This is a genomic window from Algoriphagus locisalis, from assembly GCF_900116615.1.
Taxonomy (GTDB): Bacteria; Bacteroidota; Bacteroidia; order Cytophagales; family Cyclobacteriaceae; genus Algoriphagus; species Algoriphagus locisalis.
On the sequence record NZ_FPBF01000002.1, the window covers coordinates 173,014 to 230,684 of the forward strand.

The window sequence follows — 57,671 nt, forward strand, 5'->3', positions numbered from 1 at the left end:
AATAGATCCTGGAAGAGTAATCTTGGAAATAATTCCGTCGATGAATTCCGATGTGGGAGCTCCTGGCTTAATTCCTGGAACGAATCCTCCATTTCTCTTCATGTCTTCAGCGATCTGCTCAGGGTTAACTGTAATAGCAGTATAGAAGAATGTGAAAAGAATGATCATTGCTGCGAAAAGCAGATTATACTGCCAAGAAGTGAAATCACTGAACGTAGCTCCAATGTAGTTTGCGATGTCATTCTCCGAAGCCCAGATTTGAGCGATCAAAGCTGGTACGAACATCAAGGACTGAGCAAAGATAATTGGCATAACTCCAGAAGCATTTACCTTAATAGGTATATACTGTCTTTGTCCACCATACACTTTACCCCCCACTACTTGTTTCGCATATTGTACGGGAATTCTTCTTGTCGCTTCAGTCAAGGCAATAACCCCAACTACCACGAAGAACAATACAGCGGCTTCAATAAGAAGAAGCAACATACCTGATGTACCTTTCTCTAGTCCTTCAGCTATAATAGCTCCAGGAAATCTAGAGATGATACCAATCATGATTAGCATAGAGATACCGTTACCAATGCCTTTCTCAGTGATTTTCTCTCCAAGCCACATGCAGAACATGGTACCGGCAGAAAGTAAAACCAAGGAACTAAACATAAATAAAGTAGAGCTAACCATAACTGCTCCTGTAGGCATAATAGTAGCGGAAACATAGCCGATACCTTGCGCAATAGTGATCAGGATAGTCAAAACTCGAGTGATCTGGTTGATTCTTTTTCTACCAGATTCACCCTCTTTTTGCATTTTCTGAAAATATGGTACTCCGACAGTCAATAACTGCAACACAATGGAAGCAGATATATAAGGCATAATGCCTAGACCGAAGATAGATGCGTTACTGAACGCTCCACCAAGGAAGGTATCGATCAATCCAAAGATTCCTTCTGGAGCATCACCTAAACGAGAAGGGTCAACACCTGGAAGAACTATGAACGACCCTAATCTGAATATGATCAAAAAACCGATCGTATTCATGATTCTAACTCTAAGGTCTTCGATAGAGAAAATGTTCTTAACTGTCGAAATAAACTTTTTCATTAAATTAAATTGTGTTTACCGTTCCACCCGCTTTCTCTATGGCTGCTGCTGCAGTTGCAGAGAATTTGTGAGCAGTTACGTCTAATTTGGCTTTCAATTCACCTCCACCGAGGATTTTGATTTTGTCATTCTTAGAAGCTATACCATGAGAAACTAAAGCTTCCATGTTTACAACTTCAAGATTGTATTGCTCAGCAATGCCTTGCAATGTATCCAAATTTACTGGTTTGAACTCAACTCTGTTCAAGCTTTTGAATCCAAATTTAGGAACTCTTCTTTGAAGTGGCATTTGACCACCTTCAAAACCTAACTTAGACTTATAACCTGATCTTGATTTTGCTCCTTTGTGACCTCTTGTAGAAGTTCCACCTCTACCTGAACCTGTACCTCTACCTATTCTCTTACGATTTTTGGTAGATCCTTCAGCTGGTGTTAATGTATGCAGTTTCATAATTAAGCTTCCTCCACTTTTACAAGGTGATTAACTTTATTTACCATACCGGCAATCTGAGGCGTATTTTCTACGGTCACTGACTTGCTGATACGACCTAGTCCCAAAGCAGTAATAGTCGCTTTCTGATCCTTTGGTCTATCGATGGTACTTTTGGTTTGCGTGATTTTGATCTTAGCCATTTCGATTATCCGTTAAAAACTTTAGACATTTTAATGCTTCTCTGTTGTGAAACAGCGATCGCATCTCTTAGCTGAGTCAAAGCTTCAATAGTAGCTTTTACCACGTTATGAGGATTGGATGATCCTTTAGATTTTGCCAATACGTCTGTAACGCCGGCACTCTCCAAAACTGCACGCATTGCACCACCTGCGATAACGCCTGTACCTGCTGCTGCTGGTTTGATCAAAACAAATCCTCCTCCGAATTTACCGATTTGCTCATGAGGGATAGTACCTTTCAAAATTGGCACTTTTACCAAGTTTTTCTTAGCATCTTCGATACCCTTAGTGATTGCATCTGTTACCTCATTGGCTTTACCCAATCCGTAACCGACAACACCTTGGCCATCACCCACTACAACAATTGCGGAGAAAGAGAATCTTCTACCACCTTTTACCACCTTGGCTACTCGGTTGATAGCTACTACTTTTTCCTTTAAATCTGTATCTGTAGCCCTGATAGGCTTTTTTCTTAGTTGAGACATAGCTTATTAAAATTTAAGGCCTCCTTCTCTGGCACCATCTGCCAAAGCTTTCACATTCCCATGATACAAGTAGCCATTTCTGTCAAATACTACGGATTCTACTCCGTTTGCAACAGCTCTCTCAGCAAGTTTTTTACCTACTTCTTTGGATACTGATACATTAGCGTTAGCCTTTGCTCCCAATTCTTTGGAAGAAGCCTGTGCCACAGTCTGACCTTTAAGGTCATCGATAAGCTGAGCGTATATGCCAGTGTTGCTTTTGAAAACTGACAAACGAGGTCTGGAATCAGTACCAGAAATCTTTCTTCTGATACCCTGCTTGATTCTAAGTCTTCTGGAATTCTTATTAAATGCCATAACCTATTATTTTTTAGCGGCAGTTTTACCAGCCTTACGTCTAACTTGTTCACCAACGAAGCGCACACCTTTTCCTTTGTAAGGTTCAACCTTACGAAGTGATCTGATTTTTGCAGCAACTTGTCCAATCAATTCTTTATCTATCGATTCTAAGGTAATGATTGGATTCTTACCTTTTGCAGTCTCAGCTTTAATAGCTACCTCTTCAGGAAGCATCATAAAGATGTTGTGAGAGTAACCAAGATTCAATTCAAGAATCTGCCCTTGGTTAGACGCCTTATAACCTACACCCACAAGCTCCAAATCCTTCTTGTATCCTTCAGAAACGCCTATCACCATATTGTTGATAAGTGATCTGTAAAGACCGTGAATAGACTTGTGTCTTTTGGAATCAGTAGGTCTAGTGACAACGATCTCGTTGTCTTCTACTTTCACTGTAATGTCAGGATTCACATCCTGAACCAGTGTACCCTTTGGACCTTTAACAGTCACAGTTCCATGAGCTGTGACGTCTACAGTAACACCGCTGGGTATATTTATTGGTTTTTTACCTATTCTAGACATGATAGTAAATTAGTATACGTAGCAAAGAACTTCTCCACCTACACCCTCAGTGCGGGCTTCTTTGTCTGTCATCACACCTTTGGAGGTGGACACGATTGCTATCCCAAGACCATTGATTACTCTTGGAAGCTCCGTATGTTTCACATATTTTCTCAAACCTGGTGTACTAACTCTCTTCAAGCTTACAATTGCATTTTGTTTAGTGACAGGATTGAATTTCAGAGCAATTTTGATAGATCCCTGGGGACCATTTTCTTCAAACTTGTAATTCTGAATGTATCCTTTGTCGTGCAATACTTTTGTAATCTCTTTCTTGATGTTAGAAGCAGGGATTTCGACGATTCGGTGAGACGCTTTGATGGCGTTTCTCAACCTTGTCAGATAATCAGCTATTGGATCAGTCATTGTATTTTATAGTCTAGCTACACCCGTTTTGGGCGTGCAAAGTTACGAATTGATTTTTATAATAAAAACTACTGTCGTTATTTTACCAGCTGGACTTTGTCACTCCAGGGATCTTGCCTGCTGAGGCCATTTCTCTGAAGGTTACCCTGTTGATACCGAACTTTCTCATGTAGCCCTTAGGACGACCAGTTAGTTTACATCTGTTGTGAAGTCTAACTGGAGACGCGTTCTTAGGCAGTTTGTCAAGAGCTTCATAATCACCGGCTGCTTTCAGCGCGGCTCTTTTATCAGCATACTTGGCTACCAGACGCTCTCTTTTTCTCTCACGAGCTTTGATTGACTCTTTTGCCATGACTATTCTTCTTTAGTTTTTTTAACGAAAGGCATTCCGAAAGCCTTAAACAATTCTAAACTTTCTTCATCTGTTTTAGCAGATGTCACGAAAGTAATATCCATACCGGAGATTCTGTTGACTTTCTCAATGCTGATCTCCGGGAAGATAATTTGCTCTTGTACACCTAGTGTATAATTGCCTCTTCCGTCAAAACCTTTATCAGAAATACCCTTGAAATCTCTCACACGTGGAAGTGCAATAGTGATCAAACGGTCTAGGAATTCGTACATGGTCTGACCTCTCAAAGTAACTTTAGCTCCGATAGGCATTCCTTCTCTCAACTTAAAGTTGGAAACGGAAGTTTTTGCGATAGTCGAAACGGCTCTCTGACCAGTGATCAAAGAAAGCTCTTCTACACCTTGGTCAACCAATTTCTTATCTGCTACAGCTGCACCGATACCTTTGTTGAGAACGATTTTCTCCAACTTAGGCACTTGCATTACTGAAGAGTATTGGAATTTCTCTTTCAAAGCAGGGACGATCTCGTCCACATATTTTTGCTTGATTCTTGGATTAGCCATTGATCACCTCCCCAGTTTTCTTAGAGTATCTTACTAATTTACCGTTTTCGCCTTCCTTGCGACCAGTTCTAGTGGCTTCACCACTTTTAGGATCTACAAGCATAAGGTTACTAATATGCATGGAAGCTTCTTTCTTATCGATTCCGCCCTGAGGCTTAGCAGCAGTAGGCTTCACGTGCTTAGTGATCATATTAAGACCCTCTACGATTGCTCTACTTTTTTGCTTATCTACGGAAAGTACTTTTCCAGTTTTGCCTTTGTCATCACCTGCGATCACTTTTACAGTGTCTCCAGTTTTGATGTGAAGCTTTGTTTGCTTGTTCATTTTTCTTTCCATGATTACAATACTTCAGGAGCCAATGAAACGATTTTCATAAACTGCTTCTCTCTCAACTCTCTAGCCACTGGGCCGAAGATACGCGTGCCTCTAGGCTCGTCGTTGTTGTTCAATAACACAGCTGCGTTGTCCTCGAAACGGATATAAGAACCGTCTTTTCTTCTTATTTCTTTACGAGTACGCACGATTACCGCTCTTGACACGGTACCTTTTTTCATGCTGCTGGAAGATAGAGCAGATTTTACTGTCACAACGACTTTATCGCCGATGGAAGCATATCGCTTCTTGGTTCCTCCCAATACGCGGATTACTAGTACCTCTTTGGCACCAGAGTTGTCCGCTACGCTTAGTCTTGATTCTTGTTGGATCATAATTACTTAGCCCTTTCAATAATTTCAACTACTCTCCAACGCTTGTTCTTACTCAGCGGACGAGTTTCGCTTATTTTCACGAGGTCACCTGGGTTACACTCGTTGTTCTCGTCATGAGCCATAAATTTGGTAGTCTTAGCAACAAACTTACCGTAGATAGCGTGCTTTACGCGACGCTCAACTGCTACAGTTATGGACTTATCCATCTTGTTACTAACCACTTTACCAACTCTTTCTTTTCGAAGATTTCTCTCTATCGTAGCCATATTCTTTTGGTTAGCTATTATTTCGCAGCCAATGCAGTCTTTAATCTTGCGATAAAGCGCTTGGTCTCGCGGATTCTGTTAGGATTCTCTATAGGAGATATCGAGTGCGCAAACCTAAGTTTGGTTAGATTCTCCTGCTCAGCGACTAGTCGCTCGGCGATTTCACTGTTTGAAAGTGAATTGATTTCAGTATTTTTCATAGTGCTTATAATTCAGCGTAATCTCTACGAACAACAAATCTAGTGCTTACAGGTAGCTTTTGCTGTGCAAGTCTCAACGCCTCTTTAGCTGTCTCCTGGCTCACGCCAGTAGCTTCGAAAAGGATCGTTCCTGGCTTGATAACGGCCACCCAATACTCAGGAGCACCTTTACCTTTACCCATACGAACCTCTGCGGGCTTTTTAGTGATAGGCTTGTCAGGGAAAATTCTGATCCAAACCTGTCCTTCTCTTTTCATTGCTCTCGTCATTGCGATACGAGCTGCCTCGATCTGACGGGAGGTGATCCATCCTGCTTCAAGGGACTTGATGCCAAAGTTGCCAAAAGAAAGCGTGTGCCCTCTTTGTGCAATGCCTTTGACACGGCCCTTTTGCATTTTCCTATATTTAGTTCTTTTTGGCTGTAACATGAGTTCTCACTTATGGGCGAAAATTAGTTATTTCTTTTTCTTCGTCTTGGACCATCATTTCTCTTAGGACCTGCATTACGAGCACCTTTAGGCTCATTAGCTGCTCCTTGATTAGGAGAAAGATCTCTTTTACCGTACACTTCACCTTTGAAGATCCAAACTTTGATGCCGATCAATCCATAAACCGTAAGGGCTTCTGACAATGCGTAATCAATATCTGCTCTCAATGTGTGAAGAGGAATTCTTCCTTCTTTGTACATTTCAGAACGGGCCATTTCAGCTCCGCCTAGACGTCCAGAAAGTTTAACTTTGATTCCTTCCGCTCCCACTCTCATGGATGCTGCGATAGCTTGCTTCATAGCTCTTCTGAAAGAAATTCTTGCCTGAAGCTGCTGAGCGATTGATTCACCTACCAATTTCGCATCCAATTCAGGACGCTTGATCTCGAAGATATTAATCTGAATATCCTTGTTGGTGATATTCTTAAGCTCTTCTTTCAGTTTATCTACTTCGGCTCCACCTTTACCAATTACAACACCTGGACGGGCTGTATGTATCGTAAGAGTGATTCTTTTAAGCGTACGCTCAATAATCACTTTAGAAATACCTCCCTTAGGAATTCTGGCAAGGACGTACTTACGGATTTTCTGATCTTCGTATAGTTTTTCAGCGAAGTCTTTCCCACCATACCAGTTGGAATCCCAGCCTTTGACTACACCAAGTCTAAATCCTATTGGGTTGATCTTTTGTCCCATAGTCTGTTCTTAATTTGCCTTTTCGTTTGTTTCTACTACATCAGCGGTAACATCCTGATCGTTGAATGAATCAACTACTAGGGTTACATGATTTGATCTCTTGCGGATTCTGTGGCCTCTGCCTTGAGGAGCTGGTCTTAATCTCTTAAGCATTCTACCTTCATCTACCATTACAGTTTTGATGAAAAGGTCAGCTTCTTCCAGTTTGGCATCAGGGTTTTTCGCCTGCCAGTTGGCTACAGCGGAAAGCAACAACTTCTCAAGTCGAATTGCTCCATGGTTAGGAGTGAATTTCAATATGCTAAGTGCCAATCCTACTCTCTTGCCTCTGACAAGGTCAGCCACAAGGCGCATCTTACGCGGAGATGTAGGGACATTATTTAATTTTGCTAATGCTTCCATGATTATCTCTTTCCTTTATCTTTTTTGGCAATGTGGCCTCTGAAATTTCTGGTAGGAGCAAATTCACCTAGCTTATGACCTACCATGTTGTCTGTTACAAATACTGGAATGAATTTATTCCCATTATGCACAGCGAAGGTATGTCCTACGAAATCCGGAGAAATCATTGATTTTCTTGACCAAGTCTTGATTACCGATTTCTTTCCTGATTCGTTCTGAGCATCCACTTTCTTCACAAGATGGTGCTCGATATAAGGACCTTTTTTTAATGAACGTGCCATAATTATTTAGATCTTTTGCTTACGATGAACTTGTTTGAATACTTCTTAGGAGATCTTGTTTTCTTTCCTTTTGACAATAGACCTTTTCTAGATCTAGGATGTCCTCCAGAAGAACGACCTTCACCACCACCCATTGGGTGATCTACTGGGTTCATTGCTACACCTCTTACACGAGGACGAGCTCCGAGCCATCTCTTACGACCGGCTTTACCCAATACTACATTCATGTGATCACCATTGGAAACAGTTCCAACAGTTGCCATACACGTATTTAGTACAAGTCTCATCTCACCAGATGGAAGTTTTACAGTTACGTATTTCCCGTCACGGGCTACGATCTGCGCATATCCTCCAGCACTTCTTACCATTGCGGCACCTTTTCCTGGCTTCAATTCCACACAGTGTACAATCGTACCCATTGGAATGTTCACCACTGGCATAGCGTTACCCACTTCTGGAGCAACGTGCTCACCGGAAATCACTGTCTGTCCTACTGACAAACCTTCCGGGGCGATAATGTAGGCCTTAGCTCCATCTGCGTAATATAGTAGGGCGAGACGTGCCGTTCTGTTTGGATCGTACTCAATAGCTTTCACTACTGCAGGTACTCCGAACTTGTTTCTTTTGAAGTCCACGATACGTAGTCTTCTCTTATGACCACCGCCGATATTGCGGACAGTCATTTTGCCTTCATTGTTTCGTCCACCTGACTTCTTGATAGGAGCAAGAAGAGATTTTTCCGGCTTTGACTTAGTTATCTCGTCAAACGCTGGAGCTACTCTGAATCTTGTCCCTGGAGTTACAGGCTTCAACTTTTTAATTGCCATGATATAGATTCAATTAAATTTCTCCGTAAAAATCAATCACTTCACCATCGGCTACTTGCACGATTGCTTTCTTGAAAGCGTTGGTAAAGCCTGAAACCACTTTAGCTTTGGTGTATCTAGATTTATGCTTTGCAGCATATCTGATGGTTCTGATAGAAACCACTTTCACACCAAACGTTTTTTCTACAGCGTTTTTGATCTCAGGTTTCTTCGCAGTTTTCTCCACGATGAATCCATAAACGCCTCTTTCGTTCATGGCTGAAATCTTTTCTGTAATTAAAGGCTGCTTTAGAATATCCATTGTCTTATTTCGATAAAATGGTTTCCAACTTACTGATAGAACCTTCGCAGATCACTAGGTGATCAGCATGAAGTACCTGGTAAGTATTTACATCATTTACAGTCACAACTTTTGCCTTTGGCAGGTTTCTGCTGGAAAGGAACACGTTAGTGTTTTCCTCAGGAAGTACCAATAACGTCTTCTTATCTCCTAGAGACAATCCGTTTAGCAATGCCAAGTAGCTCTTAGTTTTTGGAGAGTCAAATGATATGCTTTCCAATACTGACAGGCTGTTATCTTTCACTTTATAAGTAAGTGCAGATTTTCTGGCTAGTTGTTTTACCTTTTTATTCAATTTGAAAGAATAGTCTCTTGGCTGTGGGCCAAATACTCTTCCTCCTCCTCGGAATAGTGGCGACTTGATAGATCCAGCACGTGCACTACCAGTGCCCTTTTGCTTCTTGATCTTACGAGTAGAGCCAGCTATCTCATTTCTCTCTTTAGACTTGTGCGTACCTTGTCTTTGGTTAGCCAAGTACTGCTTTACATCAAGGTAGATCGCGTGATCGTTAGGTTCGATTGCGAAGATCTCATCAGACAAGCTGATTTTTCTACCTGTGTCTTCTCCTTTTTGATTAATTACTGCTAATTCCATGGCTTACTTCTCTAGAATAACGAAAGAATTTTTAGGACCAGGTACAGAACCAGAAACCAATAGTAGGTTTTTGTCAGCATAGATTTTCAACACTCTAAGGTTGACTACCTTTACTCTGTCTCCGCCCGTTCTACCAGCCATTCTCATTCCTTTGAATACTCTGGATGGCCAAGAACATGCACCAATTGAACCTGGGTGTCTGCCTCTGTTGTGCTGACCGTGAGTTTGTCCACCCACACCAGCAAAACCATGACGTTTTACTACACCCTGGAATCCTTTACCTTTTGAAGTTCCGATTGCATCTACGAAGTCACCTTCGATAAATACTTCACCAGCCTTCACAGTAGCTCCTAGATTTACCTGGCCTTCAAACTCGACCCGGAATTCTCTGAACTCAACAACTTTGTGCTTTGGCGTTGTACCAGCCTTTTTAAAATGACCGATCAATGGTTTTGGCGTATTTTTCTCTTTACGCTCACCATAAGCCAACTGCACGGCGTTGTACCCGTCTGTTTCAACGTTTTTTACTTGCGTCACTACACAAGGACCAGCTTCTATTAGCGTGCATGCGACGTTACGTCCATCGGCACTGAAAATGCTAGTCATTCCTACTTTTCTACCTATTATACCAGACATCTTTTATAAGATAATATAATAACCCACAGACATTTATCTGCTGGGGCTCCTTTTAAAGGACTGCAAAGTTACTGAAATAAAATTCTGTAACAAATGCGAAATCCTAAATTTTACTATGAATATGAAATTTTTCGATTGTGACTCAGGCATTTATAGCTCCTATATCACTACACGAACCCTCTAAAGCAAAAAAGACCCGCTCCGAAAAGCAGGTCTTTTGTATTTCAACCCAGTCCGATCAAACTTTGATCTCTACATCAACTCCACTTGGAAGCTCGATTTTCATCAAAGCATCCACAGTTTTGGAAGAGTTTGAGTAGATATCTACCAATCTCTTGTAGGTACAAAGCTGGTACTGATCTCTGGCTTTCTTACTTACGTGTGGAGATTTCAACACAGTGAATTTCTCCTTTTTAGTAGGCAATGGAATTGGCCCTACTACTACTGCGCCAGTGGCTTTCACTGCCTTCACGATCTTCTCTGATGACTTATCCACCAGGCTGTGATCGTATGATTTTAGTTTTATTCTGATTTTCTGATTCATCGCAAATATTATTTAGTCCTTCTGACCTTTTACTGTAGCAATTACACCTTCGGCAATGTTGTTAGGCACTGACTCGTAGTGAGAGAATGTCAATGAAGCTGTAGCTCTACCGGATGTGATAGTTCTTAGATCAGTAATGTAACCGAACAACTCTGACAATGGTACAGATGCTTTGATTACAGAAGAGGTACCCTTAGTATCCATTCCTTTCATCAAACCTCTTCTTCTGTTCAAATCACCGGTGATTGGACCAGTGTATTCATCAGGAGAAACTACATCTACAGCCATTATAGGCTCTAGCAATTGAGGCTTACATTTTTTAGCTGCTTCTTTGAAACCAAGTCTAGCAGCTAATTCGAAAGAAAGCGCATCTGAATCGACATCGTGGAATGATCCGTGGAACAATCTCACTTTCATCGACTCGATAGGATATCCTGCCAAAGGACCATTTTTCATGGACTCAGCAAAACCTTTCTGAATAGAAGGGATAAATTCCTTAGGAATTACACCACCTACAATCGCGTTTACAAAGTCAAGTCCTGGCTTGATCTCACCAGTCTCAGGATCTGGATCTCTAGGGCTAAGTTCGAATGAAATATCCGCAAATTTACCCTTACCACCTGTTTGCTTCTTGTAAACTTCTTTATGTTCAACTGAACCAAATAACGCTTCTTTATATGCAACCTGAGGAGCACCTTGGTTGATCTCAACCTTGAATTCTCTCTTCAGACGATCGATGATGATATCCAGGTGAAGCTCACCCATACCTCTCAAGATAGTCTGGCCAGTTTCGTGATCCGTGTTTACCTGAAGTGTAGGATCTTCTTCTACCAATTTGGCGATAGCCATACCCAATTTATCAACATCTGCTTGAGTCTTAGGCTCAATTGCATATCCGATAACCGGCTCAGGGAATACCATTGATTCAAGAACCACTTTACGCTTTTCGTCGCAAAGTGTATCTCCAGTTTTGATATCTTTAAAGCCCACTACTGCACCAATATCACCTGCTCTTAAGGCATCGATTTGGTTTTGCTTGTTAGCATGCATTTGGAAAACTCTAGAGATACGCTCTTTATTTCCAGAACGGCTATTGAATACATAAGAACCGGAATTCAAAATTCCAGAATAAGCTCTTACGAAACAAAGACGTCCTACAAATGGATCTGTAGCGATTTTGAAGGCAAGTCCAGCAAAAGGCTCAGTTTCGTCAGGAGAAATCCTAACATCTTTTTCCTCATCATCGAGATCGTGAGCAATGATATCGTCCTTGTCCATTGGAGAAGGAAGCAATTCCATTACTAGATCAAGCATAGTCTGAACTCCTTTGTTCTTGAATGAAGATCCACATACCATAGGTACAATCTTCATGTCAATTACTGCTTTTCTCAAAGCTGAAAGGATTTCCTGCTCAGTGATGGAATCAGAATCCTCGAAGAATTTCTCCATCAATGACTCATCATAATCCGCAACTGCTTCCAGTAAATACTCTCTGTATTCCGCAACTTCATCAAGCATATCTTCAGGAATCGGAACTTCTTCGAAAGTCATTCCGAAATCATCCTCATTCCATACGATTGCACGGTTGTTGATCAAATCAACTACACCGCGGAATCTATCTTCTGCACCGATAGGAAGCTGCAAAGGAACAGCATGGCTGCCTAGCATTTCCTTCACCTGCTTACAAACCTCAAGGAAGTTTGCACCGGCACGGTCCATTTTGTTTACGAATCCAATACGGGCAACTTTATAGTTATCCGCAAGTCTCCAGTTGGTTTCGGACTGTGGCTCAACGCCATCTACAGCACTGAAAAGGAATACCAATCCATCGAGAACACGAAGTGATCTGTTTACTTCAACAGTAAAATCAACGTGACCGGGAGTATCGATGATGTTGATCTGGTATTTTTTCTCTCTGTAATTCCAAAAAACGGTAGTAGCAGCAGAAGTAATTGTAATACCTCTTTCTTGCTCTTGAGCCATCCAATCCATGGTAGCTGCACCGTCGTGAACCTCACCTATTTTGTGAGATACGCCCGAATAAAAAAGAATTCGTTCTGTCGTAGTAGTCTTACCTGCATCAATGTGCGCGGCAATACCAATATTTCTGGTAAGTGTTAAATCTCTTTTAGCCATATTGATTAAAATCTAAAGTGTGAGAATGCTTTGTTGGCTTCTGCCATTCTGTGCGTATCATCTTTCTTCTTCACTCCGGCACCTTCGCCTTTGGAAGCAGCGATAATTTCGCCAGCAAGTCTGTCCATCATTGTTTTCTCACCTCTTCTTCTGGCGTAGCTGATCATCCATTTCATTCCAAGGGCAATCTTTCTGTCAGGTCTGACCTCCATTGGAACCTGGAATGTAGCACCACCAACTCTACGACTCTTCACCTCTACGGATGGAGAAATATTGTTTAGCGCTTTTTTCCAAACTTCAAGACCATTCTCACCTACTTTTTCCTCAACTTTTTCTACTGCATCGTAGAAAATTCTGTAAGCAATACTCTTCTTCCCATCGACCATTAGGTTGTTCACGAATCTAGTTACTAGCGTATCGTTGAACTTCGGATCAGGAAGAATATATCTCTTCTTTGGTTTCGCTTTTCTCATTTTTTCTAACTGTTATAAAGTATTATTTCTTTGCCGGAGCGCCTTTTCCAGCCTTCGGTCTTTTAGCACCATACTTAGAGCGACCTTGCTTACGGTCTTTTACTCCTGCGGTATCTAGTGCACCTCGGATGATGTGATATCTCACACCTGGTAGATCTTTCACACGACCACCTCTGATCAAGACGATCGAGTGCTCTTGTAGATTGTGACCTTCTCCAGGAATGTAAGCATTCACTTCTTTTCCGTTTGTCAATCTCACCCTGGCCACTTTTCTCATTGCAGAGTTTGGCTTCTTAGGGGTTGTAGTATATACTCTGGTACAAACTCCTCTTCGCTGCGGACATGCGTCCAGAGCTCTTGATTTTGATTTGGTCTCCAGTGTAGTTCTACCTTTTCGTACTAACTGTTGAATAGTAGGCATTAACTGATAAAATTTAGTTTTCCCGTAAACTGTTAAATTTTGGACTGCAAAGGTAAACAAAGTAATAAGAGTAACAAAGCTAAGCAGTTATATTTTTGTTAGGCCTCGCCCGGCGTACCGAAACTAATCGGAAACTGAGGTGCTCCACCCGATTGATTAATCTTCCCAAATGCTGCTTCATACTTCTCAATGTTATCTTTCAGTGCAGAAAGCAATCGCTTGGCATGATCTGGAGTTACGATAATCCGTGATTTTACTTTGGCCTTTGGCACGCCTGGCATCAAGCGAATGAAATCGATCACAAATTCTGAATTGGAATGTGCGATCATCGCCAAATTAGAATAAACCCCCTCAGCTACTTCTTCTGAAAGCTCTACATTGATCTGCTGATCACCTTTTTTTTGTCCGTTGTCGTCTTGCATGATTTTAATATAGATTAAAAAAAGGCCTGTCGTGAAACAGGCCTTTTGAATTAATTTATTAGAATATTACAGGATTGCTTCGCTAGATCTTTTGCTAGACGAGCGCTCCATGTTTTCTGAAAGCTTGTCGTATTCTTCCTGAGAACCTACAATCATCGGCTGCAATCTTCGCTGACCGGTACCGGCAGGAATCAAGTGACCCACAATCACGTTCTCTTTCAGACCTTTCAGTTCATCCCGCTTACCTCTAATCGCTGCCTCGGAAAGCACCTTAGTAGTCTCCTGGAAGGACGCTGCAGAGATAAATGACTCTGTACCCAAAGATGCTGCAGTGATACCCTGTAGTGTTGGCTTAGAAACCGCAGTCTCAGCATCACGTACTTGTACCAACTTAAGATCTTTACGCTTCAAGCTAGAATTCTCATCTCTCAATCTTCTTGCAGAGATAATCATTCCTGGCTTCAATGTAGATGAATCACCAGCATCCATAACCACCTTGCGGTCAAGAATATTATCATTCTCTTCTCTGAATGCCCACTTGTCCACAACTTGGTTTTGTAAGAATCCAGTATCCCCAGCGTCAAGGATTTCAACTTTTTGCATCATTTGAGATACAATCACCTCGATGTGCTTATCGTTGATTTTTACACCCTGAAGTCTATAAACTTCCTGGATTTCATTTACCAAATACTCTTGAACAGCAGTTGGACCTTTGATCGCCAAGATGTCATTTGGAGTAATCGCTCCATCAGAAAGTGGCTCACCGGCTCTGATAAAGTCATTCTCCTGAACTAGGATGTGCTTAGATAGAGACACCATGTATTTCTTGATCACACCATCTTTAGATTCGATGATGATCTCTCTATTACCACGTTTGATCCCTCCATAAGTCACTACACCGTCGATTTCAGAAACTACAGCCGGATTGGATGGGTTTCTTGCTTCGAATAGCTCGGTAACTCGTGGAAGACCACCGGTAATATCTCTTGTCTTACCTACAGACCTTGGAATTTTCACCAAAATCTGACCGGATCTTACTTTATCTCCTGCTTCAATAGCCAAGTGAGCACCTACTGGAATGTTATATCCTTTAGACTCCTCACCATAGTTTACAATGATTGCAGGGTTCTTAGTTCTATCCTTAGTATCGATAATTACTTTCTCACGGAAGCCTGTCTGATCATCGGACACTTCTTTGAAGGTAACGCCTTCTACGATTGCTTCAAATTCAATTGTACCATCGAACTCAGAAAGGATAACTGCGTTATATGGATCCCACTTACAAAGCGTCTGACCCTTAGTAACCTTATCCCCCTCTTTCACATCCACAATAGCACCGTAAGGAGCATGATTGGAAATGATGGTCTTACCGGTTTTAGGATCATTGATCTTGATTTCTCCAGATCTACCCATGACCACCGTAACTGGCTCGCCATCTTTGTTGGTAGTCTCGATTAATCGTAACTCCTCGTCAAATTCCACTACACCGTCGAACTTCGCGATTACGCTGGCTTCTACGGCCATGTTGGAAGCTGTACCACCTACGTGGAACGTTCTCAAAGTAAGCTGTGTGCCTGGCTCACCAATAGACTGTGCTGCAATAACACCTACTGATTCACCTGTCTGCACCATATGCCCAGAAGAGGTTAGGTTTCTTCCGTAACATTTACCACAAACTCCGCGACGAGTCTCACAGGTCAATACAGATCTGATTTCAACTTCGTCGATACCAGCTTCGTCGATCAATTGAGCGACCTCATCTGAGATCATAACACCTGATTCCACGATTAACTCGTCTGAAACAGGATGGAATATATCGTGTACAGAAACTCTACCAACAACACGCTCAGAAAGAGGCTCTACGATATCGTCGTTATCTCTCAATGGCTGCACCATCAATCCTCTCAAGCTACCACAATCGTCTTCTGTGACAATCATGTCCTGAGCCACATCTACTAGACGTCTGGTTAAGTAACCCGCATCTGCAGTTTTCAATGCAGTATCGGCAAGACCTTTACGTGCACCGTGTGTAGAGATAAAGTACTCCAATACATCCAGACCTTCTTTGAAGTTAGAAAGAATCGGGTTTTCAATGATCTCACCGACAGAACCTTGAAGGTTTTTCTGTGGCTTAGCCATCAAGCCTCTCATACCACCCAACTGACGAATCTGCTCTCTAGAACCACGGGCTCCTGAGTGCATCATCATGTAGATCGCATTGAATCCTTGCTTATCCTCTTCCATCTGCTTCATCAGATTATTAGTCAAATGCGAGTTGGTACGAGTCCAGATATCAATTACTTGATTGTATCGTTCATTATCAGTGATTAGACCCATTAGGTAGTTGTTCCAAACCTGGTCCACTTCCTCTTGAGCTTTATTAATCATCGGCTCTTTTTCTTCTGGGATAATTACATCATTCAATCCCATGGATAGACCACCTTTGTAGGCCATCTGAAATCCAAGATTTTTGATATCATCCAAGAATTGGGCAGTACGTGCCATTCCACAAACTTTAACCACTTTAGCGATGATCTGCTGAAGTTTTTTCTTGGTCAAAAGCTCATTCACATAACCTACTTCTTTTGGTACAAACTGGTTGAAAATCAATCGACCTGCAACAGTCTCAATGATCTCATCCTTGTATCCTCCATCTTCGGTTCTTACCTGCACTTTACATTTGATATTCGCATGCTTAGAGATTTGCTCTTCGTTCAATGCGATAATCACTTCTTCGGTGCTGTAGAATGTCATTCCTTCACCTGCAACCTTCTCCTCTGGAGTAGATTTCTTACCCTTGGTCACATAGTACAGACCCAACACCATATCCTGAGAAGGTACAGTAATCGGAGCCCCGTTGGCCGGGTTCAGAATGTTGTGCGAAGAAAGCATCAACGTAGAAGCTTCCAAAATAGCCTCATGTCCAAGCGGTACGTGAACTGCCATCTGGTCACCGTCAAAATCGGCGTTGAATGCAGTACATACCAATGGGTGAAGCTGGATAGCTTTTCCTTCTATCAGTTTTGGCTGGAAAGCCTGGATACCTAGTCTGTGAAGCGTAGGAGCACGGTTAAGAAGCACAGGGTGTCCTTTCAGTACATTTTCCAAAATATCCCAAACCACTGGATCTTTACGATCCACGATTTTCTTAGCTGACTTTACTGTCTTCACAATACCTCTTTCGATCAGTTTTCTGATGATAAAAGGCTTGAAAAGCTCAGCTGCCATATTTTTAGGAAGACCACACTCGTGAAGCTTCAATTCAGGACCTACGACGATCACAGAACGACCGGAGTAATCCACACGTTTACCGAGCAAGTTTTGACGGAATCGACCCTGCTTACCTTTCAACATATCAGAAAGAGACTTCAAGGCACGGTTTCCATCGGATCTTACCGCATTTACTTTTCTAGAGTTATCGAATAGAGAATCTACAGCTTCCTGAAGCATTCTTTTTTCGTTTCTCAAAATTACCTCTGGAGCTTTGATGTCGATCAATCGCTTCAGACGGTTGTTTCTGATAATAACTCTTCTATAAAGGTCATTTAGATCGGAAGTCGCAAAACGACCACCATCCAAAGGAACCAAAGGACGCAATTCAGGTGGAATAACAGGAACCATACGAACGACCATCCACTCAGGGCGGTTTTCAATTCTGGTTCTAGCGTCACGGAATGCTTCTACTACTTTAAGTCTCTTAAGTGCTTCTGCTTTTCTCTGCTGAGAAGTATCAGTAGCAGCCTGATGACGAAGTGAGTAAGAAAGGTCATCCAGATCAATTCTTGCCAATAGCATCTCCAACGCTTCAGCACCCATTTTGGCGATGAATTTGTTAGGATCCTCATCGTCAAGCATGTGGTTTTCCTTAGGAAGCTTGTCCATGATATCCAGGTATTCATCTTCAGTCAGGAAGTCTAGATACTGAACTCCCTCTTCTGCTTTGATACCTGCCTGGACTACCGCATAACGCTCGTAATAAACAATCTGATCAAGCTTCTTAGTTGGAAGACCAAGAAGGTAACCGATTTTATTAGGAAGAGATTTGAAATACCAAATATGAGCAACCGGTACTACCAGTTCGATGTGCCCCATTCGCTCTCTTCTTACTTTCTTCTCTGTAACCTCTACACCGCAGCGGTCACAGATAATACCTTTATACCTGATGCGCTTGTACTTGCCACAATGACACTCCCAATCCTTTACAGGACCAAAGATTCGCTCACAGAACAATCCGCCCATTTCAGGCTTGTAAGTTCTGTAATTGATGGTCTCTGGCTGGGTCACCTCACCGTTTGAGCTATCCAGAATAGATTCTGGGGAAGCCAAACTGATGGTGACTCTGGAAAAATCATTGTTAAGTTTTTTATTTTTTCTGAACGCCATAGTTTTTTGAAAGATATGTAAAGGGCTCTTGCGAGCCCATTCGCTTTATTAATCTAGGGTAATTTCAAGAGCCAAACCTCTTAACTCATGAACCAATACGTTGAATGATTCAGGAATATTAGGCTTAGGAAGGTTTTCACCTTTCACAATCGCTTCGTAAGCTTTTGCTCTACCAATTACGTCATCAGACTTCACTGTCAGGATCTCCTGCAGTACGTGTGATGCACCAAATGCTTCCAGTGCCCAAACTTCCATCTCTCCGAAACGCTGACCACCAAACTGAGCTTTACCACCCAATGGCTGCTGCGTGATCAATGAGTATGGACCGATTGAACGTGCGTGCATCTTATCATCTACCAAGTGACCCAATTTCAGCATGTATGCAATACCTACTGTGATCGGCTGATCGAATTTCACACCAGAAAGACCATCGTATAGGTAGGTACGTCCGTAAGCCGGTAAGCCTGCCAATTCCAATTCATGAGATACTTCTTCCATGGAAGCACCATCAAAGATTGGTGTAGCATATTTCTTATCCAGTTTCTGACCGGCCCATGCCAATACAGTTTCGAAGATCTGCCCGATGTTCATACGAGAAGGTACACCTAGCGGATTCAATACGATATCCATTGGGGTTCCATCCTCAAGGAACGGCATATCCTCGTCTCTTACGATTCTTGCTACGATACCTTTGTTACCGTGACGACCTGCCATCTTATCACCTACTTTAAGCTTACGCTTTTTAGCGATGTAAACTTTGGCAAGTTGAACAATACCAGCAGGAAGTTCATCACCTACTTCTAGAGTGAATCTTTCTCTCTTGAATGTACCCGCAATCTCATTTCTAGAGTTGATGAAGTTTTTCACCAAGTGAGAAATCAACTCATTGGTATGAGGATCATTAGTCCAATCGTCAAGAACGATATCAGAAATTAGGTTAGCCTCTTCCGGAACATTGTAATTACTCTCATCTCTGTAAGGGTTCTTAGCAGGGAAAAGATTGTTTTCAATGTTCTTCTGGTTGAACTTCTGTCCTTTGGTGATGATCTCATCTCCAAACTTATGCCTAACACCTTGAGAAGTTTTACCATCAAGGATAGTCACCATCTTATTGATCATTCTGGCTCTGATAGCCAAAAGATCTTTAGAGTATCTAGCTTTCAGTTTTTCAACCTCAGCTTTAGCTTTTGCTCTGACGTCCTTGTCTTTCTTAGGTCTAGCGAAAAGCTTGGTCTCGATTACCACACCATTCAAGGAAGGTGAAGCTTTCAAGGAAGCATCTTTCACGTCACCTGCTTTATCACCGAAGATTGCTCTAAGCAATTTCTCTTCTGGAGTAGGATCAGTTTCGCCTTTTGGAGTGATCTTACCGATGATGATATCACCTTCTTTTACTTCAGCTCCTATCGCGATGATACCATGCTCATCAAGATTTTTCACTGCTTCTTCAGAGACGTTAGGTATTTCAGAAGTCAATTCTTCTTCACCTCTCTTCGTATCACGAACTTCAAGCTGGAATTCTTCTACGTGGATGGAAGTAAAGATATCCTCTCTAACTACTCGCTCAGAGATTACGATCGCATCCTCAAAGTTATATCCTTGCCATGGCATGTATGCCACTTTCAAGTTTTTACCTAGAGCTAGCTCACCGTTATTAGTAGAATATCCTTCTACTAGAACCTGACCTTTTTTCACCTTCTGGCCTTTCAGCACCAAAGGAGTAAGGTTGATCGTAGTATCCTGGTTAGTTCTTCTGAATTTGATCAAATCATAAGATTTGTACTCATCTGTGAAATTCACCAAAAGCTCATCATCAGTCAAATCGTACTTGATGACAATTTTCTTAGCGTCCACATAATCCACTACACCACTTGCTTCCGCAATGATGAGAGATCTAGAGTCAACAGCTGCTTTTGCTTCAAGACCTGTACCTACAATAGGTGCTTCTGCTTTCAACAAAGGAACTGCCTGACGTTGCATGTTTGATCCCATCAATGCTCTGTTCGCATCATCATGCTCCAAGAAAGGAATCAATGATGCAGCAACAGATACAATCTGATTAGGGGCAACGTCCATATAGGTGATTTCAGATGGTTCCAACACTGGGAAGTCACCTTCAAATCTTGCTTTTACTTTTTCATTGATAAACTTGCCATTCTCGTCCAATGGAGCGTTTGCCTGAGCAATGTTATGATCATCTTCTTCTTCGGCAGTTAGGAATAACACATCCTCAGCTTTCAAGCTCGCTTTACCATCCTTCACCTTACGGTAAGGGGTTTCAAGGAAGCCCATTGAATTCACCTTTGCGTGAACACAAAGAGAAGAAATCAAACCAATGTTTGGACCTTCTGGAGTTTCGATAGTACACAGACGACCGTAGTGCGTGTAGTGAACATCCCGAACCTCAAATCCTGCTCTTTCTCTAGATAGACCCCCTGGACCCAAAGCTGAAAGTCTTCTCTTGTGAGTCAACTCCGCCAATGGATTGGTTTGATCCATAAACTGAGAAAGTTGGTTTGTACCAAAGAATGAATTAATCACCGATGAAAGCGTACGAGCATTGATCAAATCGACTGGTTTAAAGTCTTCATTGTCACGAACGTTCATTCTTTCACGGATGGTTCTAGCCATTCTAGCCAAACCTACACCGAACTGGCTGTAAAGCTGCTCGCCTACAGTTCTAACTCTTCTATTGCTCAAGTGATCAATATCATCGACTACAGCTTTAGAGTTGATTAGTCCAATCAGGTATTTTACGATGTTGATAATATCTTCCTTGGTAAGGACGATTTTCTCAGAATCGATGTCAAGACCTAGTTTTTTGTTGATTCTATAACGACCAACTTCTCCTAGATCATAACGCTTGTCAGAGAAGAATAAGCTATGAATTACCTCACGAGCTGTTGACTCATCAGGAGCTTCAGTATTTCTCAACTGACGGTAGATAACCTCTACTGCCTCTTTTTCAGAGTTAGAGCTATCCTTTTGTAATGTATTATAGATGATAGAGTAATCAGCAACGTTCACATCTTCTCTATGGAGAATGATGCTCTTCGATCCTGAATCCAAAATCATTTCAATGTCTTCGTCTGTAAGTACAGTATCACGTTCTAGCAATACTTCATTTCGATCGATAGAAACTACTTCACCAGTATCTTCATCTACGAAATCTTCTACCCAAGTTCTTAGAACCCTTGCAGCTAGCTTACGACCAGCTACTTTCTTCATTGCTGTCTTAGTAGCATTGACTTCCTCAGATAGACCGAACAAGTCGAGAATATCTTTGTCAGAGCCATACCCAATAGATCTTAGCAAAGTGGTTACTGGGAACTTCTTCTTACGGTCGATATATGCATACATGACATTATTAATATCAGTAGCAAATTCAATCCAAGAACCTTTGAAAGGGATAATTCTGGCAGAGTAAAGTTTCGTACCATTTGTATGCTTGCTTTGCGCAAAGAATACACCTGGAGAACGGTGAAGTTGTGAAACAATAACTCTTTCAGCACCATTAATTACAAATGACCCCTTCTCGGTCATGTATGGAAGATTACCTAAGAATACTTCTTGCTCAATCGTTTCGAAATCTTCATTATCCTCGTCGTGACAAAGTAATCTCAACTTTGCTTTCAACGGTACAGAGTAGGTCAAGCCACGGTCAATGCATTCGCCCACAGAATACTTCGGTGGATCTACTGCATAATCAATAAATTCTAGAGTGAAATTCTCTCTGGAATCACTGATTGGGAAGTTTTCTGCGAATACTTTAAATAAACCGTCTGCCCGGCGTTTTTCTGCTGGTGTATCCAGTTGAAAAAAGTCTTTGAAAGACTGCAACTGAATATCTAGAAAATCCGGATAGCTTTTGACCACCTTAATGGAGGAGAAACTTTTCCTTTCGGTTTGATTCTTGATAGCCAAGGTAGTGTATGTTTATGGTGAAATGTTGATATCGGAATAATCTTATTTCCGATTAGAATAATGCTATTTTAAACCTGTGCATAAACAGGAAAAGACCTGACTAAAATAGTCAGGTCTTAGGCTTGAACCCCAACCTAATAGTTGCGGTTCAGCAAATTATTTGATCTCTACTTCAGCACCAGCTTCTTCCAAAGACTTCTTCAAGCCTTCAGCTTCGTCTTTAGCTACGCCTTCTTTCAACGCTTTAGGAGCTCCGTCAACTAATTCTTTTGCCTCTTTAAGACCAAGACCAGTCAATTCTTTTACAAGCTTTACAACTGCCAGTTTTGATCCACCAGCAGCTTTCAAGATTACGTCAAAAGTTGACTTCTCTTCTTCGGCTGCAGCTTCTCCAGCACCAGCACCACCTGCAACAACTACTGCACCTGCAGCAGCTGGCTCGATGCCATACTGATCCTTAAGGATATCTGTCAATTCTTTAACCTCTTTTACAGTCAAGTTTACCAACTGATCTGCAAGTTGTGTAAGATCTGCCATTGTATTTGAAATTTAATATTTGTTTGAATGATTTTTTTTAACTTATTTTTCTTCTCTATCAGCAAGCGTCTTAAGCACACCAGAAATATTGTTCTGGCCACTTTGCAATGCTGAGATAAGATTCATTGCTGGAGACTGTAGCAAACCGATAAGGTCGCCTAACAATTCCTGCTTTGATTTCAACTTTGAAAGCATTTCTAGATTTTCCTCACCGATGAAAATATCCGCATCGATAGAAGCGCCTTTGAATGCTGGCTTAGTTGCTTTTTTACCTAATTTTTTTCTGAAGTCCAGCAATACATTTGCCGGAAGGTTACTCGTCTCGTTTGAGAAGATAATTCCAGAGAATCCTTTCAATGCTTTATCTGACAACTCAGAATAGTCGCCATCTAAATTTTCCAGTGCCTTGCTGATCAAGGTATTTTTATAGACTTTGTAATCTACACCTTTGTCAAAACAAGCTCTTCTGAATGCATTTACCTGCGCTACAGAGAAACCTGAAGCATCAGTGATATAGAAGAAAGGGTTTTCTTTAAATTTCTCAGTAAGACCGTCGATTATTACTTTCTTTTCGTCTCTAGTCATGATTAAATTCCTTGAATGCTACCCTTGTCCACTGCAATTCCAGGAGACATTGTACTGGATAAATGAATACTCTTGAAATATGTTCCTTTGGAAGAGGAAGGCTTTAGCTTGGAAATAGTAAGGATAAGTTCTTTTACATTTTCTTCGATCTGCGCTGCAGTGAAGGATGCCTTACCGATACCCGCGTGTATAATTCCAAATTTATCAACTTTGAAATCGATTTTACCCGCTTTTACTTCTCTTACTGCCTTAGCTACATCCAGAGTAACAGTTCCTGATTTAGGATTTGGCATAAGACCTCTTGGTCCCAATACTCTACCCAATCTACCTACTTTCGCCATTACGTTAGGCATAGTGATGATGACATCAATGTCAGTCCATCCGCCTTCGATTTTAGCTATATAGTCATCCAAGCCTGCGTAATCTGCACCTGCTTCGGTTGCTTCTGCTACTTTGTCAGGAGTACAAAGAACCAATACTTTGATGTCTTTGCCAGTACCATGAGGAAGCGCAACAACGCCTCTTACCATTTGATCTGCTTTACGTGGATCCACACCCAAACGGATGTCAAGATCTACGGAAGCATCAAACTTCGTCATAGTAATATCCTTCACGATAGTAGAAGCTGCCTCCAGGGAGTACACTTGGCTTGGGTCGTACTTAGAAAGAGCTTCTTTTTGCTTTTTTGTTAACTTAGCCATTGTTTTTTATTTATACTTCCCAAGGGGCTTTTCCAGATACTGTGATTCCCATGCTTCTTGCTGTACCAGCTACCATTTTCATAGCAGACTCAACTTTGAAAGCATTAAGGTCAGGCATTTTTACCTCTGCTATCTCCTTAACCTGATCCCAGGTTACTGATCCTACCTTCTTACGGTTTGGCTCAGCAGATCCGCTTTTAATTTTCGCAGCCTCTAGCAACATGTTTGCTGCAGGAGGAGTTTTTACTACGAAGTCAAAAGACTTGTCTGAGTAGATTGTAATCAATACAGGAAGCACTTGACCCATTTTATCTTGGGTACGTGCATTGTACTGCTTACAAAACTCCATGATGTTCAGACCCTTGGAACCAAGAGCCGGACCTACTGGAGGCGACGGGTTTGCCTGGCCACCTTTCACTTGTAGTTTTAAATAACCAGTGATTTCCTTAGCCATTGCTTAGTCTTGTTTTTCTACTTGTATAAAGTTTAATTCGACAGGAGTATTTCTTCCGAAGATCTTAACCATAACATTAAGTTTCTTCTTCTCTTCAAATATCTCCTCTATTGTTCCGGTAAATCCACTGAAAGGACCGTCCATTACTTTGACAGTCTCTCCGACTATAAATGGTGTATCCAGTTTCTCTGCGAACTCGTCAATCTCTTCAACCTTACCTAAAATACGGTTGATTTCTGACTGACGTAGTGGCTCAGGGGTTTTGGAAGCCCCACCTGAGTTAGATCCTAAGAAACCGATTACTCCCGGAATGCTTGTAATTACGTGATTGGCCTCACCATTTGAGAGATCCGCATTAACTAAAACGTAACCAGGAAAGAAGTTTCTCTCTCTAACACGCTTTTTGCCGTTACGCATCTCATATACTTTCTCAGAAGGTATAAGGACTTCAGGAATAAAATCTCCAATATCCTGTCTGGTAATTTCATTATCCAGATAGGTTTTAGTTTTTTTCTCCTGTCCCGCTACTACTCTGAGTACGTACCATTTATGTTCAGCCATTCTGTAATGTCAATTCAATTAGAATAAATCATAAAACCATGTCATGATGTTTTCAAATCCAAGATCCACTACACCTATGAAAAGGGCAAAGATCAAAGATGCTACTAACACCAATACTGCACTATTTTGAAGAAATGAAAATTTTGGCCATGTGACCTTATTTACCATTTCATCATAAGATTCTAGAACAAAGTTTTTCAGATTCATAGTGTACTTAACTTACTGGCACGGGCAGAGAGATTCGAACTCCCATCAACGGTTTTGGAGACCGCTATTCTGCCGTTGAACTATGCCCGTGTAAATGAACGCCCGCTAAAGGGAACGCAAAATTAGGTATTGATTGCTTAAGAAACAAATGCGATCCCAAAATAATTTGAGATCGCATTGTATAAATAGTCAATCTGTGATTGATGATTAGTCTAGGATTTCAGTAACCTGACCAGCTCCTACTGTTCTACCACCCTCACGGATTGCAAAACGAAGACCTTTCTCAAGAGCAACTGCATTAAGCAAAGTCACTTCGATAGTCACGTTATCACCTGGCATTACCATTTCAACGTTTTCTGGAAGTTTGATCTCACCAGTAACATCTGTAGTTCTAAGGTAGAACTGTGGACGGTATTTGTTAAAGAATGGCGTGTGACGTCCACCTTCTTCTTTAGAAAGAACGTAAACTTCAGCGTTGAAGTGAGAGTGAGGCTTCACAGATCCTGGCTTACAGATAATCATACCACGTTTGATTTGTGATTTTTCAATACCTCTTAGCAATAGACCTACGTTATCACCTGCTTCACCTCTGTCAAGGATCTTACGGAACATCTCAACACCAGTTACTGTGGACTTAAGTCCTTCAGCACCCATACCGATGATGTCAACTGCTTCACCAGAGTTGATAACACCTCTTTCGATTCTACCAGTAGCTACAGTACCACGACCAGTGATCGAGAATACATCTTCTACAGGCATCAAGAAGTCTTTATCAATAGCTCTTTCAGGAAGAGGGATATAAGAATCGACAGCATTCATCAATTCCATTACAGTTTCAACCCACTTTTCTTCACCGTTCAATGCACCAAGTGCAGAACCAGCGATTACTGGGATGTTGTCACCGTCGAATTCATAGAAAGAAAGTAGTTCTCTGATTTCCATTTCCACAAGCTCAAGAAGCTCAGGATCGTCAACCATATCCACTTTGTTCATAAATACTACTAGTTGAGGTACACCTACCTGGCGAGCCAAAAGGATATGCTCTCTAGTTTGAGGCATTGGTCCGTCAGTAGCTGCTACTACTAGGATAGCGCCGTCCATCTGGGCAGCACCCGTTACCATGTTCTTAACGTAGTCAGCGTGACCTGGACAATCTACGTGAGCGTAGTGTCTGTTTTCAGTTTGATATTCTACGTGAGAGGTGTTAATGGTGATACCTCTTTCTTTTTCTTCCGGTGCATTATCGATAGAAGAAAAGTCTCTTAATTCAGATAGACCCTTACTAGCCAGAACGGTAGTGATGGCAGCAGTCAAAGTGGTCTTTCCATGATCTACGTGACCAATCGTACCGATATTAACGTGCGGCTTGGAACGGTCGAATTGTGCTTTTGCCATGCGTGAAAATCCTCAGTTTAAGTTTAAAGATAAATTTATTTTTTTTTCAATATAAGCCGAAATGAGCCAACGAGGGGATTTGAACCCCTGACCCCTTCCTTACCAAGGAAGTACTCTACCCCTGAGCTACGTCGGCTTAGACTCTTATGCTTTCCGAAGAAAGCAAAGAGCGGGAGACGAGGCTCGAACCCGCGACCTGCAGCTTGGAAGGCTGCCGCTCTACCAACTGAGCTACTCCCGCTTGTAATCTTTCGAGATGAAATCATCTCTGCCGCTCTACCTCTAAGTATGATGTCTTACGATTATACCTTGGAGAGCTACTTCCCTATCAATCCGGTCTTATCCAGATTTTTTAGCCCTGCAAAATTAGAAAAAAATTTTGCATTTAGACAATGGTGTGGGGGAAATAGGATTCGAACCTATGAAGACTTAAGTCAACGGATTTACAGTCCGTCCCAGTTGGCCGCTTTGGTATTCCCCCAACTAGCGCTACTTTTCAAACCACTTCACCGGCTTTTCTATCGTAACGGATGGCAAAATTAGAGGCTTTTATTAAAGATACAAAACATGCATTTCAAATTTCTTGAGATTTTGCCCATGTTTTTCCCAAACAATTATAAATCAATGCATTAATTTTCGTCTTTTAAGGTTTCAAGAAAATAATTATAGTACGTGACTAGCTCACTATCGCTTTCTTGAGCTGCTACCTTGCTGATTCTTTCCAAAATGGCAGCATCGTCTGAAAATGCAAGCAATCCCTGAAATGCTCCCAAACGAATGTAAGTTCTGGTGTCATTTCCCATTTTATCCAACAAAAAATCAACGGCCTTCCCCTCTCCTTCTTCCGGAGACCGACTAAAGTACTCGCTAAAATACCCCAAGTAATAATAAAGTCCTTCACCCGAAATAGTATTAGCCTGATCTAGAAACCAATTTCCTTTGCCGGCCACCTCATTGTTTATATAATATTCAGCTATGGGGATCAACATTCTAAAATTCCGCTCACTTGCATAGCTTTCTACCACAGATGGGTCTATCAGCTCTGAGCTGGCACTAACTAAGCCCATCAAAGCAGATCCAGCTACCAAATAAGAAGAGTCTTTAGCCAATTCAATAAAAGCGGAATAGTATTCATCAGGTGAAAAAGCGGAAAGCGCATCAATTGCCCCCGCTCTCACAGAATTTCTCTCATCACTTTTCGCAAGCTGTAGTACCTTCCTAGCTAGTTCAGGGGTATCCTTCAGCCAATCAGGATATCCCTGAAGTATGGAAAGAGCGGATTCTCTTACAGCCCAGAATTCATCCTCTAATGCGGCTGGAATAATGGACTCCAACTCTGTCACTGCTTCCCATGCTGCCAAACTATCCAGTGCTTCATATCGAGCTATTCCAAACTCAGACGACCTGAATTGAGATCGCATCTGATTGGCGTTTAATTCCATGGACTTAACAGCCAACAGGTTTTTCTCTTCATCGATGAAGACTAAGGCTACCGGGTTTTCATTCTCCAAAATAATTTCCTGATACTCCTTTGTGATCATAAATTGCCGACTTTTTCTATCACGCTCCTCGTACCAACTTATTTCCAGCGGCAGTTGATAAAGAGGCGTTTCAAGCAAATTCTGAGTTTGTCTGACAGAAATCAGCACGTTGCTTGGGTCTGAATAATCTACCTCAAACTGAAGCTCAGGATGCCCTTTGTCTAGAAACCATTGATTGAAAAACCAATTCAAATCCTCCCCAGAAATCTTTTCAAAAGCCAATCGGAGATCATTTACCTCAACATTTTCAAATGCGTGCTGCTCCAGATAATACGTTAGACTTTCGTAAAAAACTTCAGCTCCCAAATACTCGCGAAGCATATGTAAAATCGCTCCTCCCTTCGAATAACTATGGGAATCAAACATATCCTCAGCATCTACATACTCAAATCGAATCAGATCGACTTGTTTTGTTTCTGCTTCCGCAAAATAATTTTCGGTCTCAGCAATCAATTTAAGTTTGGCTTCATCCGGCCCATACTTGTATTCGTTCCAGAGGAACTCGCTATAATTTGCGAAGCCTTCATTCAAGGTGAGGTTTGCCCAAGACTCGGTAGTCACATAATCTCCAAACCACTGATGAAAAAGCTCATGTGCAATAATGTAATCCATCTCAGAATCAATGGCTTCACGTGCTGTAAGACGCAGTTCCTCCATGAAAATGGACGCCGTTGTATTTTCCATAGCGCCTGACACAAAATCACGAACGACTATTTGATCATACTTAGGCCACGGGTATCGCACACCAAGTAGCTCAGAGAAAAAACCAATCATTTCCGGCGTATTCTGAAAGACCTTTTCAGCCCCTTTTTCATACCCTTTCTCTACAAAGTATCCTAAAGGAACATCTTCCCATTTTGCCTCCACTTTTGAAAAATCGCCAATCGCAAATGCGGTTAAATATGCCGAATGAAGAAGCTTCATTTCCCAATAATCCTTTCTAAACCCATTCCCCAGATCTTCCTGCTTGATCAATTCTCCATTGCCAATTGATACCAAGCTGTCCGCCACGGTCAATTTTATCAATTGAGTGAATTTCTCATTTGGACTATCTATAGTCGGAAACCACTTGGAGTTATGCGCAGTCTCCCCTTGCGTCCATATCATGGTTGGTTTATCCGGTACGGTGTCCAGCGGATCTATAAAATACAGACCTTTTGTATCCGTGATTGCTTTGCTTCCTCCTCCGGCATTTCGCTCTGGAAAAGCGGTGTAGTCAAATGCTATCTGAAAGGTGTCGGCCCTTGTCAATTCCCTAGGTAGGTGAATATAAATTTTCTTTTCATCGTACTCAAAAGGCACTCTTTCCCGCTGCTCGCCTTGAATAAAAAAAAGTTCATCAAACTCAAAATCCTGGGCATCTAAAACCAACTCATTTCTGGAGAGAAAAAAAGGTTTGACCGTTAGTTCAGCTTTCCCTATAACGGTTTGCGCTTGATAGTCAAAAGCCAAGTCTAAGTCAGTATGCAAAATATCAAAGTCCCTTCTTACCGATTGTTTGTAAGAGGCAATCGCCTGCTCCTTCTTGGCAATGAGTGTTTTTAACCTGAGACTATCGGAGCTGGAAACATGGGCGTCGCTTTCTGTAGCTTCACCACCTCCAGTGACTGACACATCTGCGGACTTACATGAAATCAAAAAAAAGATAGAAAAAGTCACACAAAAGCTGGATAAATACCATGAAGCTTTTTGCTGTAATTCATTGAGTGGATTCATATTTAAAACTTCTGAAAAAGAATCGGTTTTATGGGAAATTGTATATTCGGGTTCAAATTAACATGAATGTTTACAGTTACAATCCAAAACAAAACCTATTCGGTCGAAAAAACCGATGAGACTACGCAAGTCAACGGCAAACCAATACACTGGGATCTTCAGTGGATTTCAAATCGAAAAATCCACCTGATTTCTGAGAATAAGTCGATTGAAGCTGAATTGATTTCCCTAGATAAAACAGCAAAAACCATCCAAATCAAGCTTGGTGGTAAAATCTCTAACCTACAGCTCAAGGACAGGTTTGACCTACTTTTAGAGCAATTGGGAATGAACTCTACAGCTTCACAGGCCTTGAAGGAAATCAAAGCTCCTATGCCAGGTCTTATTCTTGACTTGAAAGTAAAGCCTGGAGATGAGGTCAAAAAAGGAGAAGTTGTTCTTATTCTCGAGGCCATGAAAATGGAAAATATCCTAAAATCACCCGGAGACGGAATCGTGAAAGCAGTGAAAGTATCGCTCAACCAAAGCGTAGAAAAAAACCAAGTCCTGATTCAATTTTAGCTTTTATGCCTAGCATAATGAAATGAAGAAATTATATTTGTCGGATTATTTTGTGCAAATCGAGCTACGCCCGATTCTTTTTCAGTCATTTTGCTAAAGCTTTTAGCCCTAACCTGAAAATAAAAACGCCTCAAATAATCGCAACAATAGCGAAAACAAACCTCTGAAAAAAAACAATTAATTACCGATGAAATCGAGCCTGCCTGAGGCATGACTAAAAAGTCAAATACTGAAATTTCCCGATAGCTATCGGGATCACCATGCGAGATTCCCCGTCCGACTGACGTAAGCCGGGCGGACATATGGCCATTAAAAGACAAATTATAAACAGATGAAATACAAGAGAATACTGCTCAAACTCAGTGGAGAAGCGCTAATGGGTGATAAGAGTTACGGCATTGATCCAGTTAGACTTCAGCAATACACTCAGGAGATCAAAAAAGTACATGACATGGGTGTAGAGGTGGCTATAGTAATCGGAGGAGGCAATATTTTCAGAGGCGTGCAAGCCGAAAAATCCGGAATAGACAGAGTGCAGGGTGACTACATGGGCATGCTGGCTACATTGATTAACGCAATGGCGCTTCAAAGTGCACTTGAACAAGGCGGAATGTACACGCGCTTGATGTCAGGTATCAAAATCGAAAGCGTCTGCGAACCATTTATTCGCAGAAGAGCAATCCGTCACTTAGAAAAAGGTCGTATTGTGATTTTCGGAGCCGGAATTGGCAACCCTTACTTTACTACTGATTCTACGGCTAGTTTAAGAGCGATCGAAGTAGAAGCAGATATTGTATTGAAAGGTACCCGAGTGGATGGAGTCTATACCGCTGACCCGGAAAAAGATGCATCAGCCACAAAATATAAAACCATTTCATTTCACGAGGTGTATGAAAAGAATCTAAACGTCATGGATATGACGGCCTTTACCCTTTGTCAGGAAAACAATCTACCCATCATTGTTTTTGATATGAATCTGGCAGGAAATCTCAGCAAATTGGTTCAAGGCGAAGAAATTGGTACTTTAATCACCACTTTATAAGTAGTTAACCATGGAAGAAATCGAATTATACCTAGACGAAGCAAAAGAATTGATGCAAAAAGCAGTGGATCATACTGCTGCCGAACTTTTGAAAATCAGGGCTGGTAAAGCCATGCCTAATCTTTTGGATGGTATCATGGTTCAATATTATGGAGCAAACACTCCATTGAACCAAGTATCCTCAGTCAATACGCCTGATGCCCGCACCCTTTCCATCAAGCCATTTGAGCGCTCGATGATCTCAGAGATAGAGAAAGCGATCATCAATTCTGACCTGGGACTAGCGCCGCAAAACAACGGGGAAGTGATTATTCTTACCATCCCAGCGCTTACAGAAGAGAGACGTATTTCTCTGGTGAAGCAAGCAAAGCATGAGTGTGAGGGTGGAAAAATATCCCTAAGAACAGTTCGTAAAGACATCAATGACGAGCTGAAAAAGCTTCAAAAGGATGGTGCCTCAGAAGATGAGATAAAAAGAGCAGAAGATGTGGTTCAAAAGCTAACTGATCAGTTCTCTACCAAAATAGATGAATTGCTCGCGAAAAAAGAAGTGGACATTATGAAAGTCTAATCTTTCAAAACTGAAACAGAAAAAGCCCGGAAATCCGGGCTTTTTCTGTTTCTAACAGCATTATTCTAGTTTATATTGATAAACGTCGCCACTCCAAATCTCACTCCACCGCGCAGGAATTTTGCATCTTCAAAGCCTGCCCCCAATTCTACACGGAAAATCCTAAATAGATTATCCAAGGAGTAGCCCACTTCCCAGTAATTCGGGGAATTGTCTGTTTTAAGGTAGTTGAAGAAAATATTTTCCCGCAATCCCGAAAATCTAAGCATGGGCAATTGAGTGAAAATAAACTTTCGGAACTGGTAATGCACAATACCTGAAAAGTACTTGGAATTCGTGCTGTATTTATAATAATCCATAAAACGATAATTAGACGCCGGGCCAAAGTTGGAGAAGATCGTACGATTACCTCCGAAATGCTGGAAATCCGGGAAGTAAACCTGCTCATTGGACAGAAATGCTCCGGCGGTAAGGTTGAAATCCAGTTTTCCGCTTACCCCAAACGTGTAGTCATGCTGAATTCCCAGTTCTAAATGATCAAAATCAGACGCGGTACCAGTCGAACCAATTCCGCCAAATGCCTTGGTGTAAGCTACTTTTACCAAGGGTGAGCGGTCTGCGATGGCATACTTCCGTCCGTTTCTGATCCCGTACTTAATTCCCGGTCGCCACTCCAGCTCTGCATTCAATTTCAAAATATCATGATCAGCAAAAGAACCTGCACCTGTCTCTACATTCTCCGGTCGATTTGGGGAATAAACGCGCTCTGGCTTATTGTAAAAGCTGTAATTGTTCGTATTGAATAATTCTGTTCGCTGGGCGTAGGTCATATTCACGCGATAAGTAATGCCGCTATTAACCCGATGAGCCCAGTATGCCTGCCCAAAAGTTTGTTCGTATAGTTTCATGTAATTTTGCCTAAAGAGCAACGAGTAAACTGCATTCACCTGCTCATTGATTGGCTCTCCTCCATTGAACTGATAAATATATCGCCCGCCTTTCAGACCGAAAGTAGTCCCGGAAAGATTGAGTGTGCTGGACCAGCGGAAATCTACTTTCCCATAAAAGCGATTGCTCGAAAACCCATAGCGGAGCTCAGGTTCTATATTGAAGCTTTTTCGCAGGATACTCACACTGTCTGCAGCTTTGGTGTTTTTCTCTTTGCGGTAGAACAGCCCTAATCCCAGCTTGAATCCTTCCACTGTATTGAAGGAAGTTTTAGTCCAATTTTGCTTAAATCCAATGGAAGCACCTTTTCCTAAACTATAGGATGCCCCATTCATAAAATCCAATGGCCTGTATTTACTACGGGCCTTTTTCGCCACAGAATCTACATCACTCATTTTGGCCACCTCCACTGTCGCCAGACTATCATCCCGCTGATATCCCTGGATCTCACTTTCGGTCAGGGGAACCGGGCGAATACTATCCCAGTAAGCTTGATCATATTTTTTAGCCATGGAGTCCACCTCATAGTAGCTTTCTTCGATCACATCCGGTTCATCACGCTCTTTCAGGGATTCCTTCTCATATTCATTCATGAGCTTGCGGTATTCCTTTCTGGTCTTTGGTTCTTCCTTCGCTAATTGCTCCAGCGCGGAAACAGACTTATTAAAACCAACGGCCTCATCAGGCACTTCCTGTACTTTTTCGTCTATGATCTCCGGCACTACTTCCAGGTCAGGATTAAGCTCTATCTCGTATTCACGGGTAGAAGCCAGATATTTGAAATTGCCCTCAAACCCGAAAATCTTACCTCCGAAATCATAGGTATGTGTCAGAGGCATCCAGACATTCTCAGCCACCGGAGCATACTGTTGTTTTGCAGTAATCTGAAAGCCAAGCAATGACGTCTGAAGGTTTAAACTGTGAATCGCCCACAAATCCTCAATAATGTAAATGAACCCTTCGAAGACCTGCTCTCCCCTAGACCTCGGAGTTACTTTGATCTTACTCACCAATACATTCTGATCGAAGAAGCTCCCTTCGTATTTAAATTTATAATACACAAATGCCGAGCGGGAAAGCGGTGAGATGATACCGTTGATTTTCTCCTGATAGAAGGTAGTCTGTATGTATGGCGCTGGGGAGGTGGACTGATTGTCTCCATTCGTTCGGATGGATATCACTTTTTCCTCTACTTTATTCGGCTGGGTAAAAGTGATCCTGGACACAGACTCCGAGGTGTATGCTTCATCCAGTTTGAATCCTTCCTTTTCTATGGTTTTTCTGAGAAAAAAAGGAGCGTCGGTCAATTTCCCCGTACCCTTCAAATAAACGGTCATGCTGTATTTCTGAAGCTGAAGCCTATGGTATTTAGCTTTGGCAATAGCCTTACGCATGATAGTCAATGCGGGATCTTCCGCTCCAGCCCGCACTTCTACCTCTTCCAGCGTGTATTCCTGTGGCTCAAGCACAAAGTCCTTTGTGATCCATTCATCCGTCACAATGATGGTTTCCAGCTGGGATTTGTAGCCTAAATACTGGATTAAGACATCATAGACTCCTTTGGGAAGCTTGTATTCATAGTTGCCTTCTTCGTTAGTCGGGACGCCATCACCTAGATTTCTTACATACACCGAGGCATAAGCGAGCGGTTCTCCATCTGCTGTTTTGACTTTTCCACGTATGCCTTGGGCATGTGTAGGATTGTGAAAAAGTAAGGCAGAAAAAGCAATCCCCAAGACAAGAGTTAATTGTAGTTGTTTTCTCATAAAAGTTGGTTTACAGCTAAATATAATCAGCTTTTCAAAAACAACATTTCCAATTAGTTTCTTTTAAGATGAATTTACAATTCTTGCCTGGAGTAGATACCAATCCTCACTATTAATTAAGGATATAAGCGTTGGATAAACTAAGGCAAATTTTCTCATCCAAAAAGACAGGCTTTTGCATTTTTTTTATCAAAGTAAAATTGGACTTCAAAGCAAAAAAGCGCAAGAGAAAATTATCTTCATTTTTTTGAAAAAAATCAAATTCGTGACTATTCGAAAATGGAAAACGATTTCCATTGATAAAATGATAGACAACTATAACTATTTGTAAAAATTCAGCAATTAAAACAATATTCTGTTAAATCGTTTTTTTCGAATTTCAAATTCGTGAAATGTTAATAATTGCAAATTTAAAATTATAATAACACTTTCGAATTGAAATATAAAATGCACTTTCTATTTCTAGATTAATTAACAACCAAACCGTATGCGAAACTATTTACTGAAACTAAAGACGTTTCTACTTGCACTCGCGCTCATTTTCTGCGCTAATCTGGTAGCTAACGCACAAAGCAGAACAGTGACGGGAACTGTCATGGACCCGATCCTCGGAGAATCAATCCCGGGTGCTACTGTATTGATCAAAGGTACCACACGAGGTACAGCTACTGATCTGGATGGGAAATTCTCCTTGGATCTACAGGCAGGCGATGAAGTTCTTGTAATTTCCTTCATAGGCTACCTTCCGCAAGAGGTAGAAATCGGAAATCAGACAAACATTACTATTAATCTAGAGGAGGATATTCAAAGCCTTGAAGAAGCAGTAGTAATAGGTTACGGTACTCAGGACAAAAAGGAAATCACTTCGGCAGTAGTTGCTGTGAAACCTGAAGACTTTAACAAAGGAAACGTTTCAAACCCAGCTCAATTACTTCAGGGTAAAGTGGCAGGTTTGTCAATAACCAGACCAGGCGGAAACCCAAATGCCGGATTCAATGTGCGTCTTAGAGGACTATCGACTTTCGGAGCCAATTCATCTCCTCTAATTGTCTTGGACGGTGTGATCGGAGCATCCCTAGACAATGTAGATCCAAATGACATCCAATCTATCGATGTCCTGAAAGATGGCTCGGCCGCTGCTATCTATGGAGCAAGAGGTTCTTCAGGGGTAATTTTGATCACCACGACTAAAAAGAACCCTAAAGATGGTAGAGTAAATGTGTCCGTTAATTCATTTGGCACAATGGATCAGGCGACCAATTTGATCCCTATTCTTTCTCCAGAAGAGTTTGTAGAAAGAGGAGGCACAGATTATGGCAGTGCTACTGACTGGAGAGATGAATTGATTGACGATTCTTTTTCCTATACCACTAACGCAAGTGTTTCTGGAGGCTTCAACAACACCAACTACATGGCTTCTGTCAACTACAGAAACAACCAGGGAATAGTAAATGGGGTGTCCAATGAACGACTAAATACGAGAATAAACCTTTCACAAGGTGCTCTTGACAATAGATTGAGACTAAACGTGAATTTATCATTCACTAACGTAGATCGTGAATCAATCAATAACGATGCATTCCGATTTGCAACGCTTTACAATCCAACAGCGCCAATTTACGATGATTCCCAGGCTGCTTTGGAAAGATTTGGCGGCTACTTCCAAGCGGACGTGCTCGACTTCTTTAACCCTGTGGCACTTGCCAATCAGCAAAAATTCGTGGGAGAGACTAAATCTGCGTTAACATCCTACAGAGCGGAATTCGATCTGCTTCCAAACCTGACGATCTCTGCACAGTATTCTCAGGACAGGAGCAATACCCTTTCCGGTGATTTCTGGTCAAAGCAAGACTACCAAGTAGGGCTAAATGCAGATGGATCTGCACAAAGAAGAACTAACGATCGCGTACAGAAGATTTTCGAATCTACTTTACGCTATGAGCTTGATCTTACTGATGGACTAAATATGACCTTACTTGGTGGTGTGGCTACTCAGTCCACCGAAAACCAAGGATTTAATGCACGGGTGAAGCAGTACCTTTTTGATCTGGGCTGGGACAACCTTGGCGCAGGAGCAATCAGAGTAGGTGCCAATACGGAAGTCGCTTCATATGCCAATCAGGATCAGCTAAACTCCCTATTTGGAAGAGCCAATTTCAACCTGAATAACCAATTCTTCTTCTCAGCATCTGTGAGAGCAGAAACCTATTCCGGATTTGGAGAGAATAACCAAACTGGTGTTTTCCCGGCAGTTAGCTTAGGATCGGATTTCACGCAACTCTTCGACATGGGGCTTTTCAGCCAATTCAAGCCAAGAGCTTCCTTTGGTGTGACGGGAAACCTTCCCCCATCGCCTACTTTGGCATTGGGTGTCTATGGTAACGGTAACCGAGTGGACCTAGATGGAGATCCTCTGACGCAAAATGATGTTTATGTGGGTATCGTTCAGAATTCCAATCCAAACAAGGAATTGAAATGGGAGACCAAAGCGGAAATTAACGTTGGATTAGACTTTGGTGTGTGGAACAACAAATTAACAGGTAGCATGGACTATTACATCAGAAATATTTCTGATCTACTTTTCAATGTACCTGTAGCACCTGGTACACCTAATGTATTTGATCCAGGCCGATTCAATACCGTTTCTTCAACTTGGGTAAACCTTGCTGATCTTAGAGCTGCGGGATTTGAATTCGCTGTAAGTGCTCATGATATTTCCCTAGGAGGTATCAAATGGCACCCAAGTGTTAACTTTACACTATATGACAAAACTACAATCGAGAGCTTGTCAGCCGGTGATCTGGGCTTTGATGAGTTGAGATTTGCGACTCCTGGATCTCCGGGACAAAACAATAACCCAATCATCTACAACAGAGTGGGGCAAACGTTAGGTGATTTTTATGGCCCTGTGCTAGAAGGATTTACTGACGGTGGTGAATACATCTTATCTACTACTGATCCAGATAAATTTGAGAAAATCGGTAACGGATTGCCAAAAGGAGAATTTGGATTTGCAAACAACTTCGTTTACGGAGGGTGGAATTTAAGCTTCTTCTTCAGAGGAGCATGGGGTCATGACTTGTTCAACTCCTACAGGGGATTCTACGAAAATCAAGATGCTATTTCAAACACTTGGAATTCTGTAGTGACCGACAAAACGCCATTTGTCACTTCTTCTCCTACTTTCAACAGCTCCTACATAGAAGACGCTTCATTCATTAGGTTGGACAATATGGAATTGGGATATAATTTCACTACGCGATCGCCGAATCTGAACTCCCTACGAGTTTATTTTGCTGCGCAAAATCTGTTCACCATCACCAATTACACCGGAATTGATCCCGAAGTGAGAATCACAGACGCTGAAAATGGTAATGGATTCACTTCCTCTCTTTCTCCGGGTATTGAGCGCAGAAGCACCTACTTCCAGACTAGGTCATTTACCTTGGGTGTAGCTCTTAATTTCAAATAATCAATCTAAACACAAAGACATGTTAAAATATATAAGTAAAATTTGTCTATTGGTTCCAGCATTATTTCTCTTGGGATCCTGCTGGGAACTAGAACAAGAAGTACTTGATGGAGTGACTCCAGAAGATGTCGCAAACAGTAATAATCCACAACTCATCGAAGTACTTAAGGCATCTGCTTATTCACGAATTGTAGGCAGTTGGGGTGGACACAACGGTATTTGGTCTATCAATGAGATCGCTTCCGATGAAATGGTAATCCCGCAGCGTGGACCAGATTGGGAAGATGGTGGAATTTGGCTTAGGGTTCACAAGCACGAATGGACTACTTCAGAAGATGCAATCAATAACTCATGGGACTATTGTTTTACTGCCATTGGGGAAATAAACAACTTAATCATTGGTTTCCCTGATGTAGAAGCATTGGTAGCAGAGCTAAAAGTTTTACGTGCGCTGCCTTATCTATGGCTTATAGACTCCTTTGGAAACGTACCTATCGTTACCGAAGAGTCTTTGGGCGGTAATCCAGCAAACAACACACGTCAGGAAGTATTTGATTTTATAGAGCGGTCCATTTTGGATAACATAGAATTCTTACCAAAAGAAGATACTAGAACCACCTTGAACTATTATTCTGCCCAGGCGATGCTGGCGAAGCTATACCTCAATGCAGAAGTATATACAGGTACTCCAAGATGGGCTGATGCTGAAGCTGCTGCCAATGAAGTGATCGCCGGGCCCTATTCTTTGAGCTCAAATTTCTTTGCAAACTTCGCGACCAGAAACAGTGGTTCTACAGAAAACATTCTGACTCTTCCTTACGATGAGAATAATGCAGCTGGACTAAACCTAGCCATGATGACGCTACATACGGTTAGCCAAGCCACCTTCGACCTGACAGCACAGCCATGGAATGGCTATGCATCCATGGAAGAGTTTTATAACAACTACGATGATGCTGATGTAAGAAAAGACGCATTTCTGGAAGGCCCTCAATTCGCCTCTGATGGCTCAAGGCTACTTGATCAAGCTGCGGAAGCTGCCGATCCTGATGGCCAGCCTTTGACATATACACCTGAAATCAATATGCTTTTCCCTAATGGACTTAGACAGGCTGGAGTAAGAATAGGTAAGTTTGAATTTGCTTCAGGTGCAGGCCAGGAGTTAAGTAATGATTATCCTCTATTCCGATTGGGAGAAATAATCCTGACTAAGGCTGAAGCCGCTTTTCGTCAAGGAAAAACCGCAGAAGCACTTGATGCCTTGAATCAGGTAAGAATGAGAGCAGGTCTTGAGCCGCTAGCTAGCATAACACTGGATGCTATTTATGATGAAAGAGGATTTGAAATGTTTGCTGAAGCTAGCCGAAGAACGGATATGATCCGATTTGGCAAATTCGGTCAGCCTTGGTGGGAAAAGGGCACTTCTCAGTCTTTTAGAGAATTATTCCCAATTCCCTTGTCACAGATTAATAGAAATCCGAATTTGACACAAAATCCAGGCTATTAAGTTAAGCTTTAAATAAACTAAAAAAGGAAGTGCCTCAACTGCACTTCCTTTTTCACTTAATTAGCATTAGAGTTCTAGATTGCACCCGATTAAATTTCCGTTTTTCAGCACATAGTCTATCTTAATGCTTCAATTGCCAGACAAATAGTACGCTGTCCGACGACCGAATTACACCCAATGAAAACCCCGAAACACCAATTCACATTACATCTGCTTGTCCTACTTTCGTTGAGTATTATTGCTTTCTCCTGCCAGTCAGAGTATAAACAACTAGAGGCTGAGCAGCTCGCTTCAGAAAAAACTTACAATGAAATCTTCCTAAATCTAGAGCTCGGAATGGACAAAAAAGACTTTTACGAGAAGTGCTGGGAAATGAATAAGCAAGGAATCCTAGTCAATGGACCCACCGAATTATCCGTAGAATACAACGTAGAAATGCCATCTGCCATACCTACAAAAATGCGCTTTTACCCTAAATTCGAACAGGATAAAATCTACCTAATGCCAGTTGACTATTCCTATACGGGATGGGCACCTTGGAACGAAGAACTAGCCGTAGAAAAACTCAGAGCAGACGTAGTTGCCCTGTATGAACAATGGTACGGAGAAGGCTTTATAGAAGTCAGCAGCGAGGATGGTTCGCAGCTCGTCTTTGTTAAAATAGACGGCAATCGAAGGGTAAGGATTTTTAAAAAGAATCTTTCAACCGTCAGAGCCGAAATCGTCGATCTGAAGATTCAAAAGCAGCTTGAAGAGAACCCATCATGAATAATAAATTACTTGTATTCTTCATTCTCACAATTTCCCTGTCTTGTGCAGAAAAAAAAGAAGAAGCTCCTACCCTATTCCAATCCATTGATCCGGCTTCTTCAGGAATATCCTTCCGAAATGACCTACCCTTCGACGAAGAATTCAACATCTTCACCTACCGAAATTTCTATAACGGTGGCGGAGTAGCGCTGGGTGATGTAAATAACGACGGACTTCTTGATATCTATTTTACGGCCAACCTAGGTCCAAATAAGCTGTACCTGAACAAAGGAGATTTCAAATTTGAAGATGTAACTGATATTTCCGGAACTGGAGGATCTAGAGCCTGGAGCACTGGAGTGTCCATGGCCGATGTGAATGCTGATGGATTGTTGGATATTTATGTCTGCAATTCCGGTGACATCTCTGGGGACAACAAACAGAATGAGCTTTTTATAAATCGGGGGGATGGCACATTCACCGAGGAAGCTGAAGCCTATGGCTTAGCAGATCAAGGCTTTTCCACTCACGCTGTATTTTTTGACTACGACAAAGACGGAGACCTGGACGTTTACTTGCTGAACAACAGTTACCAGGCAATCGGCAGCTTCAACAAAATGCAAAACGAGCGCCCAAAGCGTGATTCGGTGGGCGGAGATAAGCTATTCAGAAATGATAATGGCAAATTCATCGATGTCAGTGAAGAAGCTGGAATCTACGGATCGATCATAGGCTTTGGGTTGGGGATTACCATTGGTGATGTCAATCAGGATTCATGGCCGGATATCTTCATTTCCAATGATTTCTTTGAAAAAGATTACCTCTACATCAATAATCAGGATGGAACCTTTACGGAGTCATTGGAAACAGCCATGCGCTCCATTTCTGCAGCATCAATGGGTGCAGATATAGCCGATATCAACGGAGATGGATTACTGGATATTTTTGTCACAGATATGCTTCCAGAGCCTCAATCACGTCTGAAGCAAATAACCACTTTTGAAAACTGGGATAAATTTAAATTCAATAAAACTCACGGATATCATTACCAATTTTCCCGAAACATGCTCCATATCAACAATGGAGATGGCACTTTCAGCGAAATGGGCAGGCTTGCAAATTTGGAAGCTACTGACTGGAGCTGGGGAGCATTGATTTTTGATATGGATAATGATGGCAAGCGGGACCTCTTCGTGGCAAATGGGATATATCAGGACATCACGGATCTGGATTACCTGAATTTCATCGATGACGATGCTACCAAAAGCAAAATCATCTCTCAGGAAGGGGTAGATTACAAAGCTCTGATTGATCCTATTCCAATTAATCCTGTTCCTAACTATGCGTTTAGAAATCTGGGGGACTTGGAGTTTGAAAATAGTACCGACGCCTGGGGACTTGGCGAAGCAATTCACTCTAACGGAGGAGCCTATGGCGATTTGAACAATGACGGCACACTCGACCTAGTCGTTAACAACGTCAACAATCCCCCTTCCATCTTCAAAAACCTAGGGCGGGAACAAAATCCTGATAATCATTTCCTTCAGATTCAACTGATCGGAAAAGATAAAAACACACACGCCATTGGAGCGCAAGTAAAACTGATCGCTGGTGAGCAGATTTTCTACACTGAGCAAATGCCAAACCGGGGTTTTGAGTCTTCCGTAGATCCAAAATTGACAATCGGCCTGGGAGATGTGAGAAAGTTGGATCTCCTGAAAATCCTATGGCCTGATGGTAGTTTTACCCAGCTCGAAAATGTTCAGGTAGATCAATTACTTAAACTAGATTGGAATGAAGCAAAGCCTCTGGCTGAAGGGCAGCGTTTCTTCGAGCAAGCCGCAGCTCCAATGTTCCAAATGGAAAATGAGCCAAACCTTGACTTTACCCATAAAGAAAATCCCATGGTGGATTTTGATCGTGACCGTCTCACATTTCACATGTATTCTACTGAGGGGCCGGCTTTTGCTAAAGCAGATCTCAACGGAGACGGTATTGAGGATTTATTTTTTGGCGGAGCCAAAGGATACTCAGGTAAACTATACCTCAGCACAGCATCAGGCAAATACAAAATATCCGAGCAAGGGGCATTCGAAGGAGATGCGATTTCCGAAGATGTTGATGCTGTGTTTTTCGATGCAAACGGAGACGGAACTTTGGACCTGCTGGTCGCTTCCGGCGGCAACGAATCAGGACTGGGAGCCCCCGAGCTCACAGACAGACTTTACCTGAACGACGGCAAAGGCAATTTTACCAAAAGCGACCAACCAGCCTTCAATTTGAACCGGGGAAGCAGCTCAGTGGTACGAGTACTTGACCTCAATGCAGATGGCTTTCCAGATTTGTTCATTGGGGGCAGACTGGTTCCCTTCGTCTATGGAGCACCGGCTAGCAGCAGCATTTGGATCAATGATGGTCAGGGCAATTTCACAGATGAAACGGCAACTTTTGCACCGGAACTAAAAGAAATCGGCCTGATCACCGATGCCCAAGTGCTGGACTGGGACAATGACGGCGCCGATGATCTGGTGCTTGTGGGCGAATGGTTGGCTCCTGTTTTCTTCAGAAATACGGGTGGCAAATTGCAAAAAATAGAGATGCCAGAACTGCAAAACCTCAAGGGCTGGTACAGAGCTCTGGAGGTGGCAGACTTGGATGGCGATGGACTTCCCGATTTGATTTTAGGAAATAACGGGCTGAATTCCCGTTTCAAAGCTTCTGAAAGCACCCCAGTCCGAATGTATCTAAATGATTTTGATCAGAACGGCTCGATAGAACAAATATTTACACGCCAAGAAGGTGATGTTCAGGTCCCTTATGCACTGAAGCATGAGCTGGAAAGGCAAATACCTTCTGTGAAAAAGCAGTACATGCGATACAGTACATACAATAATGAGACGCTCACGGATATTTTCCCTAAAGAGGTTTTGGATAGATCCATAATCTCCGAGCTAAACAATCTAGCTTCGGGTGCACTCATGAACGAAGGAAACGGTAAATTCTCCTGGAAACCTTTCCCTAGATTGGCTCAGCGTTCGTATGTCTTTGCCATCCAGGTGACAGATCTGAATGAAGATGGAAACCTAGACTTGATTCTTGGAGGAAATTTATTTCATGCTAAACCAGAAGTGGGAAAATATGATGCCAGCTACGGGGATGTACTTTTGGGTAAGGGCGACGGGACGTTTGATTTCTGGCCAAATGCGGAACACGGCCTGCAGCTCGAAGGTGACATACGAGCATTTGCTGAGCTGGATAAAGGCAAGTTATTGGTAGTGAAAAACAGCGCAAAAGCTGAGATCTGGAAGTATTGAGCTTGAAAAAATGAGGAGATTATCAGTCGTATTTCTAATAGGATTAGGGGTTGTTTTTTCTTGCCAGGAGAAAAAAGAGGAGACACTTTTTCAGCTGATGGATAATGAGCAAATCGGGATAAACTTTGAAAACACCCTCACCTCAACTGACTCCCTCAACATCCTCGAATATCTGTATTTCTATAACGGTGGCGGAGTGGCTGCCGGTGACATCAATAATGACGGATTGGTAGATTTGTATTTTGCTGGCAACCAAGTTTCAAACAGACTTTACCTCAACAAAGGCAATTTTCAATTTGAAGACATCACCAAATACGCTGGAGTAAGCGGAAACGGAGGATGGTCCACCGGAGTGACCATGGCCGATGTAAATGGTGATGGTTTGCTGGATATCTATGTCTCTCAAATCGGCAATTACAAAGGGCTAATCGGGAGAAATAGGCTTTACATCAATCAAGGAAACAATCAATTTAAAGATCAGGCAGATGAATATGGGGTGGATTTTGTGGGATTCAGTACTCAGGCAGTTTTTTTAGATTATGATCGGGATGGAGACTTAGACTTATACCTGCTGAATCACTCCGTGAAATCCCCAGAGGTATTTGCGCAAGCTAAGCAACGAACCATCCCACACGAATTGGGAGATAAATTATTTAATAATTTAATCTCTGAAGGCCAAATTGGCTTTGAAGATGTAACTGAAGCTTCAGGTATTTATTCCAGTATTCTTGGTTTTGGGCTTGGAGTGGGTGTAGCAGATTTCAATGATGACGGCTGGCCAGATATTTACGTTTCTAACGACTTCACCGAAAACGACTACCTCTACCTGAATCAGCAAGATGGCACCTTCAAAGAATCGTTAGAAAACCTCATTTCCAGTACCAGCCGATACAGTATGGGAAATGATCTGGCGGATTTAAATGGAGATGGATTACCTGAGATTTTCACAACAGACATGTTGCCTATTGATCCATCCATCTGGATGAAATCCGTGGGAGAAGACAAGCAGGAAGTCTATCAAATCAAAAAGAAATTTGGTTATTCCGATCAATACGTCAGAAATCATCTACAACTCAACCAAGGTAAAGAGGGCTTCAGTGAGATTGCCCTTTTTTCCGGAGTCTTTGCTTCTGACTGGAGCTGGTCTCCCCTGATTTTTGACATGGATAATGACGGACTGCCTGACATTCATATCACTAACGGAATAGAAAAGCGACCAAACGACCTGGATTTTATCCAATACAGCCAACAGGCAGCATCGACTAGTAGCATGACTGAGATCCGCCGTAAGCAAATCGAAATGCTTCCAACGGTCAAATTGCCAAATTTAAGCTACCGGAACCAAGGTGGATTGCGCTTTAAAGACGAATCCAAAACTTGGGGTTTAGATCAACCCAGCTATTCCAATGGCTCTGCATACGCAGATTTGGACAATGACGGTGACCTGGATTTGATCATCAATAACCTAAATCAACCTCCATTTATTTATCAAAATCATTCAGAAAAATCAGGAAATTCCTTTGTCCGGGTTAATCTCGCAGCAAAAGGAAAAAACACTCTAGGACTGGGAGCCAAAGTAGGCGTTTACTTCGATGGAAGATCCATTTTCCAGCAATATTCCGGAAGCCGGGGGTTCATGTCTGGCACTTCCTCCACCTTGGTTTTTGGCTTGGGAAAAGCGCAGGCAATTGATTCAATAGCTGTGGATTGGCCAACTGGCGAGCGTGAGATTTTCCAACTAGATTACATCAATCAAACTTATATTCTTACCCAAGGAAAAGGAAAACCAAACCTTAGCCAAAGAGGAGCGAAACAGCAAGTGGATTCATTTCCACAAATCCCATGGGAGCATCAGGAAAAAAATACGCTGGATGAAACCAAACGCGAGTATTTAACTCCAAAAAGTTTTGCGATCATGGGGCCTGCACTGGCCGTGGGAGATGTAAATAATGACGGTTTAGAGGATATTTATGTAGGAGGGGCTCAGGATCAAGCAGGTTCGCTCTTTATCCAACTTCCCTCCGGAGAGTTTATCAAAAAAGAAAATAGCATCTTCGACCAACTCGCTAAAGCGGAGGATGTCGTCGCAGAATTTGCCGACTTTGATGGAGATGGTAATCTGGATCTCTATGTGGGAAGTGCAGGAAACGAATATAAAAGCGGTGCACTATTCAACTTTGACCGCATATTTTATGGGAATGGCCAGGGGGATTTTCAGTTCAACCCGATGGCACTTCCCAAAATAGGAGAAAACACTTCTACGATAGCTATTTACGATGTTGATGCAGATGGTGATCTGGATATTTTTGTGGGTAGCTCTGTAGTCAGTGGGGATTACGGCGCGTCTCCGAAGAGCGTTTTACTGATCAACGTGGGGAGGGGAATATTTCAAGACAAAACCAAAGAATGGTTTGGTTCTGATGCAGATTTAGGAATGATCAATTCGGCAGTTTGGGCTGATCTGAATGCCAGCGGGAAAAGTGAATTGCTACTCACAGGAGATTGGCAAGGGATACGGACTTTCGAAATTATCAATAGCCAATCACTTCGCGAGAAAAAGGTTAATGGACTGGAATTTTCTGCCGGATGGATACAAAGCCTAGCGGTAGCAGACGTCAATGTTGATGGAAGACTCGATATTCTGACTGGGAATCTAGGACTGAATACGAAATTGAAAGCAAGTGTTGAAAAACCGCTATGGCTCTATCATGGGGATTTTGACGAAAATGGGCAGGCCGACCCATTAATCTTTCATTACATGGGTGATCGCCTTGTTCCTTTTGCCAGCAGAGATGATCTGATCAAACAGATTCCCGGCATCAAGAGAAAGCATAGCTCCTATCAAGACTATTCCGAACTGAAAGGTCCTATTGATCTTTTCCCGGAAGAAGTATTAAGCAAATCTTCCAAACATGCTGCCTATGAATTTCGCTCGGGAGCGTACCTTCAGCAAACTGACGGAAGTTTTAAATTTGACCCCTTTCCGGATCAAGCACAACTCTCTCCCATTTTCTCTGTCTCCTGGTCTCAATCAAACAAGTCAGTCTTACTGGGAGGAAATTTCACTGGCTTTAGAGTAGATCTGGGAATCAATACAGCAGCGTCTTTCACTTCCTGGCAGTGGGCAACAAATGGCTGGAAAGAAGCAACTTTTCAAAATAATATCCCTCAGAAATCCGAAATAAGAATCATAAAAAAAATTAAGATTGGTGAGCATTATTATGGACTTGCTGCTAGTAATTCAGGACCGATCTATTGGATCGCCCTAGACTAAAATCTTTGATAGTTGCTTAATTTCCAATAGCTTTGAATCCCAAACCGGAAGTGAAAAAACCCGTAAATCCAATCTAAAGAAGGATTTCGTACAGAAACAAAGCAAAAAATTAAATCCCAAAATATGCGTACCGTAAAATTTATGCTCTTTTCAGGCATACTCCTGATTGCAGCCTCTTGCGCAAAACAAGTAGATTATTCCCAAGCCATCACGGATGGGCAATACATCAGCGAGGCACAAAATAAAATCACGGAAGTAATCATTCACGATATTTTCTCCCCTCCTGTAGCCGCTAGAATCTATAGCTATGCTTCTCTGGCGGCTTATGAAGTAGCAGCATCCGTTGATCCGAATTACGTGTCGCTTCTAGGCCAGTTAAATGGATCAGAGAAAGTAGTTTTTACACCGTCTGAAAAAGTGTATCCACCCTTGGCTTCGCTGGCAGCCTATTATTACGTAGGAACCGGATTGATTTTTTCGGAAGAATTAATGAATGAGCACAGAGATGCCACCTACGAAACCTTGAAGGAAAAAGGTATTCCTGAGGATGTGTTTGAGGCGTCCATTGCCTACGGCAAAGAAGTGGGAGATGTGATTAAAGCGTATTCATCCAAGGATAATTATCACCAAAGTCGGTCTTTCCCAAAATTCACTGTAACTGATAAAGAAGGAACTTGGCAGCCCACGCCACCTGCCTACATGGAAGCTATTGAGCCACATTGGAATAAAATCAGAACCTTCGTTCTTGACTCTGCTTCCCAATTCAAGCCCTTACCTCCCCCTGCATTTTCCACTGATCCTGAAAGTGAGTTTTTCAAAGTAGCCAAGGAAGTATATGACGTGGATAGAGCTTCTTCCCAGGAGCAAAAAGAGATTGCGCTTTTCTGGGATTGCAACCCTTACAAAATGAATGTAAAAGGTCATGTGATGTTTGCGGAGAAAAAAATCACCCCAGGAGGACACTGGATGAGTATAGCTGCAATAGCATCCAAAGCTGCTGACAGAGACTGGAAAGGAACTGCCGAGGCATTGGCAATGACAAGCATCTCTCTGAACGAAGCGTTTATTTCTTGCTGGGATGAGAAATATCGCAGCAACGTGATCAGACCGGAAACCTACATCAATCAGCATATAGACGAGCAATGGGTGCCACTATTACAAACTCCACCATTTCCTGAGCATACCAGCGGACACAGTGTAGCTTCTGCAGCTTCAGCCTACACCTTGGCTCATTTATTTGGTGATGAGTTTCATATTGTCGATAGCTCAGAAGTAGCTTATGGATTACCTATTAGAGAGTTTGACTCTTTTTCCCAAGCAGCGGAGGAAGCTGCACTTAGTAGATTCTATGGAGGAATCCACTACCGGCCAGCCATTGAATATGGAATTACAGAAGGTAGAGATCTTGCAGCCTTCATCTGGACAAAAGTGGACACCAAACCGAAAAATGTAGCTAGTAACTAAGACCAAAAGCATCCGCCAAAACGGATGCTTTTTTGTTATCAAATCATGAAATGCGGTGATTGATTGAACTCATCAAGTCTCTTCTTGTTTATATTTTGAGAGTTATTCTATATCTTAACCTTTCACCTTTTTGAATTGGACTTTTCCTTTTCTTGTTTTTAAACTTACTATTCATGTCAAAAACCATTATCGTTTCCAATCGCCTGCCTATCAGTTTAAGACACCGCAACGGTCGATTTGAGTTCAAACCAAGTGCTGGAGGATTAGCTACAGGACTTGGGTCAATCTATAAAGAGGGGGAGAATATTTGGATCGGATGGCCGGGAAATACCGTTGACGACCCCGAGCAAAGAGCAGAAATCATCCTTGAACTTCACGACCTCAAAATGGCTCCTGTTTTCCTTTCTAAGGAAGATGTGGAAGAGTTTTATGAGGGTTTCAGTAATGAGACACTTTGGCCAGCTTTTCACTATTTCACCCAATACATGGTTTATAACCCGGAGCACTGGGAGGCTTATGTACGGGTAAATCAAAAGTTCTGTGACGCTATTTTGAAAAAAGCCGGACCAGATGACACCATCTGGATTCATGATTATCAATTGCTTTTGCTTCCTCAAATGCTCCGGGAAGTATTGCCAAATGCCACCATCGCTTTCTTCCAACACATCCCATTCCCATCTTACGAGATCATCCGGATGATTCCTTGGAGAAAAGAATTGCTTGAAGGCGTTTGCGGGGCAGATTTGATTGGTTTTCACACCTACGATGATATGCGCCACTTCCTTAGCGCAGTAGGTAGGATTACTGGATTATCCAACGAAAGCGGTTATATCCAAGCGGAAAACAGAATCATCAACGTGGATTCCTTTCCAATGGGAATTGATTACGACAAATTTGCGAAGCAAGCCAAAAGTAAAAAAACGCAGCGGTTTGTACAGGAATTTGGTAAGCAAGTGGAAGATCAAAAGCTGCTGCTTACCATCGACAGACTAGATTACTCCAAAGGAATTCCCCAGCGGATTCAGGCTTTCAACCAACTTTTGGAGCAGCACAAGGAGCTTCACGGCAAAGTATCTATGATCATGATCGTGGTTCCAAGCCGCGACAAAGTCCAATCCTATAAAGAACTAAAAGAAGAAATTGACCTATTGGTAGGTCGTATTAATAGCGAGTACTCCACATTGAACTGGGTGCCGGTACATTATTTCTACAGAAGCTTCCCATTCGAGGAGCTTAGCGCATTTTACAACATGTCTGACATCGCGCTGGTAACTCCGCTGCGTGACGGTATGAACCTAGTATGTAAAGAATTTGTAGCAAGCAAAACCGATCAGACAGGCGTATTGATTTTATCTGAAATGGCAGGTGCCTCCAAGGAGCTTCAGGATGCAATTCTCGTCAACCCCAATGATAGACAAGGCGTAGTCGATGCGATCTTCAATGCACTTTCTATGCCTCAGGCTGAGCAAATAGCCAGAATCAGCAGCATGCAGGAAAGTCTGAAAAAATACGATGTCTTCCAATGGGTGAAAGTATTCATGGATCGGCTGGACCATGTGAAGAGAAAGCAGGAAGACCTTACCTCCAAAGATGTGGATGCTAAGGTGATGAATGAAATTCAGGCCAGTTTCAAAAAGGCAAAAAACGCTGTTTTATTTTTGGATTATGATGGTACACTTACCGGGTTTCACTCCGATCCGCAGAAGGCCTATCCTGATGAAGAGTTGAAAAAAATAGTGAAAGAATTAAGCGAGCTGGCTCAAGTGGTAGTCATTTCAGGAAGAGATAAGGACACACTTGGAAAATGGTTTGAAGGTCAAGCTATCGACATGATCGCTGAGCATGGGGTATGGGTGAAAAAGAAAGAGAACCAGGGAGACTGGGAGCTTTATGCCGAAGTGGAAGATGGCTGGAAAGAGGACATCAGACAGATCATGGAGTATTATGTACTCAGAACCCCTGGTGCATTCATTGAGGAGAAACATCATTCTCTTGTTTGGCATTATAGAAAAGTGGAAAGCGGTCTGGGAGATCTCAGAATGCGAGAGCTATTCAGTCATTTGAAATACATGGCCAGGGGTTACAATTTGCAGGTATTGGAGGGAAATATGGTCTTGGAAATCAAACGCCCTGACATCAACAAAGGCCGTGCTGCCACGGCGATGATGAAAGGTTCGGAATACGACTTTGTTTTGGCTATCGGGGATGATTGGACAGATGAAGACACCTTCAAAGCAATGCCGAAAAATGCCTACTCCATCCGCGTAGGCTATGCATATACTCAGGCCAATTATAATATCAAATCATTTAGACAAGTGAGACAGCTGCTGCAGAAGTTGACTTCTTAAAACGGTTGATAACAGAATTAAAAAAAAGGGGTGAATGATTTTTCGCTCCTTTTTTTTTAGTTCAAGTCTATTGACGGTATGGTTCTATTGACTTGGACCTTTTTAAATGCAATCTTCAGACTGCCAATTAACCTAATAGTTTTTGATTATCACTAGCAGCGGAGCTCTCTATAAATGGGAAAATCAACAATTATTAGGTGATGCTGTGCCTTTAGGTACTCTTTAGCAGTCTGAAGACTGCAATACTTTAGGTCCAAGCCCGCCTGTCGTCGGACAGGTCTGAAGACTTAGACCAATCACTCCTCCGCGGCATAAACTCCTACAAATACTTTTTATACAGATTATCCAGAATTCTCTTATCTGTCTCTGTTAATGGCGATTCTATATCCCGCTGGATAAAATGCAGCTTAAATGATCGAACAGCTGCTTTTTCATCACTTACGTCGTAGCCTATTATTCTCAATGCCAGAACTGGATCCAGCGTATTAGACGGTAAAGAATCCGCAGTGGAGAGGGGAATTGAAGTAGAATTCTGGGAAGAAAGGACAGGAAAAACTTCCTCTTCATCATACCAAAGCCCGAATCCTTCTTCGGCCAGCTTTTTCCATGGAAAATAAGTACTTGGGTCAACTTTCCTCGATGGAGCTAAATCAGAATGTCCAATAAAATTGGCAGTGGGAATACCATACTTCCACTTGAGTCGCTTGAGCAAAACCAGCAAACTTTCTATCTGCGCCTGAGTGAATGGCTCACTTCCGATATTATCCAACTCTATTCCTATGGAAGCCGAATTCAGGTCGGTATCATTCCCCCATTTTCCTCTCCCAGCATGCCAGGAGCGCAGGTAATCATTCAGCATCTGCACGATCTCCCCATCTCTGCCTACGACATAGTGTGAACTTACCTGCGTGCGGGTGAGTGTGAAGGTATTAATAGTCTGCTCCAAAGAATCCTGCGCCGTGTGATGAATGATCACATAGTTAGGTTTTCTGACGCTGAAGTTCGTCGTCCCCACCCATTCATCAGTGATGCTGAGTGTATCGTAATCAAGTTCTACCTTTGTTTTTGGGATTTCTTGGATTGTAGCAGTGGCTTCTTTGACCGCTTTTTTGTGGGCTTTATTGTTCTCACGGTAGATGTCTTTTGAGCAAGAAATAAAAGCGAGTGAAATGCTCAGGAATAGAAGCGTAGAGAAAATTCTTTGGAAACTCATAAAGTGTACTAGTTAATCAGATTCGGAAGCTACAAGTATTGTACTAAGTCTAAAAACCAGCGATAGAAAAGTGATGGATTATGAGGATAACCTTTGAGATCTTTTTTGGATCTCAAAGGTTTATTGGTCAAAAAATTAAAAACTTCGAGGAGATCCCGAAGTCTGACGACATTCGGGATTACACCTCAAAGGTTACATCCAGTCCAAGTTTTGTAGAAGCGGGAAAACACTAAGTTGCGCCCTCCGTGTCACCCTCAGTGAACTTTGCGGTTCAAATGAGTATCACAAGAAATTCGGCCTATCCAGCTTTCTTCCTATCCGGAAGGCAGCGTTCATCAAGCCCACATGTGAGTACGCTTGCGGAAAATTCCCCCACTGACTTCCTGTCTTCTGGTCCACATCCTCAGAGAAAAGATGCAGGTGATTGCAATACTTCACCAGTGTCTCAAATCCTTCCACCGCTTCATCCAATCTACCAACGCATGCCAGCGCTTCTATATACCAGAACGCACATATCAGAAAAGTAGTCTCAGGCACTCCGAAATCATCCATGTGCTTGTAGCGATAGAATAGGAAGTCCTTTGCCAACAATTCATCTTCGAGGGCCTTCAGGTGATCATTTGCCCGCTCCAAGTCTTCCCCGAAATACCCCATCGTAATCAACTGCAATGTGGAAGCATCCATGTAGGTAGAACCTAATGCCTGTCCATAGGCTTTCTTCTCTGGCAGGTAGCAGGATTCAATCTTTTGAATAGCAACATCACGAAGCGCTATCGCTTTTTGGTACATGCTGTCGTCTTTCAGACGAATCCCGATTTTTGCGGCAGCACATGCTCCAGCCCAGTGAAACAAGAATGTATAACAATGCTCCTGGGCTAGATTTCTAAACTCCCAAAGTCCCGCGTCTTTCTCGTTCATGGTCGCTTCGATTTTATTGAGCAGGTTCATGATCATCGGTTTGGAGCTACTTCTCTCCTCCTCGGTAAAACGCTGATCCGAATAAAGTGGCAGCAAAGAAACCAAAACTTGACCGTAAAGATCATTCTGAATATGGGTATAAGCCTGATTCCCAAAGCGAACGGGCTTTTCTCCAAGATATCCATCCAAATCTGAGATCTCCTCTGTCAGCAGGGAATCCCCTGTGATGGAATACAAGGGCTGGTAGCGCCCATCGGGTCCTGGTCGGAGATTATGGATAAACTCGAAGTATTTCTCCAATTCCTCAAAGTGACCCAAGCTATTGAAACAGGTTAGTGTGTAATAACTGTCCCGAATCCAGCAGTAGCGGTAATCCCAGTTTCTGGTAGATCCCGGAGACTCGGGCAGACTCGTCGTAGAGGCGGCGATAATTGCTCCTGTATCTTCGTACTGGTGGATTTTGAGAATCAATGCAGAGCGAAGCACAAGCTTCTGATGGAAATTAGATATGCTCGTGGACTTTACCCATTCCTGCCAATAAGCATTGGTAGCGTGTAAAAACCGCTCAGCTGTAGTTTCTATAGGAGCCTCTAAAGGTCTTCCATAAGTGAGAACCAGGTAAATAGGTTTGTTCAGTGCAAAAGCTTTCCCATCCATAATATAACTCAAAGGGGCATTGGTAGAAAGTCTAAGCTCCTGGTCTGTATCCATAAAGCGGATGTGATTAGATCCCATGCTGGCTTTAAGTAATCTAGCTCCATGCTCAGCTGAAGGCTGACATTTAATCAAGATTTTAGGGGAACCGGATAGGGCTTCGATCTTTCTGATCAGCATCAATGGCTTGTAGTAACGATCGAAGTTTTTGAATCTGGGTGCAAAATCAGTGACAGCATAGCTTCCCTCCTCTGATTTGACCGTTGTCTTCAGGACATTGGTGTTTTCCAAATACTCCTGAGAAGACTTAAAATCTCCAGACTCAGGATGGATGGTAAACTGCCCACCCTTTTGTCGATCCAGCATGCCCCCAAAAATAAAATCAGAATCAAATCTTGGCAGACACATCCAGCTGATATTAGTGTCCAGTTCCACATGTGCGATAAAGGCGCAATTGCCTATTACCCCACTTCCATAGGTATGTTTGTTCATTAAGGTCAGGTTTGAAGTTGAAAAGTCTGGCTTTTGGGTCAGCATTCAAGAAAGCAAAAAAGGGGATAGCATGCAAAAATCTGCTTGCCCTATTCGCCTTTTATTCCCATAAATCCATTCTGAAAGCAACACAAAGCCCAAGCGGAGAGTAAACCTAAACCCAATACTAAAAATCAAATTCAACCAGAAAAAGTATAGGATTTCCCTCCTTGTCCAAATCTCCACTTAGGCTCTTTAATTTACTAAAATGAGGGGAAGTACTTTGATAACTTTCTATCCCTGCCAAAACATTATGAGGATTTGCCTTAAAGACAAATTTATCCCCAATAACGGCTACTGGAACTGCTTTAGGATCAAACGTGATTTCATCTGTTAGATTCGAGCGTTTATAGACTATAGACTTACAAGATTTAGTTGAATAGAAATAAGCCCAAGCTTCACCTTCCACAAAGAAGGCCAGATACTTGTAGTCTTTTGTTTCATAAAAATCAAAAATATTACAGTACTGACTTCGCGCATTAGAAATAGCCTGTTCAGGTTCAGAACTACTTAGCAATTCGTTAATATTTGATTTCTTCTGCTGAAAATCAATGTACAGATAGGGAACCGGTCTTTGAAAATCATTGATTTTAAATAGCGTATCATTCAGCTGACGTCTATAAATCGCGTCTCCTCCAGGGGAATAATACATAGGATTAACCAGCAACACATTTAAAGCCCTGGTATGATAAGGGAAAAATGAGCTTACTTTCTGGAATTCATTCGTGGCAAGCACAAGGTTATCAGCATCTCTACCAGCACCAAGAAATGCATATCCCTCATTATACTTAATGAATTTTTCTCCGACGAAACCATCTATTTTGTCCATCGATTGGTAGTCTCCATTGATATCAAAATTAAGAAACCTTCCATAGTCAAGAACTTTTACTTGGTCATTGAGAATATCAAAATCCATTGCCTGAATTAACACCCCAGGCCCTTCTCCGACATGGCCTATGAATCGTAGGAATTTTCCATTTTTATCAAAGACAAAAACCCTTCTACCATAAATAAAATCCAAAACATAAAACTCATCCTTATAATAACGGAACTTATGAATATTACTAAAAAAAATAGGCGTTTCGGATCCGTCGAAATTATCAAAGGGAATTATACTCACATCTGGCTTAATTAACTGAGAAAAGTGGACATCCGTTTTTTCTTCTGTCAAATCAACCGATATTCTATCTAGGTCAGAATCCTGATTCTTTGAACCACACCCGAAGACAACCAAAAACAGTAAAAAGAAGGCATTCTTATTATTCATTGCTATTTTATTAAGAAGACCAAAGGAAATTATTCCTTGGCCAAGAGTAAAGTCTCACTTAAGACTTCGGTATAAGTTTATTATTTTTTTTAATCGCAAGGATTAGTTTGAAAAGAACTTAAAAATAGTTTACACAACGTAAAAGTAGGTGTAAAATGCAAATATCTTTAATTCAGATGATTAACTAGCTATATGCTCAGATTTCTGATTTGCATAATCCTCCTCTGCTTTGGAAGAAATCCTAATATGTATATCCGCAATTGCACCAGTAAAAGGTAAAAAGCGACTTAAAGTATGGTTAACACTAGCATTGCTGGTACTTCGTCACCCGTCATCGGTCTTCCAGCCTGATAAGCAAAGAAAAAGAGATCACTGGCATCATTGCGGATAATCAGATCCTAATATAATCCCTGTTCCCTAATGAATTACAGAAAAGAAGTTAATAATCAAACCGAACAAGATTCGGCTCCCGATCAATAGTCACTCCATAGATTGCTCTGCTTTCCTCATCTACTGAAAAACCTAAAAGAGGATAGTCTAACTGGTATTGGCTTAATACATTACCTTCATAGTCAAACTCAAAAATTCTATTCGGATTGTCCATGTCGCTAATCTCAGAACTTTTCTTACCGAAAAACAATGCAAAAAAAGATTTTTCTCCCGGAAATACATCAACGTAACGGCTAGTACCGGACGGACCCATGTCAGGCATTTGATAACCACCCCAATAACTTATTTTAAAATCTGGTATCCCCTGAACAGGACCATATATAGTCTTGATGGACATGGTTTCCAAATTTACAATATCAATATAATCTACCTTTACACCTGCTTTAATAGCATAGCTCTTATCCTTACTTGCTTTGAGCGAACCTTGAAAAATATTACTCACCAGATTTGCATCTAACTCCTCTTCTTTATAGCCATTTGGCAATTCCTTTCCTTTGATCATATCCCTCCAATCACCAAACATCGCCAAAGTATCCCCGGAAATGGACAAATGCAGATATTTTGTCCAGCCATCTACCGTATTTGCCAGCAAGGTGGTATCAGAGGTCAAAGTCGGGTTGGTTATATAAAAGGTTGTTTCTGGTGCTTTGAACTGTGATTCGGCTAACCGTGAGGTGTCTGCAAAATTAAAGGTAGAAAACAACCTTAACTCCAAGTCATAAACCTGAAATTTACTGGGGTCTGACAGTGCTTCCACCTGCGTGATGGTGGCAACTTCCCCCGGTCCCATCCCATCCTTTCCTTTAGTCTGTAGGTAGGTCATGCTTTCCAAATCTATAATGTGCAGCTTATCATCATGAACATTCTTTCTTTCAAAAATAATTGCCTTACCGTCGGTGACCAGAATTCCTCTGGGGTTCAAAACTTGTGAAAAAGCATATTTGTGTCCATTAAGAGAAACGACATCTGGCAAATCACCCTCCGTAAAAGAAGTATTGGTTATTTCACTCTCCTTGCTTTCACATGCAGCAAGAAAAACAAGTGTTAATAAAATATAGAGGTTTTGTTTCATGTGTTTATAATTTGATTTTTAATGGCCACATAGCCTGTCCGGATCCGCCGCGGCGGACGGGAGAATCTCGCAGCGATGATATTCATGCCAGTGTGTGACTTTTTAGTCATGCCTGTCTGCATCAGGCAGGCTCGATTTCATCTGTTTATTTTTAATATTTAATTGTCAGATGGAATGCCCAGTATAATCATCCCCTTGTGTGAGAACTCTTCTCATGGGCATTTCATGTATTTATAATTATAAAGGGTATAAGGAAAAAGAGGAGATTTTTCATCCCCCCTTTTCAAAACTTTCCAAGTTATGGACAGTACGAAATACCTTCTTTCCATTCGGACTCGGCAGTGAGGCCATATCTTGGATGAGGGCAATCATCATCAGTAGCACAACAAACTCCTCCGTAGGAATTGCCTTCTCCCGGATCTGGATCCACACTTGCCTGACCAAAACTGGTAAAACTCGAAAACATCATAGCCCCCATAAAGGCCATTCCAAATAGTAATTTTTTCATGATTGAAAATAGTTAAAGATTGTTTAAAAAATCCCTGTCGGGATTAGGTCTCACTTAAGACTTCGGTATAAGTTTATTATTTTTTTTTTTTTAATCGCAAGGAT

General features: G+C 41.9%; 52 protein-coding genes and 4 tRNA genes (1 of these 56 running past the window's edge). 10 read left to right on the forward strand and 46 right to left on the reverse strand.

The window, feature by feature from the left end; all coding sequences use genetic code 11:
* The 40 genes from secY to BM386_RS05790 form a co-directional block, all read right to left on the reverse strand.
* Positions 1–1,101, reverse strand: partial view of a preprotein translocase subunit SecY gene (gene secY / locus BM386_RS05595; protein WP_091692109.1) — the 5' portion only. The gene continues 219 nt to the left of window position 1, outside the view; only the first 1,101 of its 1,320 coding nucleotides appear in the window; the start codon lies at positions 1,099–1,101; the stop codon falls past the left edge of the window.
* A gap of 4 nt (positions 1,102–1,105) precedes the next feature.
* Positions 1,106–1,552: a 50S ribosomal protein L15 gene (gene rplO, locus BM386_RS05600; protein WP_091692110.1), complete on the reverse strand. Its 447-nt coding sequence runs from the start codon at positions 1,550–1,552 to the stop codon at positions 1,106–1,108.
* A 2-nt stretch (positions 1,553–1,554) separates the two neighbouring features.
* The gene (gene rpmD, locus BM386_RS05605) at positions 1,555–1,734 is read right to left on the reverse strand and encodes a 50S ribosomal protein L30 (RefSeq protein WP_057939441.1); all 180 of its coding nucleotides are present in this window, start codon (positions 1,732–1,734) and stop codon (positions 1,555–1,557) included.
* Positions 1,735–1,739: 5 nt separating this feature from the next.
* Positions 1,740–2,258: a 30S ribosomal protein S5 gene (gene rpsE, locus BM386_RS05610; protein ID WP_091692111.1), complete on the reverse strand. Its 519-nt coding sequence runs from the start codon at positions 2,256–2,258 to the stop codon at positions 1,740–1,742.
* Between the two features lie 6 nt (positions 2,259–2,264).
* A complete protein-coding gene (gene rplR, locus BM386_RS05615; protein ID WP_091692112.1) occupies positions 2,265–2,615 on the reverse strand; it encodes a 50S ribosomal protein L18 in 351 nt (116 codons plus the stop codon).
* 6 nt (positions 2,616–2,621) lie between these two features.
* Positions 2,622–3,179, reverse strand: a complete 558-nt coding sequence (rplF, locus tag BM386_RS05620) for a 50S ribosomal protein L6 (RefSeq protein WP_091692113.1) — start codon at positions 3,177–3,179, stop codon at positions 2,622–2,624.
* A 9-nt stretch (positions 3,180–3,188) separates the two neighbouring features.
* Entirely contained in the window at positions 3,189–3,584 is a 396-nt protein-coding gene (rpsH, locus tag BM386_RS05625) for a 30S ribosomal protein S8 (protein WP_057939445.1), read from the reverse strand.
* A gap of 82 nt (positions 3,585–3,666) precedes the next feature.
* Positions 3,667–3,936, reverse strand: coding sequence for a 30S ribosomal protein S14 (gene rpsN, locus BM386_RS05630; protein WP_086539683.1), 270 nt, complete (start codon positions 3,934–3,936; stop codon positions 3,667–3,669).
* Positions 3,937–3,938: 2 nt separating this feature from the next.
* Positions 3,939–4,499: a 50S ribosomal protein L5 gene (gene rplE / locus BM386_RS05635; protein WP_086539684.1), complete on the reverse strand. Its 561-nt coding sequence runs from the start codon at positions 4,497–4,499 to the stop codon at positions 3,939–3,941.
* On the reverse strand, positions 4,492–4,836 hold the full coding sequence (gene rplX / locus BM386_RS05640) for a 50S ribosomal protein L24 (protein ID WP_091692114.1): 345 nt from the start codon (positions 4,834–4,836) through the stop codon (positions 4,492–4,494). The genes rplE and rplX overlap by 8 nt, the downstream gene beginning before the upstream one ends.
* A gap of 2 nt (positions 4,837–4,838) precedes the next feature.
* Positions 4,839–5,207: a 50S ribosomal protein L14 gene (rplN, locus tag BM386_RS05645; RefSeq protein WP_086500285.1), complete on the reverse strand. Its 369-nt coding sequence runs from the start codon at positions 5,205–5,207 to the stop codon at positions 4,839–4,841.
* 2 nt (positions 5,208–5,209) lie between these two features.
* A complete protein-coding gene (gene rpsQ / locus BM386_RS05650; RefSeq protein ID WP_057939450.1) occupies positions 5,210–5,473 on the reverse strand; it encodes a 30S ribosomal protein S17 in 264 nt (87 codons plus the stop codon).
* 17 nt (positions 5,474–5,490) lie between these two features.
* Complete coding sequence (rpmC, locus tag BM386_RS05655) at positions 5,491–5,673, reverse strand: 50S ribosomal protein L29 (RefSeq protein WP_086500279.1); 183 nt, start codon at positions 5,671–5,673, stop codon at positions 5,491–5,493.
* A gap of 5 nt (positions 5,674–5,678) precedes the next feature.
* Positions 5,679–6,101: a 50S ribosomal protein L16 gene (gene rplP / locus BM386_RS05660; protein ID WP_091692115.1), complete on the reverse strand. Its 423-nt coding sequence runs from the start codon at positions 6,099–6,101 to the stop codon at positions 5,679–5,681.
* Between the two features lie 23 nt (positions 6,102–6,124).
* Positions 6,125–6,856, reverse strand: a complete 732-nt coding sequence (gene rpsC / locus BM386_RS05665) for a 30S ribosomal protein S3 (protein ID WP_086500275.1) — start codon at positions 6,854–6,856, stop codon at positions 6,125–6,127.
* Between the two features lie 9 nt (positions 6,857–6,865).
* Positions 6,866–7,258 carry a 50S ribosomal protein L22 gene (gene rplV, locus BM386_RS05670; protein ID WP_091692116.1) on the reverse strand — a complete coding sequence of 131 codons (393 nt, stop codon included), beginning with the start codon at positions 7,256–7,258 and terminating at the stop codon, positions 6,866–6,868.
* A 2-nt stretch (positions 7,259–7,260) separates the two neighbouring features.
* The gene (gene rpsS / locus BM386_RS05675; RefSeq protein ID WP_057939455.1) at positions 7,261–7,539 is read right to left on the reverse strand and encodes a 30S ribosomal protein S19; all 279 of its coding nucleotides are present in this window, start codon (positions 7,537–7,539) and stop codon (positions 7,261–7,263) included.
* Positions 7,540–7,541: 2 nt separating this feature from the next.
* Positions 7,542–8,366 carry a 50S ribosomal protein L2 gene (gene rplB, locus BM386_RS05680; RefSeq protein WP_091692117.1) on the reverse strand — a complete coding sequence of 275 codons (825 nt, stop codon included), beginning with the start codon at positions 8,364–8,366 and terminating at the stop codon, positions 7,542–7,544.
* A 13-nt stretch (positions 8,367–8,379) separates the two neighbouring features.
* Positions 8,380–8,667, reverse strand: coding sequence for a 50S ribosomal protein L23 (gene rplW, locus BM386_RS05685; RefSeq protein WP_091692118.1), 288 nt, complete (start codon positions 8,665–8,667; stop codon positions 8,380–8,382).
* 4 nt (positions 8,668–8,671) lie between these two features.
* A complete protein-coding gene (rplD, locus tag BM386_RS05690) occupies positions 8,672–9,301 on the reverse strand; it encodes a 50S ribosomal protein L4 (RefSeq protein ID WP_091692119.1) in 630 nt (209 codons plus the stop codon).
* 3 nt (positions 9,302–9,304) lie between these two features.
* Positions 9,305–9,937 (reverse strand): 50S ribosomal protein L3, encoded by a 633-nt coding sequence (gene rplC, locus BM386_RS05695; protein ID WP_091692120.1) that lies wholly within the window; start codon positions 9,935–9,937, stop codon positions 9,305–9,307.
* 238 nt (positions 9,938–10,175) lie between these two features.
* A complete protein-coding gene (rpsJ, locus tag BM386_RS05700; RefSeq protein WP_008203035.1) occupies positions 10,176–10,481 on the reverse strand; it encodes a 30S ribosomal protein S10 in 306 nt (101 codons plus the stop codon).
* Positions 10,482–10,493: 12 nt separating this feature from the next.
* The gene (gene fusA, locus BM386_RS05705; protein WP_091692121.1) at positions 10,494–12,617 is read right to left on the reverse strand and encodes an elongation factor G; all 2,124 of its coding nucleotides are present in this window, start codon (positions 12,615–12,617) and stop codon (positions 10,494–10,496) included.
* A 5-nt stretch (positions 12,618–12,622) separates the two neighbouring features.
* Positions 12,623–13,090 carry a 30S ribosomal protein S7 gene (gene rpsG / locus BM386_RS05710; RefSeq protein ID WP_091692122.1) on the reverse strand — a complete coding sequence of 156 codons (468 nt, stop codon included), beginning with the start codon at positions 13,088–13,090 and terminating at the stop codon, positions 12,623–12,625.
* Between the two features lie 22 nt (positions 13,091–13,112).
* Positions 13,113–13,511 (reverse strand): 30S ribosomal protein S12, encoded by a 399-nt coding sequence (rpsL, locus tag BM386_RS05715; protein WP_057939461.1) that lies wholly within the window; start codon positions 13,509–13,511, stop codon positions 13,113–13,115.
* A 98-nt stretch (positions 13,512–13,609) separates the two neighbouring features.
* Positions 13,610–13,933, reverse strand: coding sequence for a DUF3467 domain-containing protein (locus BM386_RS05720; RefSeq protein ID WP_091692123.1), 324 nt, complete (start codon positions 13,931–13,933; stop codon positions 13,610–13,612).
* A 66-nt stretch (positions 13,934–13,999) separates the two neighbouring features.
* On the reverse strand, positions 14,000–18,316 hold the full coding sequence (rpoC, locus tag BM386_RS05725; RefSeq protein ID WP_091692124.1) for a DNA-directed RNA polymerase subunit beta': 4,317 nt from the start codon (positions 18,314–18,316) through the stop codon (positions 14,000–14,002).
* A 48-nt stretch (positions 18,317–18,364) separates the two neighbouring features.
* Complete coding sequence (gene rpoB / locus BM386_RS05730) at positions 18,365–22,240, reverse strand: DNA-directed RNA polymerase subunit beta (RefSeq protein ID WP_091692125.1); 3,876 nt, start codon at positions 22,238–22,240, stop codon at positions 18,365–18,367.
* Between the two features lie 156 nt (positions 22,241–22,396).
* Positions 22,397–22,777, reverse strand: coding sequence for a 50S ribosomal protein L7/L12 (rplL, locus tag BM386_RS05735; RefSeq protein WP_057939465.1), 381 nt, complete (start codon positions 22,775–22,777; stop codon positions 22,397–22,399).
* Between the two features lie 42 nt (positions 22,778–22,819).
* Positions 22,820–23,362, reverse strand: coding sequence for a 50S ribosomal protein L10 (gene rplJ, locus BM386_RS05740; RefSeq protein ID WP_091692126.1), 543 nt, complete (start codon positions 23,360–23,362; stop codon positions 22,820–22,822).
* A 2-nt stretch (positions 23,363–23,364) separates the two neighbouring features.
* Entirely contained in the window at positions 23,365–24,063 is a 699-nt protein-coding gene (rplA, locus tag BM386_RS05745) for a 50S ribosomal protein L1 (RefSeq protein ID WP_057939467.1), read from the reverse strand.
* A gap of 10 nt (positions 24,064–24,073) precedes the next feature.
* Positions 24,074–24,517, reverse strand: a complete 444-nt coding sequence (gene rplK / locus BM386_RS05750) for a 50S ribosomal protein L11 (protein WP_091692127.1) — start codon at positions 24,515–24,517, stop codon at positions 24,074–24,076.
* 3 nt (positions 24,518–24,520) lie between these two features.
* Complete coding sequence (gene nusG / locus BM386_RS05755) at positions 24,521–25,078, reverse strand: transcription termination/antitermination protein NusG (RefSeq protein WP_057939469.1); 558 nt, start codon at positions 25,076–25,078, stop codon at positions 24,521–24,523.
* Between the two features lie 18 nt (positions 25,079–25,096).
* On the reverse strand, positions 25,097–25,285 hold the full coding sequence (secE, locus tag BM386_RS05760; protein ID WP_091692128.1) for a preprotein translocase subunit SecE: 189 nt from the start codon (positions 25,283–25,285) through the stop codon (positions 25,097–25,099).
* 16 nt (positions 25,286–25,301) lie between these two features.
* A tRNA-Trp gene (locus BM386_RS05765) sits at positions 25,302–25,375 on the reverse strand.
* Between the two features lie 117 nt (positions 25,376–25,492).
* Positions 25,493–26,680, reverse strand: a complete 1,188-nt coding sequence (tuf, locus tag BM386_RS05770) for an elongation factor Tu (protein WP_091692129.1) — start codon at positions 26,678–26,680, stop codon at positions 25,493–25,495.
* A 64-nt stretch (positions 26,681–26,744) separates the two neighbouring features.
* Positions 26,745–26,816, reverse strand: a tRNA-Thr gene (locus tag BM386_RS05775).
* 32 nt (positions 26,817–26,848) lie between these two features.
* Positions 26,849–26,921 (reverse strand) — tRNA-Gly (locus BM386_RS05780).
* Positions 26,922–27,078: 157 nt separating this feature from the next.
* A tRNA-Tyr gene (locus BM386_RS05785) sits at positions 27,079–27,161 on the reverse strand.
* 148 nt (positions 27,162–27,309) lie between these two features.
* On the reverse strand, positions 27,310–29,937 hold the full coding sequence (locus tag BM386_RS05790; RefSeq protein WP_091692130.1) for a M1 family metallopeptidase: 2,628 nt from the start codon (positions 29,935–29,937) through the stop codon (positions 27,310–27,312).
* Positions 29,938–30,003: 66 nt separating this feature from the next.
* On the opposite strand from BM386_RS05790, the gene BM386_RS05795 reads away from it, so the two are divergent.
* The 3 genes from BM386_RS05795 to frr all read left to right on the forward strand — a co-directional run bounded on the left by BM386_RS05795 (position 30,004) and on the right by frr (position 32,111).
* Positions 30,004–30,498: an acyl-CoA carboxylase biotin carboxyl carrier protein subunit gene (locus BM386_RS05795; RefSeq protein ID WP_091692131.1), complete on the forward strand. Its 495-nt coding sequence runs from the start codon at positions 30,004–30,006 to the stop codon at positions 30,496–30,498.
* Between the two features lie 331 nt (positions 30,499–30,829).
* Positions 30,830–31,540, forward strand: coding sequence for a UMP kinase (pyrH, locus tag BM386_RS05800; RefSeq protein ID WP_091692132.1), 711 nt, complete (start codon positions 30,830–30,832; stop codon positions 31,538–31,540).
* Positions 31,541–31,550: 10 nt separating this feature from the next.
* Positions 31,551–32,111 carry a ribosome recycling factor gene (frr, locus tag BM386_RS05805; RefSeq protein WP_091692133.1) on the forward strand — a complete coding sequence of 187 codons (561 nt, stop codon included), beginning with the start codon at positions 31,551–31,553 and terminating at the stop codon, positions 32,109–32,111.
* A 65-nt stretch (positions 32,112–32,176) separates the two neighbouring features.
* On the opposite strand, the gene BM386_RS05810 is transcribed toward frr, so the two are convergent.
* On the reverse strand, positions 32,177–34,825 hold the full coding sequence (locus tag BM386_RS05810) for a DUF5686 and carboxypeptidase regulatory-like domain-containing protein (protein WP_091692134.1): 2,649 nt from the start codon (positions 34,823–34,825) through the stop codon (positions 32,177–32,179).
* A gap of 487 nt (positions 34,826–35,312) precedes the next feature.
* Between BM386_RS05810 and BM386_RS05815 the strand changes: the two genes are divergently transcribed.
* From BM386_RS05815 to BM386_RS05845, 7 genes are all read left to right on the forward strand, one after another.
* Positions 35,313–38,297 carry a SusC/RagA family TonB-linked outer membrane protein gene (locus BM386_RS05815; RefSeq protein WP_091692135.1) on the forward strand — a complete coding sequence of 995 codons (2,985 nt, stop codon included), beginning with the start codon at positions 35,313–35,315 and terminating at the stop codon, positions 38,295–38,297.
* Between the two features lie 19 nt (positions 38,298–38,316).
* On the forward strand, positions 38,317–39,804 hold the full coding sequence (locus BM386_RS05820) for a RagB/SusD family nutrient uptake outer membrane protein (RefSeq protein ID WP_091692136.1): 1,488 nt from the start codon (positions 38,317–38,319) through the stop codon (positions 39,802–39,804).
* Positions 39,805–39,981: 177 nt separating this feature from the next.
* Positions 39,982–40,572: a hypothetical protein gene (locus BM386_RS05825; RefSeq protein ID WP_091692137.1), complete on the forward strand. Its 591-nt coding sequence runs from the start codon at positions 39,982–39,984 to the stop codon at positions 40,570–40,572.
* Positions 40,569–43,868: a VCBS repeat-containing protein gene (locus BM386_RS05830; protein ID WP_091692138.1), complete on the forward strand. Its 3,300-nt coding sequence runs from the start codon at positions 40,569–40,571 to the stop codon at positions 43,866–43,868. Before BM386_RS05825 ends, BM386_RS05830 begins: the two co-directional genes overlap by 4 nt.
* A gap of 10 nt (positions 43,869–43,878) precedes the next feature.
* Complete coding sequence (locus BM386_RS05835) at positions 43,879–47,142, forward strand: VCBS repeat-containing protein (protein WP_091692139.1); 3,264 nt, start codon at positions 43,879–43,881, stop codon at positions 47,140–47,142.
* Positions 47,143–47,265: 123 nt separating this feature from the next.
* Positions 47,266–48,606 (forward strand): vanadium-dependent haloperoxidase, encoded by a 1,341-nt coding sequence (locus BM386_RS05840; RefSeq protein ID WP_091692140.1) that lies wholly within the window; start codon positions 47,266–47,268, stop codon positions 48,604–48,606.
* A gap of 173 nt (positions 48,607–48,779) precedes the next feature.
* The gene (locus BM386_RS05845; protein WP_091692141.1) at positions 48,780–50,954 is read left to right on the forward strand and encodes a bifunctional alpha,alpha-trehalose-phosphate synthase (UDP-forming)/trehalose-phosphatase; all 2,175 of its coding nucleotides are present in this window, start codon (positions 48,780–48,782) and stop codon (positions 50,952–50,954) included.
* A gap of 319 nt (positions 50,955–51,273) precedes the next feature.
* Here BM386_RS05845 and BM386_RS05850 read toward each other — a convergent pair whose 3' ends face one another.
* The 5 genes from BM386_RS05850 to BM386_RS05870 all read right to left on the reverse strand — a co-directional run bounded on the left by BM386_RS05850 (position 51,274) and on the right by BM386_RS05870 (position 57,567).
* Positions 51,274–52,167: an N-acetylmuramoyl-L-alanine amidase gene (locus tag BM386_RS05850; RefSeq protein ID WP_091692142.1), complete on the reverse strand. Its 894-nt coding sequence runs from the start codon at positions 52,165–52,167 to the stop codon at positions 51,274–51,276.
* Between the two features lie 282 nt (positions 52,168–52,449).
* Positions 52,450–54,231, reverse strand: a complete 1,782-nt coding sequence (locus BM386_RS05855; protein ID WP_091692839.1) for a glycoside hydrolase family 15 protein — start codon at positions 54,229–54,231, stop codon at positions 52,450–52,452.
* A gap of 166 nt (positions 54,232–54,397) precedes the next feature.
* Entirely contained in the window at positions 54,398–55,537 is a 1,140-nt protein-coding gene (locus BM386_RS05860; protein ID WP_091692143.1) for a 6-bladed beta-propeller, read from the reverse strand.
* Between the two features lie 439 nt (positions 55,538–55,976).
* On the reverse strand, positions 55,977–57,059 hold the full coding sequence (locus BM386_RS05865) for a BF3164 family lipoprotein (RefSeq protein ID WP_091692144.1): 1,083 nt from the start codon (positions 57,057–57,059) through the stop codon (positions 55,977–55,979).
* Positions 57,060–57,357: 298 nt separating this feature from the next.
* The gene (locus BM386_RS05870) at positions 57,358–57,567 is read right to left on the reverse strand and encodes a hypothetical protein (RefSeq protein WP_091692145.1); all 210 of its coding nucleotides are present in this window, start codon (positions 57,565–57,567) and stop codon (positions 57,358–57,360) included.
* Positions 57,568–57,671 lie beyond the last annotated feature (104 nt).

Bases quoted from the DNA above. Each gene is read 5' to 3' on its own strand.
- rplO (WP_091692110.1), bottom strand. From the start codon at position 1,552: ATGAAACTGCATACATTAACACCAGCTGAAGGATCTACCAAAAATCGT.
- rpmD (WP_057939441.1), bottom strand. From the start codon at position 1,734: ATGGCTAAGATCAAAATCACGCAAACCAAAAGTACCATCGATAGACCA.
- rpsE (WP_091692111.1), bottom strand. From the start codon at position 2,258: ATGTCTCAACTAAGAAAAAAGCCTATCAGGGCTACAGATACAGATTTA.
- rplR (WP_091692112.1), bottom strand. From the start codon at position 2,615: ATGGCATTTAATAAGAATTCCAGAAGACTTAGAATCAAGCAGGGTATC.
- rplF (WP_091692113.1), bottom strand. From the start codon at position 3,179: ATGTCTAGAATAGGTAAAAAACCAATAAATATACCCAGCGGTGTTACT.
- rpsH (WP_057939445.1), bottom strand. From the start codon at position 3,584: ATGACTGATCCAATAGCTGATTATCTGACAAGGTTGAGAAACGCCATC.
- rpsN (WP_086539683.1), bottom strand. From the start codon at position 3,936: ATGGCAAAAGAGTCAATCAAAGCTCGTGAGAGAAAAAGAGAGCGTCTG.
- rplE (WP_086539684.1), bottom strand. From the start codon at position 4,499: ATGGCTAATCCAAGAATCAAGCAAAAATATGTGGACGAGATCGTCCCT.
- rplX (WP_091692114.1), bottom strand. From the start codon at position 4,836: ATGGAAAGAAAAATGAACAAGCAAACAAAGCTTCACATCAAAACTGGA.
- rplN (WP_086500285.1), bottom strand. From the start codon at position 5,207: ATGATCCAACAAGAATCAAGACTAAGCGTAGCGGACAACTCTGGTGCC.
- rpsQ (WP_057939450.1), bottom strand. From the start codon at position 5,473: ATGGCTACGATAGAGAGAAATCTTCGAAAAGAAAGAGTTGGTAAAGTG.
- rpmC (WP_086500279.1), bottom strand. From the start codon at position 5,673: ATGAAAAATACTGAAATCAATTCACTTTCAAACAGTGAAATCGCCGAG.
- rplP (WP_091692115.1), bottom strand. From the start codon at position 6,101: ATGTTACAGCCAAAAAGAACTAAATATAGGAAAATGCAAAAGGGCCGT.
- rpsC (WP_086500275.1), bottom strand. From the start codon at position 6,856: ATGGGACAAAAGATCAACCCAATAGGATTTAGACTTGGTGTAGTCAAA.
- rplV (WP_091692116.1), bottom strand. From the start codon at position 7,258: ATGGAAGCATTAGCAAAATTAAATAATGTCCCTACATCTCCGCGTAAG.
- rpsS (WP_057939455.1), bottom strand. From the start codon at position 7,539: ATGGCACGTTCATTAAAAAAAGGTCCTTATATCGAGCACCATCTTGTG.
- rplB (WP_091692117.1), bottom strand. From the start codon at position 8,366: ATGGCAATTAAAAAGTTGAAGCCTGTAACTCCAGGGACAAGATTCAGA.
- rplW (WP_091692118.1), bottom strand. From the start codon at position 8,667: ATGGATATTCTAAAGCAGCCTTTAATTACAGAAAAGATTTCAGCCATG.
- rplD (WP_091692119.1), bottom strand. From the start codon at position 9,301: ATGGAATTAGCAGTAATTAATCAAAAAGGAGAAGACACAGGTAGAAAA.
- rplC (WP_091692120.1), bottom strand. From the start codon at position 9,937: ATGTCTGGTATAATAGGTAGAAAAGTAGGAATGACTAGCATTTTCAGT.
- rpsJ (WP_008203035.1), bottom strand. From the start codon at position 10,481: ATGAATCAGAAAATCAGAATAAAACTAAAATCATACGATCACAGCCTG.
- fusA (WP_091692121.1), bottom strand. From the start codon at position 12,617: ATGGCTAAAAGAGATTTAACACTTACCAGAAATATTGGTATTGCCGCG.
- rpsG (WP_091692122.1), bottom strand. From the start codon at position 13,090: ATGAGAAAAGCGAAACCAAAGAAGAGATATATTCTTCCTGATCCGAAG.
- rpsL (WP_057939461.1), bottom strand. From the start codon at position 13,511: ATGCCTACTATTCAACAGTTAGTACGAAAAGGTAGAACTACACTGGAG.
- BM386_RS05720 (WP_091692123.1), bottom strand. From the start codon at position 13,933: ATGCAAGACGACAACGGACAAAAAAAAGGTGATCAGCAGATCAATGTA.
- rpoC (WP_091692124.1), bottom strand. From the start codon at position 18,316: ATGGCGTTCAGAAAAAATAAAAAACTTAACAATGATTTTTCCAGAGTC.
- rplL (WP_057939465.1), bottom strand. From the start codon at position 22,777: ATGGCAGATCTTACACAACTTGCAGATCAGTTGGTAAACTTGACTGTA.
- rplJ (WP_091692126.1), bottom strand. From the start codon at position 23,362: ATGACTAGAGACGAAAAGAAAGTAATAATCGACGGTCTTACTGAGAAA.
- rplA (WP_057939467.1), bottom strand. From the start codon at position 24,063: ATGGCTAAGTTAACAAAAAAGCAAAAAGAAGCTCTTTCTAAGTACGAC.
- rplK (WP_091692127.1), bottom strand. From the start codon at position 24,517: ATGGCTAAGGAAATCACTGGTTATTTAAAACTACAAGTGAAAGGTGGC.
- nusG (WP_057939469.1), bottom strand. From the start codon at position 25,078: ATGGCTGAACATAAATGGTACGTACTCAGAGTAGTAGCGGGACAGGAG.
- secE (WP_091692128.1), bottom strand. From the start codon at position 25,285: ATGAATCTGAAAAACTTTGTTCTAGAATCTTATGATGAAATGGTAAAT.
- tuf (WP_091692129.1), bottom strand. From the start codon at position 26,680: ATGGCAAAAGCACAATTCGACCGTTCCAAGCCGCACGTTAATATCGGT.
- BM386_RS05790 (WP_091692130.1), bottom strand. From the start codon at position 29,937: ATGAATCCACTCAATGAATTACAGCAAAAAGCTTCATGGTATTTATCC.
- BM386_RS05795 (WP_091692131.1), top strand. From the start codon at position 30,004: ATGTTTACAGTTACAATCCAAAACAAAACCTATTCGGTCGAAAAAACC.
- pyrH (WP_091692132.1), top strand. From the start codon at position 30,830: ATGAAATACAAGAGAATACTGCTCAAACTCAGTGGAGAAGCGCTAATG.
- frr (WP_091692133.1), top strand. From the start codon at position 31,551: ATGGAAGAAATCGAATTATACCTAGACGAAGCAAAAGAATTGATGCAA.
- BM386_RS05810 (WP_091692134.1), bottom strand. From the start codon at position 34,825: ATGAGAAAACAACTACAATTAACTCTTGTCTTGGGGATTGCTTTTTCT.
- BM386_RS05815 (WP_091692135.1), top strand. From the start codon at position 35,313: ATGCGAAACTATTTACTGAAACTAAAGACGTTTCTACTTGCACTCGCG.
- BM386_RS05820 (WP_091692136.1), top strand. From the start codon at position 38,317: ATGTTAAAATATATAAGTAAAATTTGTCTATTGGTTCCAGCATTATTT.
- BM386_RS05825 (WP_091692137.1), top strand. From the start codon at position 39,982: ATGAAAACCCCGAAACACCAATTCACATTACATCTGCTTGTCCTACTT.
- BM386_RS05830 (WP_091692138.1), top strand. From the start codon at position 40,569: ATGAATAATAAATTACTTGTATTCTTCATTCTCACAATTTCCCTGTCT.
- BM386_RS05835 (WP_091692139.1), top strand. From the start codon at position 43,879: ATGAGGAGATTATCAGTCGTATTTCTAATAGGATTAGGGGTTGTTTTT.
- BM386_RS05840 (WP_091692140.1), top strand. From the start codon at position 47,266: ATGCGTACCGTAAAATTTATGCTCTTTTCAGGCATACTCCTGATTGCA.
- BM386_RS05845 (WP_091692141.1), top strand. From the start codon at position 48,780: ATGTCAAAAACCATTATCGTTTCCAATCGCCTGCCTATCAGTTTAAGA.
- BM386_RS05850 (WP_091692142.1), bottom strand. From the start codon at position 52,167: ATGAGTTTCCAAAGAATTTTCTCTACGCTTCTATTCCTGAGCATTTCA.
- BM386_RS05855 (WP_091692839.1), bottom strand. From the start codon at position 54,231: ATGAACAAACATACCTATGGAAGTGGGGTAATAGGCAATTGCGCCTTT.
- BM386_RS05860 (WP_091692143.1), bottom strand. From the start codon at position 55,537: ATGAATAATAAGAATGCCTTCTTTTTACTGTTTTTGGTTGTCTTCGGG.
- BM386_RS05865 (WP_091692144.1), bottom strand. From the start codon at position 57,059: ATGAAACAAAACCTCTATATTTTATTAACACTTGTTTTTCTTGCTGCA.
- BM386_RS05870 (WP_091692145.1), bottom strand. From the start codon at position 57,567: ATGAAAAAATTACTATTTGGAATGGCCTTTATGGGGGCTATGATGTTT.